The sequence below is a fragment of the Gemmobacter caeni genome (assembly GCF_003054195.1).
Classification (GTDB): Bacteria; Pseudomonadota; Alphaproteobacteria; order Rhodobacterales; family Rhodobacteraceae; genus Gemmobacter; species Gemmobacter caeni.
Window position 1 is genome coordinate 55,839 of record NZ_QBKP01000017.1, and the last position, 48,470, is coordinate 104,308.

Consider the following 48,470-nt stretch of genomic DNA (forward strand, 5'->3'; position numbering starts at 1 on the left):
CGATGATGCAGCCATGCAGCATCGCCTTGTGCCCAATCGTGCAGTTGGCGCCGATGACCAACGGATAGCCCATATCGGTATGCAGCACGCAGTTTTCCTGCACATTAGACCCGGCACCGACGCGGATTTCCTCGTTGTCGCCGCGCATGGTCACGCCGAACCAGACCGAGGCGCGCGCTTCCAGCACCACCTTGCCGATCAGATTGGCATCCGGCGCCACCCAGGCATCCGGGGCGATCTGCGGCGCCACACCGTCAAGCTCATAGATCATCGCGCGTCAAACTCCCTGTTCAGGCCGCGCACAAACTCCGACAGGCCGGGCTGACGGTCGCGGCGCATGCGTTCGGCCCTGAGGATCGTCACCAGCTCCTCGAAGGCCCGGTCGATGTCATGGTTGACGATGACGTAATCATATTCCGCCCAATGGCTGATCTCGTCACGGCTTTTCGCCATGCGGCCCGCGATCACCTCGTCGCTGTCCTGCGCGCGGCCGCGCAGGCGGCGGTCAAGTTCGGCAATCGAGGGCGGCAGCACGAAGATCGACACCACATCACGGCCAAGGCTGGAGTTGCGGATCTGCTGCCCGCCCTGCCAGTCGATGTCAAAGAGCGTATCGCGCCCCTCAGCCATCGCGGTTTCCACCGGCCCCTTGGGCGAACCGTAGAAATTGCCGAACACCTCGGCATGTTCGAGCATTTCGCCCGCCGCCGCCATCGCCTCGAATTCAGCGCGCGATTTGAAGTAATATTCGCGCCCGTCCACCTCGCCCGGACGCGGCGCGCGGGTGGTGGCGGAAACCGAAAACCGCAGCGTTGGATCCCAGTCCATCAGCCGCCGCGCCAGCGTCGATTTGCCCGCCCCCGAGGGCGACGAGAGGATAAGCAGCAAACCCTTGCGCGTCATGGTCATTCCACGTTCTGAACCTGTTCCCGCATCTGGTCGATCACCGTCTTGAGGTCAAGCCCGATGCGGGTCAGCCCGATATCCTGCGCCTTGGAACACAGCGTATTGGCCTCGCGCATGAATTCCTGCATCAGGAAATCGAACTTGCGCCCGACGCTGCCGGGTTCCGCCAGCAGCTTGCGCGCGGCCTCCACATGGGCGGCAAGGCGGTCCAGTTCCTCGGTCACATCGGTTTTCACAACGATCAGCGCCAGTTCCTGCGCGAGTCGCGTCTCATCCGCCGCCTCGGCGGCCTCCAGCAGGCGCCCGACCTGCGCGCGCAGCGCCTCGGCCTGACGGGTGCCGCGCAGGCCCGCCTGGGCTGCGGCCTCGGCGCGCAATTCCGCGATGCGGTCGATCTGGCCCGCGATCACCGTATGCAGCGCAGCCCCTTCCGCCGCACGCGAAGCGGCGAAATCGGCCAGAAGCGGCGGCAGATCGGCCAGGATCGCGGCGCGCAGCGGTGCGGTATCTTCCTCTGCCCCGCCGCTTTCCACCACGCCGCGCCAGGTCAGCACATCGGCGGGTGACGGTTGCGTCAGCGTCACGCCGGTTTCCATCGCCGCTGCCTCCACCGTCGCCAGCGCGCCCAGCACCGCGCGCAGCGTCGCCTGATTGAGCCGCAGCGCCTCGGCCTCCGGCGCATCACGGGTGACGCGCAGGCTGAGGCTCACGTTGCCGCGCCCCAGTGCCCGGCCCAGTTCGGCGCGCAGCGCCTGTTCCAGACCGTCGATCCAGTCCGGCACGCGCAGCCGCAGGTCCAGCCCCTTCCCGTTGACCGAGCGCAGATCCCAGATCCAGCCCGCCCCCGCGCCCTGCCCTCTGCGGGTGGCAAAGCCCGTCATGGAATGCGTCATCATCTTTCTCCGATCGGCCCTTCGCGGGCGGTGCATTTAACCATTTGTATAGATTCCCGCTCCGAAGGCCACAAATCCCTGTATGTTAATTCCCGGGTAAGCAATTTGGCCCGCAGCACGCACTGGCGGAGGAAAGGCGATGGCATTGCGGTTTTTCGGGAATGGTCCGGGCGGATCGGGCGAGGACAGCCAGCCCCCCGGCGCCGGTTGCGCCGCGATGATTGCCGAAGTCCGGGGCTACTGGCAGGCTTTGCGCCGCGACGGGGCGCTGCCGCTCCGCGCCGAGATCGACCCGCGCGGCATTGCCGGGGCGCTGAGCGGCGCCTTTCTGGTGGAACGCATCGCACCCGGCGTCGGGCGTCTGCGCATCGCGGGCAGCAGCTTCACCGAGCTTCTGGGCATGGATGCGCGTGGGATGCCTCTGTCGGCGGTGTTCGATCCGGTGGCCCGCAACCGGCTGGCGGTGGCGCTGGATCAGTGCTTTCTGCGCCCCGCTATCCTTGACGCGCCACTGGCTGCGGAAACAGGGCTGGGCCGCCCTGCCCTGACCGGAAGGATGATCCTGCTGCCGCTGGCCAGCGATGGCACCCGCGCCGAAACGGCCCTGGGATGCCTTGCGCTGTCGGGCACGGTGGGGCGGCAGCCGCGCCGCCTGATCACCGGTGCCCTGTCCCCCGAGTCGGTGGACCCCGGCGCCCCCGACCTGCGCGCGCCCGCACTGCGGATGCTGGAGGCCGCCGGGCCGCAATTCGCGGTCAGGCCCACGCGCAGCGGCACCTCCTATCTGCAACTGGTCGATCTGGACGAGACCTCAGCGCCGCACCGGGTTTGACCAGGCCCGCCGCCCGGCCGCATCAATCACCGTGACGCGCAGCCAGGGCGAGGCGCCCAGCCGCTCAAGCGGCACTTCGGCGCGGGTCATCGACTGGCCATGTACCGCCTTCGCCCCCGTTCCCGCGCCCTGCACGATGACCGAGACAACGGCAGAGCTTTCCACGATCACCCGGTTGCCTTCGACCACCACATCACGCAGTTCCGGGCCTTGTGAACTGTAGAACTGTCCCGACTTCAGCGCCGCCAGCAGCGCCTCGGGCGTGTTCTCGGTGGCCTTCACCATGACCCAGCCGCCAAAGTGATCGGGTTCGGAAAAATGCGCATCATCGGTTGCTATCAGGCTGAGGTCACGCCCCTCGGTCAGCAACAGATCGGCGATGGCAAAGCCGTCCGGCCGGTCGCAGCCCATGGCGCAACCGTGGTTGTAGACCTCGACCGCATGGGCCGCCGTCAGGCTGCGCGCATCCGCCAGCGTCAGGCCCGACCATTGCGGATGAGCGATGGCGACGAAGGCCCCCGCCGCCACGGCGCGGGCGGCAATTTCCGGCCCCGTCTCCATCCCCGGCTGCACACGGAAGTCCGGCGCATTGCCCGGCGCGAAATCCGGCGGCAGGCCAACGGCGAGGATATGCCACAGCTCGCCGTTGGACATCGGGCCGGAATGCAGTTCCGCCCCGATCAGCGTGGTGAAGCCCTCGGCCCGGAACGGCACAGTGTCAGCAACGGGATAGCCGAAGCAGCCGACGAAGTGATCGGTCAACGCCATGAAATCATACCCTTCCGCCCGATAGCGGCGGCAAACTTCCTCTGGTGGCAGAGCCCCGTCCGACAGGTTGGAATGGGTGTGCAGATTGCCGCGCCAGAAACGGCCGGGGGTGGAAAAGGCGGAAAGACGCATCGAAACCTCCATGTTGCCGCCGATCCTGCCACCGTTTCATGGCAGGCGCATGACCGGGGGCGACATCGGCTCAGGCCACACGCTGCCCCGCGACCCAGGTGCCGCGCAGCAACACCGTGGCGCCATGGCGGCGGAAGCGGACCAGATCGGCCCGCAACCCCGGCACCAGCCGCCCGCGATCCGTCAGGCCCACCGCCGCTGCCGGCGCCGCCGTCACCGTGGCAACCCCGCGTGGCAGATCAGACCACAGATCCCCCAGCCGCAGCGCCGCCAGCAGCAGGGCCGCAGGAACATAATCAGACGACAGAATGTCCAGACAGCCCGCAACCGCCAGCGTTTCGGCGGCCACATTGCCCGAATGCGACCCGCCCCGGATCACGTTCGGCGCCCCCATCATCACCGCGATTCCCGCCGCCTGACAGGCCCGTGCGGCCTCTGGCGTGGTCGGAAATTCGGCAAAGCGCGCACCATGTGCGGCGGACTGCGCAACATCCGTGCCGGCGGTATCATCATGGCTCGCGAGATGCGCGCCCAGCCGCCGCGCCGCCGCAACCGCCGCAGCCTCATGCGCCGCGCCCACCTCGGCCGAAAGCGCCAGACGGTCGGCGACATGTGCGTCAAACTCGGCCTCGGTGAAGCCATGCTTGCCCATCAGGTAATGCCGCAGTTGCGTCAGGTCGCGGAACTGCCGCTGGCCGGGCGTATGATCCATCAGGCTGACAATGCCCACACCATCGGCCGCGCCGAACTTGGCCAGTTCCTCCGGCAGGGTTTCCGAACAGATCTCGGCCCGCAGATGCAGCAGGTGGTCGATCTTCAGCACCCCCGCCATGCGCAGGCCCAGAATGTCATCGGCCAGCGCGCGGGCATATTCGCCATACCGCCCCTTCTTGCGCGAGGGCAAGGACCCCACCCGCAAGGCATCGAAAACCGTGGTGATCCCGCAGCCCGCAAGCTCGGCATCATGGGCCAGAATCGCCGCCTCATGCGGCCACGGCACTTTGGGGCGCGGCTCGGTGTGGCGTTCCAGATTGTCGGTATGCAGTTCAATCAGACCCGGTGCCAGAAAATCGCCGCCGCAATCCAGCGCACCGGGCGGCAGATCGGCGCCTTCGCGGATTTCGGCGATGCGCCCTTCCGCAACCACCAGTGCGCCGCGCACCAGCCGGTCGGGCAGAACCAGAACCGCATTGCCCAGAATGAAATCACCCATCGTTGCCCTCGTCCGCCGCCTGTGCCCCTGCCTACCCTGCCGCGCCCGGCAGGAAAAGACCGCCGCCCGGCCTTGCTCTGCCCGCTGCAATGCCGCAAAACGGGACCATCATGTCCGAGGCAGGAAACCGCAGCATGACGGCAGAGCTTACCGACCCGGTGCTGGTTCCCGGCCCCGAAACCGCGCGCAGTTTCCGCGATGCGCTGGGACGCTTCGCCACCGGGGTGACACTCGTCACCACCGAAGGGCCGAACGGGCCGCTGGGCTTTACCGCCAACAGCTTTGCCTCTGTCTCGCTCGACCCGGCGCTGGTGCTGTGGTCGCCCGCCCGCAGCGCGAGCCGCTTTCCCGCTTTCGCCGCCGCCCGCCACTATGCCATCCATATCCTCGGGGTGGATCAGTTCGACCGGATCGCCGCGTTCGGGCGCGGTGGTCCCGGCTTCGCCGACACCCTGCCCGACCGCAATCCCGAGGGTGTGCCGCTGATCCCCGGCGCGCTGGCGCGGTTCGACTGTGAACAGCACGCTACCCATGACGGGGGGGATCACCTGATCATCGTCGGGCGCGTACTGCGCTTCAGCCTGCGCGACGGCGCGCCGCTGGTGTTCAGCCAGGGTGCCTGGGGCGGTTTCGCCCATGGTGGCTGAGTGCCGCATTTGCAAAATGGACCACATCTGCATATCTTGATGCGAGCGACTGGTCCGAGGTGAACATGAACGCATCCGCACTGACCCCTGTGGAACCCGAAGGCGGGATGGAGCCGCTTGAAGGCTGCGGCGGGCTTTCGGCCGAAGAGATGATGGTGCAGGCCACGGCAGCAGCCGGGTTCCTGAAGGCGCTGGCACATGAGGGCCGGCTGATGATCCTGTGCCACCTGCAAGCGGGCGAGAAATCGGTGACCGAGCTGGAGCACCTTCTGTCCTCGCGGCAGGCCGCCGTCAGCCAGCAGCTTGCCCGGCTGCGGCTGGAGGGGCTGGTCAGTTGCCGGCGCGAGGGGAAGGTCATGTACTACTCGATCCAGGACCCCAAGGTCGCCACTGCCATCGGCATGGTCTATGAGCTGTTCTGCCAGCCGCCGGTCGTCCCGGCAGGCTGATCCCCGCACAGACGGCGTTTGACTTTTCGCTGGCCGCACCCGACAAGGTGTTAGCGCCAACGGGGAGGGAAGCGCCATGTTCCAGCGATTTGTCGCCATGATGATGCTGTGTGCGGGGCTGCTGTTGCCCGCAACAGCCCGCGCCGAGCAGCCATCTGCCGCCGAGGTGATGACAGGCTGGTATCGTCTGGTTCTGGAGCTTGTCCGCCACACCCCGACCTATTCCCCCCCTGTCGCCGCCCGCGCCTTCGGCTATCTGGGTGTCACGACCTGGGAAGTGCAGGTCGCCACCGCTGACAGCGGAGCCAGCCTTGCGGGGCAGCTGAACGGGCTGTCACCGCTGCCTGATCTGCCCGCAGGACTGGACCCGGCCATCACCATGCAGGGTGCCCTTGCCCGCGCCGTGCCCTATTTCTTTGGCAATACCGGCCCGACCGGGCAACGCGCCATGGCAGCGATGGAAAAGCGGCTGACTGACCGGCTGGGCGCGGACCGCGATGCCGCGCTTGTGGCCGAAAGCCTGGCCGCCGGGCAGCGCATAGCCGATCACATCATCGCCTGGTCCGAAGGCGACGGCGGCGCCAGGGTCGAGAACATGGGGTTCCCCGAAACCTATACGCTGACCCCCGGTCCCGCGCATTGGGTGCCGACTTCGGCCATTGTGCAGCAACAGAAACCGCTGCTGCCCGACTGGGGCCGCAACCGGCCCTTTGCCATGCCGGAAGGCAATGCCTGCCCGCTGCCCGCGCCGCCCGCCTATAGCGAGGCGCCGGGGTCTGCTTTCCACGCCGAGGCGCAGGAGGTCTATGACACCTCGCGCAGCCTGACGCCCGAACAGCTTGCCATCGCGCGCTTCTGGTCGGACGATCCGATGCTGTCGCCTACCCCGCCCGGCCACTGGCTGACCATCCTGCTGGATCAGGCGGAGGCTGCCAATCTGTCCGATGACCGGCTGGCTGAAGGCTTGGCACGGCTGGGCATCGGCATGGCCGATGCATTCATCGGCTGCTGGCACAGCAAGTTCGAATTCGATCTGGTGCGCCCCATGACCTATATCCGCCGCGTGATCGACCCGGCATGGGAGCCGCAGCTGATCACCCCGCCTTTCCCCGAATACCCGTCAGGCCACAGCACCCTGTCCGGCGCGGCGGCGGAGGTGATGACGGCAATCTTCGGGGAGGATCACGCCTTCGACGATGGCACGCATGAGGATGATGGCCTGCCCGCCCGCCATTTCGCCGATTTCCGCGCGGCAGCGCAGGAGGCGGCGATCTCGCGCCTGTATGGCGGCATTCACTTCCGCGCTGCCATCGAACGCGGTCTGGCACAGGGCGCCTGCATCGCAACCCATGCCAACGCGCTGAGGATGCGGCAATGACCGCCCGCGCCCTGCTGGTGCTGGCTCTGGGTACCCTGCCCGCACAGGCCGAAACCCCGGCGGTGCCCCGGTTCGAAGCCTACACCGGCGGCCCGGAACACAGCTTCACCGGCGAATGGCAATATATGGTCGGCGGCGGCGTCGCGGCTTTTGACTGTTCAGGCGACGGGCGGCCCGAGTTGTTCATGGCAGGCGGCACCGCCCCCGCGAGCCTCTGGCGCAATGACAGCACGCCCGGCAAGCTGGCCTTCACCCCGCTCGATAGCCTCGAAACCGCGCTGGAAGGTGTGACAGGCGCATGGCCCGTCGACATCGACAGCGACGGCATCACCGACCTGGCGGTGCTGCGCGTTGGCGAAAATCGCCTGTTGCGGGGCTTGGGCGGCTGCCGGTTTGAACCGGCCAGCGCGCTATGGGGCTTCGACGGGGGCGACGCCTGGTCCACCGCCTTCGCCGCCACATGGGAGACAGGCAGCGCCTTCCCCACACTCGCCATCGGCAATTACATTGACCGTGCGGAAGAGGCTTTCCCCTGGGGAAGCTGCACCGACAACTGGCTGCACCGTGGCACCGCCACCGGCTTTGCCCCGCCGCTGGCGCTGACGCCATCCTATTGCAGCCTGTCCATGCTGTTCACCGACTGGAACCGCAGCGGACGACCCAGCCTGCGGGTGTCGAATGACCGTGAATATTACAAGGGCGGGCAGGAACAGCTCTGGCATCTCGACCCCGGCGCGGCGCCCCGGCTTTACACGCCGGACGAGGGCTGGCAGCGGCTGCGGATCTGGGGCATGGGCATCGCTGGCGCCGATCTGGATGGCGACGGCTATCCGGAGTTTTACCTCACCTCGATGGCTGACAACAAGTTGCAGGTGCTGGTGCAGCCCGGACCGGACGCCCCGCCGCGCTACCGTGACGATGCCTTCCCGCGCGGTGCCCATGCCCAGCGGCCCTATACGGGCGGGGATGTGCGGCCCTCGACAGCCTGGCACCCCGAGTTTGCCGATGTGAACAACGATTGCCTTGCCGATCTGTTCGTGGCCAAGGGCAATGTCTCGGCCATGCCGGATTTTGCGGCGGACGACCCGAACAACCTGCTGCTGCAACGCGCCGACGGCACGTTTTACGAGGCCGGGGCTGCGGCGGGTGTGGCGTCGATGAAGGTGGCGCGTGGCGGCGCCGTTACAGATCTGGATGGCGACGGCTGGCTGGATCTGGTGGTGGTAAACCGCAATGCCCCGGCAGAGATCTGGCGTAACACCGGCACCGGGGCGCCCGGCACCTGGATCGCGCTGCGCCCGGAACAGCCCGCACCGAACCGCGACGCCGTAAATGGCTGGGTGGAAGTGCGGAGCGGAGGCAAAACCCAAAGGCAGGAAATCACCGTGGGCGGCGGCCATGGCAGCGGGCAACTTGGCCCGCGCCATTTCGGCCTTGGCACCGCATCAGAGGCCGAAGTGCGGGTGATCTGGCCTGATGGCACGGCGGGCGACTGGACGACACTGGCCGCCGGTCAGGTCTGGCACCTGCCGCGCGGCGGCAGCCCCGCCCCGGCGCCGTAAGACTGCCCCGCCGGACAGGCGGGGCCGGTCATCACTGCATGCCCAGAGCCTGCTTGTAGATTTCCAGCACCGCTTCTTCCTCGGCCAGCTGGTCCTTGTCTTTCTTACGCATGGAAATGATCGACCGCAGCGCCTTGGTGTCATAGCCCCGGCCCTTGGCCTCGGCATAGACTTCCTTGATCTGCTCGGCGATGTCCTTCTTTTCCTGCTCCAGATGCTCGATCCGTTCGACGAACTGGCGCAGTTCGTCGGCGGTCACCTCATACGAGTCTTGTTGGCTCATCTTGCTCTTCCTCTTGCGCGGGATCGCGACCCCGCCCTCCCTAGCGCCCGTGCGGGGGCGGATCAAGCGCAGCGTCAGACGATCTCGGCCATGCGGGCAAAAGGCAGCCGTGGCGCGCGCGGGTTCACCTTTTCCGGCAGGCCATAGCCAAGGTTCATCAGGAAATTCACCTCCCACGGCCGCCCTTGCAGGAAGGCATCGGCCACCTTCGCCTTATCGAAACCCGACATCGGCCCGCAATCCAGCCCCAAAGCCCGCGCCGCCATCAGGAAATAGCCCGCCTGCAATGTGCCGTTGCGCTGCGCACTTTCCCGCGCCGCATCAAGGGACTTGTTGTAGTACCCCTGCACATCGGCCTGCGGCCAAAGCTCGGGCAGGTTGCGCCAGAACTCCAGATCGTAGCAAAGGATCGCCGTCGCGGGCGCTGCCATGGTCTTGTCATGGTTGCCCCGGCTCATTGCCGGGGACAACCGGGCCTTGCCCTCGGCTGTAGTGACGAAGATCACCCGCAGCGGTTGCTGGTTGAAGGCGGTCGGCCCCATCTTCGCCAGATCAAGCACCTGTTCCAGCAACTGCGCCGGAACGGGGCGGTCCTGCCAGCCGTGATGGGTCTGCGCTGCGCGGAACAGCAGGTCCAGCCCCGCTTCCGGCAGGTCGGACATGGCCGCCCGCGCCGCCTCGATCCGCTTGACCGTCGACATTTCCGTCATTCCCGCATCTCCCGTAATGCCATTGCAGACTTGCCAGCGCCCTGCCGCTTCGGTTAGGCCGGAACTCGGCCTGCGGCCAGCCTGCACAGATTCCCGCCCCCGGCAAGGGAGCGCAAGGGAACAGCGGGCGCGACAGACGAAGGGGACATCCACGATGCAACTGCTGATCCTGCTGGGAGCCGCCGTATCGCTTGCCGGAATCGGAGGGCTGATCTGGTGCATCCTGCTGGCCGTGAAGGCGCGCAGCACCTCTGCCAATGACGATGAACTGCGGGTCCGGCTTCAGCGCGTGGTTGTGCTGAACATGGGCGCGCTTGGTGTGTCGGCCATCGGGCTGATGATGGTGGTCAGCGGCATCCTGCTAACCTGAGCCTCAGCGGTTGCGGTCAGAGAAGTGACCGCCCCGCGCCCCCAGCTCCGCGATCAGCGGCGCGGGTGACCACAGGTCGGGTCGCTCCTCGGCCCAGCGTTCAAGGTCATGGCGCAGCAGAATCGGCCCGCGCCGGTCAGCCCAGAACATCGGCCCGCCCTGCCAGCGCGCAAATCCGCTGCCCGCCAGCAGAGCGAAATCCACATCCGACGGCCGCGCAACCAGCCCCTCGCCCAGAAGGCGGGCGCCCTCGTTCGCCATGGCGCCCAGTACGCGCCCGGCAAGGCGTGCGGCCGCCGGAGTCGGCGGGGCATTTTCCGGCGCCTCGGGCACAAGTGATTGCAGCCCGTAATCGGCAAGGGCACCGGCCAGCGCCGCCGGTGTTTCGCCCTGCGCCAGCATATAGGCCACCGCCGCGCGCCCTCTGGCCATGACGCGGGCACCAATCCCGCCCGGAGCGGCGCAGCGCAGCGCCTCCATCCCCAGCCCGCGCGCCAGGGCAATGGCCCGTGCCTGCGCCATGCCCGAGGTCTGCGGCCCGGCCACCACCTCGATCAGGCGCCGCCCCGCCGGGCGGAAACCCAGAACATCGGCCAGCCGCGCCCCGCTTTCCGCCACCTCGGCCCGGACGATCAGCGCAAGGGTCGTGCCGGGGGCGGTCGCCTCCATCGCCTCGGCCAGAAACCCCGCCTCGCCCAGCAAAACAAGCTCGCATTCCGCCAGTGCCGCCGCGCCCAGCGCCGGGCTCAGCCGCGCCCATTGCGCATCGCGCACCGCAGGCTGGATCTGCCCTTCCGTCACCTGCCGCTCCTGCGCCGTGGCGATCCGCTCCAGCGCCTCGACCAGAAGCGGGCGATTGGGGTCGACCAGCACGACATCCAGCCCCGCCATCAGGGCCGGCAATGCCAGATCCGCCGTCCGCGCACCGAAAATGCCGATGCGCTGCGGCATCCGGGCCAGTGGTGTGCCCGGCGGCGGCCGTTGCGCCCCACGTTCAGCAAAGAAGGCATGGCGCAGCGCGGCGGATTCGGGGGTCGAGACCAGATCGTCAAAGGCGGCACGTTCGAATGCCTGCCCCATGTCAAAAGGCAAAAGCTGCGCCGCTTCAACACAATCCACGATCCGGGCCGGGGCGGGCAGGCGCCCCCCCTCGACCTGCGTGCGTGCCTGCGCGACCGCCCGGTGATAGGCGATGCCGTCCCGGACGCCCTCGGTCCGGTCCTGGCTGCGCAGCGGCGGCTGCCCGGCCAGCGCCTGCGCCCGCCGCAGGGCCGCAGCTTCCAGACCGTCTTCCACCACCTCGTCCAGAATGCCGAGGGCCAGCGCCTCTGCCGCAGAAACCGGTTTGCCGTCGAGCATCATCCGCAGCGCGTGTTCCGCGCCGATCAGACGCGGCAGCCGTTGCGTGCCCCCGGCCCCCGGCAGAATGCCCAGCGTCACCTCGGGGAAGCCGACCCGCGCCGAGGCCAGCGCCACCCTTGAATGCGCAGCCAGCGCGAGTTCCAGCCCCCCCCCGAGCGCCGTGCCATGGATGGCGGCAATCACCGGCTTGGGACAGGCTTCGATCCGGTCACAAAGGTCCGGCAAGGCAGGCTCTGCCGGTGGCAGGCCAAATTCCGTGATATCGGCCCCGACCGGAAAACTGCGCCCCTCGGCCCGCAGGACCAGGGCACTGACATCGGGATTGGCCTCTGCATCATGCAGCGCCGCAAGGATCGCGCGGCGCAGGCCTGCACCCAGCGCATTGACCGGGGCAGCATCCAGCACCAGAACCGCCACCGAACCCTCAAGCTCCAGCCGCACCGGATGTCCGCTGTCCGTCATACCTGCCCCCTTGCGATTAGGGGCAGTAAGCCCCCAAACGGGGCGTTTGACAATCCCGCCAGCCGCGTTTTGCTGTCAAACCAAGCTGTTGGCCCTGCTTTCGGCATCAGACCGCCCGCGCGGCGGCGGCGCGGCGCGTCAAACCGGCATATTGTCGAAACCGGCCTCTATCTCTTCCTGCTCGGCCGCGCGCTCGGCTGCGGTTTTCGGTGTGATCGGCGCCAGTGGCATCATAGCCGTGGGCAAGACCCCGATCAGCGCCTGCATTTCGGCGAAAAGCCCCATCAGCCCCTGTTCACGGGCGGCCTGTTGCTGCTTGTCAGTCATTGCTTCCTCCCTCGGGTCACACCGCGCAAGCGCGGCAGAAAGGCGTGAAGGGCACCACATCCAGCCGCTCCTGCCCGATCTCGGCGCCGCATTTCACGCAATATCCATATTCACCGGCCTCAATGCGGTGCAGCGCGGCCTCGATCATCCGCATTTCCTGCTGACCGGACAGACCGATGCCCTCCAGCACCTCATCCCCTTCCCGCTCGGTCGCCATTTCCTCCCAGTCGCGGGCATCATGGCTGTCGAGTTCAGTTTCGATCGCGGCAAGCCGCGCCTGCAATTGTGCCAGCCGACGTTCAAGCTGGGTCTTCCGGGTGGTGACAGGGATCATGGCAAGGCCTCCTCTTCGCGTAAGGGCAGTTTATGCTGCCAGCGCCCGCGCACCTTGATGCAAGTCAACAGAAATCACATTCAAATCTTGCAATGTATCAGTGCTGCATTATATCCTCCGTACAGACGCAGGAGACAGGCAGATGACCACACCGATGCAGCCGAAGGTGCATGCCTTCTTCGATGAGGCAACCAATACGATCACCTATGTCGTGCAGGAACCCGAGGGGCGGGCCTGTGCCGTGATCGACAGCGTTCTGGACTTCGACTATCCCTCCGGCCGGACCGATACCCGATCGGCGGATGCGGTGATCGCCTTCATCCGGGAACAAGGCCTTGATCTGAAGTGGGTTCTGGAAACCCATGTCCATGCCGACCACCTGTCGGCCGCGCCCTATATCCAGGAAGCTCTGGGCGGCCAGATCGGTATTGGCGACCGTATCACCGTGGTGCAGGAGACCTTTGGCAAGATCTTCAACGAAGGCACGCGCTTCCAGCGTGACGGGTCGCAGTTCGACCGGCTGTTCGTCGAGGGCGATACCTTCATGATCGGCCAGCTGCGCGGCGAAGTGCTGCATACCCCTGGCCATACGCCTGCCTGTCTGACCTATGTGATCGGCGACACGGCGTTCGTCGGCGACACGCTGTTCATGCCCGATTTCGGCACGGCGCGCTGCGATTTTCCCGGCGGATCAGCCGAAACGATGTACGATTCGGTGCAGAAGATTCTGAGCCTGCCGGATGCGACCCGCATCTTCGTCGGGCATGATTACAAGGCCCCCGGACGCGACGTCTATGCCTGGGAAAGCACGGTCGGTGCGCAAAAGGCCCTGAACATCCATGTCGGCGCCGGGAAAAGCCGCGAAGATTTCGTGCGAATGCGCACGACGCGCGATGCGACGCTGGCGATGCCGCGGCTGATCATCCCCTCGCTTCAGGTCAATATGCGGGCGGGCCAGATGCCGGAACCGGAAGACAACGGCGTCAGCTATCTGAAAGTGCCGGTCAACGGGTTGTAACCGGCCAGACCGCCAACTGATCGTTGCATGCAGGGAGTTTCGATGATTCCGACGGATTGGATATGGGGCCTGGTCGGCGGCCTTCTGATCGGCGGCGCGGCCGGACTGTATCTGCTGGTGAACGGGCGCATCATGGGGGCGTCGGGCATTCTGGGTGGGCTGGTGGACGGCACCGGCCGCGACAGTATGGTCGAACGGCTGGCCTTCCTGTTCGGCGTGCTGGCCGTGCCGCCGCTGCTGGTGCCACTGTATCGGAGCGTGGACACCCATATTACCAGCAATCCGCTGGTCATCGTTGCGGCGGGCCTTCTGGTCGGCATCGGTACCCGGCTGGCGAATGGCTGCACCTCCGGGCACGGGGTCTGCGGCATCTCGCGTCTGGCGCCGCGCGGGCTGGCAGCGACAGCTTTCTACCTGCTGGGCGGGGCTGTCACCGTCTATCTTTTCCGGCATATTCTGGGGGTGATCTGAATGGCGCGCATTCCCGCGATGCCCGAACCGCGCGAGGTGGTGGCCTTTCTGGCGGGCGGGCTGTTCGGCTCGGGCCTGCTGGTTTCGGGCATGATCGACACGACCAAGGTGCAGGGCTGGCTGGATTTCTTCGGGGACTGGGATCCGACGCTGGCCTTCGTCCTGGGCGGGGCGGCGCTGCCGATGTTCTTCGTCTGGCGCATCGCAGAACGACGGGGCGTCTCGGTCTTCGGCGATCTGATTCCGGCACGCACACCGCCCCGGCTGGACGGGCCACTGATCTGGGGCTCGCTGCTGTTCGGGGCGGGCTGGGGTCTGGCGGGCCTTTGCCCCGGCCCGGCACTGGCCTCTTTTGCCCTCGGCGGCTGGGGCGGAGCACTCTTCTTTCTGGCGATGGTCTCGGGTATGGTCGTCACGCCTGCCATTCGCGCGTGGCTGTTTCGCCCTGCCGTCACCGACTGAGGACCGACCATGGATATCCGTGCCCTGACCCCGACCTATGCCGTCTCGCCGCAGATCAGCCCCGGCGACCTGCCTGCGATCAAGGCGGCGGGCTATGTGACCGTGGTCGACAACCGCCCCGATGCCGAGATCCCTTCGGACCTGCATACTGACAACATGCGCGCGGCAGCCGAGGCGCTGGGGCTGGAGTTCATCGCAAATCCGGTGATCGGCGGCGCGATCACCGAAGAGAACATTTCGGCCCAGCGTGACGCCATCGATGCGGCCAGGGGCCCGGTCTTTGCCTATTGCGCTTCGGGCAACCGTTCGTCGGTGGTCTGGGCGCTGGCTCATGCCGGGCGTCTGCCCGCAGATGAGCTGATCGGGATTCCCGCACGCTTCGGCTATACGCTGGAATGGCTGCGCCCGACGCTGGAAAACGCCTGAGCCTGCTTTGCCTCGACCGGCGTAAAGACGGTGCAGGTATCGCAGAATCGCAAGAGCCCCGATCAGCATGGCTAGCCTGTCCCGGTCAGGGGCAGGACGGATGCTGCGGATTCCTGAGGGAGTGAGGCGGCAAGCGGTGCGGCTCCGCCTTCGCTGAGCGCAGTCAGGCGCACGGCCCGCATACCCCGGTTCTGCCCCAGACGGCCCTGCCCGGCCACCAGGCCATTACCACCCTCCAGACGAATCTGGTCGATCTGTGCGCCGGGCAGAGGCAAAACCCCGCCGGGCGCAAGGCGCAGCACCTCGTTCAGGGGCAGGGTCACCCGGCAAAGGACAGCCTCAACCACCGCTTCGGCTTCGGCCAGACGGTCCGCCAGCGCCGCGGTGAAACCCGGCCCCTCCATCGGGTCGGGCGCGGGCAGCGGCGTCTTGCGCTGCGGGCGACGGCCATGCCCTTCGGCCGGAAGGGCAAGGATCACCCGCCCCTCGCGCCCGGCGGCAAAACGCAGATCACAGGTCAGCACCTTGAACGGCGCATCCTCCAGCATCAGGGCCAGAGGCCGCGGCTCATCCAGATAGGAGGCGTAGCGAAACCCGTCCGTCCAGACCAGATCCTCTTCCGTCAGCAGCGCCTCTTCCAGCGCGGCCAGCGCGGCATCGACCCAGTCCGCCACCATGGCGGCATCGGTCCGTGTCGGGCGGCGCGGCGCAGCCGACTGGGGCGCGACATGCCCCAGCGTCTGCACCTCGATCAGCGCGGCCAGCAGGCCGGAATCCAGCACCATCACCCCTGTGGCCTCGCGCGGGCCTTCCAGAATCGCGATCAGGGCCAGATCAGGCGGCTGCTCCAGCAGTTCCGCCAGAGAGAACCGATGCGCGGCCAGACCCGACACGGTCAGGTCGCAGCCCAGCCTTTCGCGCGCGGCCCGCGCCAGCGCCAGCGGCAGCGCACGTTCCACACCGCCATCGGGCAGCCGCGCCGCCTGCGCCCCTGCCAGTTTGCGCCTGATGACCCCCTGATCCACGGTTGTTCCCCTTGTCTTCCGCCTCTACCCTCGCAGCAGAGGCTTACCAAAGGGTTACGCCGCCTCGGCCAGTGGCGGTTTTTCCAGGCGCAGCGGCATGGAGACACGGAAGGCCGCCCCGCCCTGCCCCGGCAGATAGGTAATGGTGCCGCCCAGATTGGCCATAACCTCGCGGCAGATCGCAAGGCCAAGCCCAGCGCCGCCGGCGCGGGTCTGATCGGTCAGGCGGGCGAATTTCTCGAAGATCAGCGCCTGCTTGTCTTTCGGGATGCCCGAGCCGTTGTCGATGAAATCCACCAGCACCCGCCCGCCGCGCTGGCGCACCACGATCCGCAGTTCAGGGCGCGTGGCGTCACAGTATTTGCGGCTGTTGGAGATCAGGTTGATGAACACCTGCGCCAGCCGGTCAGGATCCGTGCGCAGGAATATCGCCTCGGCGGGCAGGTCGCGGTGAATGAGAAAGTCACGCTCGGGCCGGGTCTGGGCGGCGGCGCGCAGCGAACGGTCCAGCAGTTCCGACAGGTTGGCCAGCTTCAGGTCAAGCTGCACGGTGCCGTTTTCCAGCACACTCAGATCCAGCAGGTCATCCAGCAACCGGGTCAGGCGGATCGCCTCTTCATGGATGATGCCCGCGTATTTCTCGGGCATGCCCTCGGGCATGCCGCCTTCCATCATGATTTCGGAAAATGCCCGGATCGAGGTCATCGGCGTGCGGAGTTCATGGCTGATCTGACTGAGGAAAGCATCTTTCTGCACGGAAAGCTGGGTCAGCTTCTCGTTCGCCTCGCGCAATTGCCGGGCAGTGCGTTCCAGTTCGGCGCGCTGCGATTCCAGCTGACTGGAATATTCCATGATCTGCGCGGTTTCATCGGCCACCCGCATCAGATCATCCACTGTCACCCGCGCCCGCCCCGCGAGTTCGGAAATCATCGCATGGGCTGCCGCCGCACCGACGGACCCCGCCAGTTGCCGCTCCAGCGCGGCCAGAAAGGCGGGCGAAGGGTCGGGCAGATAACCGGCCTTGCCCTGCGCGCGGGCCTGTTCCTCGAAGAAAGTCAGTGCGGGTTCGTCGCCCAGAATGCGCTGCGCCATGATCAGCAGCGATTCCGGCTCGGCCAGACCATCGCCCCATCCGCGCAGTTCCGCCCGTTCGGTGTCAAAGACATAGACGAAGGCCAGACCCTGCGCCCGCTCGATGGGGGTCGGGAAGCTGAGCAGTGAGCCGATGGTGAAGGCGGCAGTGTTAAAGGACAGGCTCCAGAACAGGGCATGGATCAGTGGGTCCATGCCCTCCACCCCGAACAGCGCGCGGGGGCGCAGCCAGCCGATACCGAACGGACCATTGAGAAACACATCCAGCGGCAGGATGGCGCCGGGGCCGAAGCTGGGCAGGAACAGCGTGTAGGCCCAGACCACGAAGCCGATCAGCAGCCCCGCCGCCGCCCCGATCCGCGTGGCGCCCCGCCAGAAGATGCCGCCCAGCATGGCAGGCAGCATCTGCGCCACGCCAACGAAGGAGATCAGCCCGATGGCGGCCAGGGCAGCAGACCCGCCGGACAGCGCGAAATACAGATAGCCCAGCCCCAGCACAGCCGCGATGGACAGCCGCCGCGACATCAGCACCAGCCGCCGCACATCGCCGGAGACGGATTTCGCAGGCCGCAGCCGCAGCCAGAGCGGCATGACGATATGGTTCGACACCATGGTCGCCAGCGCGATGGAAGCGACGATCACCATGGAGGTGGCCGAGGAAAATCCGCCAAGGAAGGCCAGCATGGCAAGCCCGCCCTGTCCCTGGCTCAGCGGCACGGTCAGCACGAAAAGATCGGGATTCGCCCCCACCGGCAGCAGACCGAGGCCCACCACCGCGATCGGCACGACAAACAGGCTCATCGCCAGCAGATACAGCGGGAAGGCCCAGCTTGCGGTGCCAAGGAACCGCTCGTCACTGTTTTCGACCACCAGCACCTGAAACATGCGCGGCAGGGTAATGACGGCGGCGGCCGACAGGAAGGTCAGCCCTGCCCAGCGCGAGGGCACCAGATCCCAGTCGGCAATGGCCGACGCATTGATGCGGGCGGCGATATCCACCGGCCCGTCCGCCACGACCCAGACGACGAAAATGCCCACCGTCACCAGCGCCACCAGCTTCACCACCGCCTCGACCGCGATGGCGGCCACGACGCCGGTATGCTGTTCATTGGCATCAAGGTTGCGGGTGCCGAACAGGATGGTGAACAGCGCAAGCCCCCCCGCGACCCACAGCGCTGTGGAATTGGTGTCGGGGATCATCCAGGCATAGGTGCCGGGCTGCGCGAAGACACCGAAGCTGAGCGTCACCGATTGCAGTTGCAGTGCGATATAGGGCGTGGCCGCGACCACGCAGATCATGGTGACGATCACCCCGAGCGCGTTCGACTTGCCATAACGGCTGGAGATCATGTCGGCGATGGAGGTCACGCGCTCGGTCCGGCCGATGCGCACCAGCTTGCGCAGCACCCACCACCAGCCGACGAAGACCAGCGTCGGGCCAAGGTAGATCGTCAGATACTCCAGCCCCGACCGCGCCGCATAGCCGACGGCGCCATAGAAGGTCCAGGCCGTACAGTAGATGCTGAGCGACAGCGTGTAGACCAGCGGAGACCGCAGCCAGCGGGCGCGGCCCCGCTCGGCCCGCCGTTCGGCCAGAAAAGCCACAAGAAACAGGAAGATCACATAGGTGAGGCAGGCCAGGACCAGCAGGTTGAAGGGCATCAGCCGCGCCCCTCGCCGCCTTCGGTGCCCGGCTCTTCCTCCTGCGCGCCAAGGCCGCGCGCCATCAGCGCCGCCACCACGATCAGCCCGAACCAGACGACAAACAGATAGGCGCCGTCCACCGCCGTATCCCGCGCCTCGGTCTCTGCCGGAGCCCAGAGGATCGGCAGCAGGAACAGGAAGGCCCCGGCCACCGGCAGCAGCCGGGCCGCATCGCGCATCCGCCGCAGGCGATAGCTGCGCCGCGCCAGAAAGACCGGGCCGCGCGGTCTCATGCCACGCCCAGCAGGGACCGGGCCGCCGCCACGAATTCGGTATTGGAGAAAGGTTTCGCCATGAACAGGCTGGCCCCCGCGCGCTCGGCCGCCTCGCGGTCGCGGCCCTGCCCCTTGGCGGTCAGCATCATCACCGGCAGTTCCGCCGTTGCCGGATCGGCGCGCAGGGACTGAAGGATTTCCAGCCCTGACCGGCCCGGCAGCATGAGATCGAGGATCACCAGATCCGGTCTGCGGGCGCGCACCTCAGCCTCGGCCACGCCACCGTCTCCCAGGGTCGTTACCTGCCAGCCCTCGCGGTTCAGCAGGAAGCGGATCGCCTCGGCGATATTCGGCTCGTCCTCGATCAGCATGGCGTGATGAGTCACGGCACCTCCCCCGGTCGCGCTGGCGCCTCCCCGCGCCTGCCCCGACTATCGGCGGAAATCCCCGCCGTGTCAAAAGCCGCGACGGGGAAGCGGCTATGACTTTGGCATCGGTCAGCCGCGCAGGCCGGTCACTTCGCTGACGATGGGCGCCTCGCGCCGGGCCGGGCAGCCGGGCTCGGGGCAGATGCGGCAGGTGGCCCCCACCCGGCGCACGGACCCGCCCGCATCGGGCACCGGGCTGAGCAGCATCGCCGCCTGCCGCACCTCGACCCCGCCAAAGCCCTCGGGCCAGCTTGCCTCGCCCCAGGCGCGGGCGGCAAAGCGGGCGCGCCGCCGCCCTGCCATCTCGATCTCGGCGAGCACGGGCATCATGGGGCGGGCCAGCGCCTCGAACAGCGGCCAGAGCGCACAGGCCGCACCAAACCGCGGCGGCACGAATCCCGGTACGGGTTTGCGGAATACCAGCGCCCCCGCCGCATCCGCGATCACCAGCCCGAGGTCCGAACCGGGCCGCAGCGCCAGCCGCCGCATCGCGACCAGGACTCCTACCCCGGTCCGTGTGCCGATCAGCACCGGGTCCGGCCCCCATTCGGCCAGCGCGGCCTCCAGCCGCGGCAGCGGCAGCGCCGCCATATCGGCCCGCATCCGCGCGACCCAGACCGTTGCCAGATCCCGCGCCGCCGCAGAGGCCAGCGCCGACAGATCGACCTCGCCGCCCGGCGCCTCCAGCTCCGGCAGATACCAGCCGCGCGCGGCGAGCCAGTCGTCCAGCTCCTCCTGCGGCGACACCGCGCCCGGCATCTCGGTCCGGTCCGATCCGTCGAGATAGGCCACCAGCGCCTCGGCCCCGGTGGCCAGCCGCTCGCTGTCATGGTGCAGGTTGGCGTGGAACCGCGCGCGCCATTCCGGCTCGATATCCTCGGTTTCGGCAAGGATGGCCGCGGTGGAGCGAACGGAACTGACTGCCGACAGCACCTCGTGCAGCGACAGGCTCAGGTGCGGGTCATGGGCAATCCGGTCGTTCAGCGCCGCCACGGCCTGTTCCAGCTGACCGATACGCCGCTGCAGGCCCCCGGACAGCCGCGCCCAGCCCGGATAGCGCCCGATGAATTCCTCGATCCGCTCCAGCTCGGCGGCGGCCTCCGGCTCGGCGGCGGCGGCGGTGCGCAGCACCTCGGCCAGCGCGCCCTCACTGCCCTGCTCCAGTTCTGCCGACTCGATGCCAAGCACCGTGGCAAGACGCACCAGAACATCACCCGTCACCCGGCGGCGGCCATGTTCGATCAGGTTCAGATAGGCGGCAGAAATCCCGGCGGCCCGCGCCACATCGGCCTGACGCAACCCCAGCGCCAGACGGCGCTCGCGCACACGGCTTCCGGTCAGGGCGCTCAGCGGCATGGGTCACCTCCGCCGACAATTTACACAAATCTGTAAACTTTACAAATACACAGAAATGAAAAAGGCGGAGCCGGTTCGCACCAGCCCCGCCCCTGTCGCAATGTCGCGTGCCGATCAGGCCAGCGCGATATTGGTCGCCGATTCGCGGCCGTCACGGCCTTTTTCGATGTCGAAGGTCACAGCCTGACCGTCATTCAGTTGACGGATGCCTGCGCGCTCCAGCGCCGAGATGTGCACGAACACGTCGCGCGAACCACCCTCGGGGGCGATGAAACCGAAACCTTTGGTGGCGTTGAACCATTTCACGGTGCCGTTGGCCATCGTGATATCTCCTTTTGTTTGCCGCCCGCGGAGTGCGGCGGCCCGGCTCAGTGTCGTCGTCGGATCCACTGAAGCCATAAGGAAACAGAAGGTCGAGAGAAGAAGCTTAGCCGCTTTTGAATACCACTTCGTCGGCTTCCGCACAAGCACCGGCAGCGGTCTCAAAAAAAGCGCGCGGAGATCCGCCCCCGCGCGCCTTCAGATTTATTGCAGGGCCTTGTCGGTGATCTGATGCGTCCAGGCGCCTTCGGGGGCCTTGGTGATCACCGGGTCCGAACCGCCCGACATCAGCGCCTCGACCGTGCGGGTATAATCCGCCTCGTCCAGCGCACCGTTCGAACCGGCGGTGAGCTTCGCCACCTCGCCCATCATGCGCTTCTGGTGGCTTTCGGTCTGGGCTCCGGTTTCGTCATTTTCCAGCACGATCATCGCGGCTTCGTCCGGGTTCGCCTCGGCGTATTTCCAGCCCTTCATCGAGGCGCGGACGAATTTCACCATCTTTTCGTCGAAGGCCGCGTCCTTGAGGTTATCCTCCAGCACATAAAGCCCGTCCTCCAGCGTGGCGACGCCCTCGTCCTCGTATTTGAAGGTCACCAGATCCTCGGGCTTCACGCCCGCGTCGATCACCTGCCAATATTCGTTATAGGTCATGGTCGAGATGCAGGCCGCCTGTTTCTGCAACAGCGGATCGACGTTGAAACCCTGTTTCAGCACGGTGACATCGGTGCCGTCGGTCTTCAGCCCCAGCTTGTTCATCCAGTTGAGGAACGGATATTCGTTGCCCCCGAACCAGACGCCCAGCGTCTTGCCCTTGAAATCGGCCGGGGTCGCCACGCCCGATTCCTTCAGGCAGGTCAGCATCATCCCCGAGGATTTGAACGGCTGCGCGATATTGACCAGCGGCAGCCCCTTCTCCCGCGCGGCCAGGGCTGAAGGCATCCAGTCCACCACCACATCGGCGCCGCCACCCGCGATGACCTGCGTCGGCGCCACATCCGGGCCGCCGGGCAGAATGGTGACGTTCAGCCCTTCCTCGTCGTAGAACCCCTTGTCCTTGGCAACGTAATAGCCCGCGAACTGCGCCTGGGTGACCCATTTCAGTTGCAGCGTCACATCCTCGGCCTGAACCGCGCCCGCCATGAAGGCCAGCGCCGCCGCACTCGTCATCAGATATTTCATAGTCAAACCTCCATGTTGCCGGTTTTCCCGGTTTTTCACTGTCGTCTCTGCGACGGATGCCAGAAGGTCATCCGTTTCTCGATCAGCGCGACCAGCCCGTAGAAGGCCGATCCCGCCAGGGCCGCCACCGCAATTTCGGCCCAGATCATCGGCAGGCCAAGCCGCCCGATCTCTGCCGTGATGCGGAACCCCATGCCGACGATGGGGCTGCCGAAAAATTCGGCAACGATCGCCCCGATCAGCGCAAGGGTGGTGGCAATCTTCAACCCGTTGAACAGGAAGGGCAAGGCGGCAGGCAGGCGCAGCTTCATCAGCGTCTGCCAGTAGCTTGCGCTGTAGGTTGCCATCAGGTCGCGCTGCATCGGCTCGGTCGCTTTAAGCCCCGCCACCATGTTCACCAGCACGGGGAAGAACACCATGACCACCACGACCGCCGCCTTGGAATGCCAGTCAAAGCCGAACCACATGACCATGATCGGCGCGATGCCGACAATTGGAAGGGCGGCCACGAAATTCCCCACCGGCAGCAGCCCGCGTTGCAGGAAGGGCGAGCGGTCAATCAGGATCGCCGTACCGATGGCAGCACCACAGCCCAGCACATAGCCGGTCAGCGCGCCCTTCACGAAGGTCTGCACGAAATCGGCCCAGAGCGTCGGGAGACTGCTGATCAGCTGCGCCCAGATCGCCGAGGGCGCAGGCAGGATCACAGGGTTCACCCCGAACAGATCCACCGTCATTTCCCACAGCACCAGCAGTGTGATGCCAAAGATCAGCGGAACGACCCGCCGCACCCAGGAGCCGCGCCCCTCGGCCAGGCCGGCGTTCAGCGTCCAGGCGCCGAACCAGACCGCCAGCACCAGCCCAAGCCGCCAGTCGGCCACAAACCCCGCCGCCGCGACGGCGGCCATGATTGCCAGCCCCATCATCGCACCAGCCCCATCCGTTGCAGCACGATCCGCTCCGCCAGCCCGATGATCGCCACCAGCGAAGCCGCCAGCAGCGCCGCCGCGAACAGCGCCGCCCAGATCTGCACCGTCTGTCCGTAGTAGGACCCGCTCAGGAGCCGCGAGCCAAGCCCCGCCACCGCCCCGGTCGGCAGTTCGCCGACGATCGTGCCCACCAGCGAGGCCGCCACCCCCACCTTCAGCGAGGCGAACAGATACGGCATCGACGACGGCAGCCGCAGCTTGGCAAAGGTCTGCGCCCCGCTGGCATTATAGGTGCGCAACAGGTCCAGTTGCATCCCGTCGGGGGCGCGCAGCCCCTTCACCATGCCCACCACCACCGGGAAGAACGAAAGATAGGCCGAGATGATGGCCTTCGGCACAATCCCCTGCACCCCCATGCTGTTCAGAACGACAATGATCATGGGCGCAATGGCAAGGATCGGGATGGTCTGGCTGGCAATAGCCCATGGCATGACACTCATGTCCATCGCCCGGTTATAGACGATGCCGACCGCCAGCAGGATGCCCAGACCGGACCCCATCACAAAGCCCAGAAGCGTCGCCGACAGCGTGACCCAGCCGTGATAGACCAGACTGCGTTTCGACGTCACCTTCTGGCCGAAGAACCCGTCATACAGCCCCTTCGCCACCTGATGCGGTGCGGGCAGCACCGGACGCTCCTGATGCAGCGTCTCGGTCACCAGATCGACCAGCATGACCTCACGCCCCTCGCGCGCCGCCTGATCGTAAACCCAGGTCGCATTCATCCAGATCGCCGCCAGATACCACAAGCCGACAATCGCCAGAACAACGGTCAGAACCGGGACGAGATTACGCAACATGCCCGCCCCGCTCATTTTCTGTCGAAAAATATCCTCGGGGGGTGAATTGCGCCGCAGGCGCAAGAGGGGGGCAGACAGCCCCCCTGGCTTTCGCGCCCTCACATCTCATCGCCATGCCCCGCCCTGAGGCCCTCGCGCACACGATGGGCGATCTCGATGAACGCGCGGCTGTCGCGGATGTCCAGCGGTCGCTCCCTCGGCAAGGGGCTTTCGATCACATCGGTAATCCGCCCCGGACGCGGACTCATCACCACGATCTTCGTGGAAAGATAAACCGCCTCGGGGATGGAATGGGTGACGAAACCGATGGTCTTGCCGGTCCGCGCCCAGAGCTTCAGCAATTCCTCGTTCAGCCGGTCGCGGACGATCTCGTCCAGCGCACCGAAGGGTTCGTCCATCAGCAGGATGTCGGCATCGAAAGCCAGCGCGCGCGCAATGCTCGCGCGCTGCTGCATGCCGCCAGAAAGCTGCCAGGGAAACTTGCCACCAAACCCTTCCAGGTCAACCAGTTGCAGCACGTCCTTCACGCGCCGGTTCTGTTCATCCCGCGCAAATCCCATGATCTCCAGCGGCAGGCGGATATTGCCTGCGATGGTGCGCCAGGGGTAAAGCCCCGCTGCCTGAAACACATAGCCATAGGCGCGTTTGCGCCGCGCCTCGTCCGGCGTCATGCCGTTCACCGTCAGGCTGCCGCCGGTGGGATGCTCCAGCGCCGCGATGCAGCGCAGGAAGGTGGTCTTGCCGCAGCCCGAAGGGCCGATGAAGCTGACGAAATCGCCCTTGTCGATGGTCAGGTTGACATCCTTCAAGGCCTGCACCGGCCCGTCGGCGGTCTGGAACACCAGATCCAGCCCCCGCGCCTCGACCACCGGCCCCGCCTTCTCTGCGCTGTCCTTCATCCATCCCCGCATCCGGCCACTCCGTGCCGGTTCATATTCCGTTTACCGATTCCCCGCATGCTCGGACATTCAGGGAGGATACCATGATCACAACGCTCGCCTTCGCACCGACGGAGGAGGATCTGGAGGAGTATTTCTTCGCCCCTCCGGTCCTGACCTTCGCCCCGCCGCCACCGCCGGACCCGGTACCGCCTCAGACCCCCGTCGCAGGCACGCCTGAACGCTGAACCGGCCGCGGCGCGGTCAGCTCTTTCCACGCGCTCAGCGCCCGGTTCACCGCCGGGCGCGGCGCGCGACCGACAAACTGGCCATGGCCCTCCTCGGTCCGCATCTCGCCGTCATGCACCACGACCTTGCCGCGCGACAGGGTGAACCGCGGCAGGCCTTTCACTGCCTGCCCCTCGAACACGTTGTAATCAATGCTCGACTGCTGGCTGCCCGCCGAGATCACCTTTTCCTTCGCCGGGTCCCAGACCACCAAATCGGCATCGGCTCCAACCAGAACCGCCCCCTTCTTCGGGTAAAGGTTCAGGATCTTGGCGATGTTGGTCGAGGTCACCGCAACGAACTCGTTCGGCGTCAGCCGCCCCGTGTTCACCCCATGGGTCCAGAGCATCGGCAGCCGGTCCTCCAGCCCGCCGGTGCCATTGGGGATCTTCGAGAAATCGCCCACCCCGAACCGTTTCTGTTCGGTCGTGAAAGCACAGTGATCTGTCGCCACGCAGGACAGGCTGCCCGCCTGCAACCCGGCCCAGAGGCTCGCCTGATGCGCCTTGTTGCGGAAGGGCGGCGACATGACGCGCCGCGCGGCATGGTCCCAGTCAGGGTTGAAATATTCGCTCTCATCCAGCGTCAGATGCTGGATCAGCGGCTCGCCCCAGACCCGCTTGCCGGCCTGCCGCGCCCGGCGGATCGCCTCATGCGCCTCTTCACAGGAGGTATGGACCACATAAAGCGGCACCCCCGCCATATCGGCGATCATGATGGCGCGGTTCGTGGCCTCACCCTCCACCTGCGGCGGGCGGGAGTAGGCATGCGCCTCGGGGCCGGAATTGCCCTCGGCCAGCAGCTTCGCCGTCAGTTCGGCCACCACATCGCCGTTTTCGGCATGAACCATGGCAAGCCCGCCCAGATCGCCCACCCGGCGGAATGACGCGAACAACTCGTCATCATTCACCATCAGCGCGCCCTTGTAGGCCATGAAATGCTTGAAGGAGGTGATGCCCGCCTTCACGCTGTCCTCCATCCCCTCCCAGACCTTCTCACCCCACCAGGTGATCGCCATGTGATAGGAATAATCGCAATTCGCCCGGCCCGATTTATTGTGCCACATCTGCGCGGCATCCATCAGCCCCTGCCCCTGCCCCGGCAGCACGAAATCCACCACCATCGTGGTGCCGCCCGCCAGCGCCGCGCGCGTGCCGCTTTCGAAATCATCGGCGGAATAGGTGCCCATGAAGGGCATTTCCAGATGGGTATGCGGGTCGATCCCGCCCGGCATGATGTAGCAGCCTGCGGCATCCAGCACCGTGTCGCCCTTCAGCCCGGTACCGATTTCGGTGATCACGCCCCCCTCGATGCGGACATCCGCCTCATAGGCCAGATCCGCCGTGACAACCGTCCCGCCCTTGATCACCGTAGATGCCATGCCGCTCTCTCCCGATCCGCTTTTGCTTCTTGTCCAAATACTCCGGGGGTCCGGGGGCAGCGCCCCCGGCCTTCCCGTCATTCGACGACTTCGGCCACCTGCAACACCGCATGCAGCAGCACATCGGTGCCTGCCGCCGCCCATTCCGGGCTGATTTCCTCGGCCTCGTTATGGCTCAACCCGTCCACACAGGGGCACATGACCATGGTGGTCGGCGCCACGCGGTTGATCCAGCAGGCATCATGTCCGGCGCCGGAAACGATATCCATGTGGCTGTAGCCCAGCTTTTCCGCACTCGCCCGCACGATGCCCACCAGTTCGGGGTCAAAGGTCACCGGGTCGAAATGGCCGACCGGCTCGATGCTGCATCCAAGGCCCAGTTCGGCCGCAACCGCATGCGCCGCGCGCTCCACCTCGGCGCGCATGGCGTCGAGCTTGGCCTGTTCCGGGCTGCGGATGTCCACGGTGAACACCACCTTGCCGGGGATCACGTTGCGCGAATTCGGATGCACGAAAACCTGCCCGACCGCGCCCACGGCATTGGGCTGGTGGCTCATGGCGATCTGATGCACGCGCTCGGTAATCCGCGCCATGCCGAGGCCGGCATTCACCCGCATCGCCATGGGGGTCGAGCCGGTATGCGCATCCTTGCCCGTCAGGGTGATTTCGAGCCACCACAGGCCTTGCCCGTGGGTGACGACGCCGATGCTTTTTCCTTCCGCCTCAAGGATCGGCCCCTGTTCGATATGCAGTTCGAACATCGCCTTCATCTTGCGGGCGCCGACAACCTCGTCCCCGACCCAGCCGATGCGGGCGAGTTCCTCGCCAAAGCGTTTGCCCTCGGGGTCGGTGCGATTATAGGCGTAATCCTGCGTATGGATGCCAGCGAACACGCCAGAGGCCAGCATGGCCGGTGCGAACCGCGCGCCCTCCTCGTTCGTCCAGTTGGTCACGACGATCGGGTGCTTCGTCTTCAGCCCCATGTCATTGATCGTGCGCACCACCTCCAGCGCGCCCAGTACGCCCAGCACACCATCATATCGACCGCCCGTCGGCTGGGTATCCAGATGGCTACCCATATAGACCGGCAGCGCGTCGGGGTCGGTGCCAGGCCGCGTCGCGAACATGTTGCCCATGGTATCGACACCCATGGTCATGCCCGCCGCCTCGCACCAGCGTTTGAACAGGTGGCGGCCCTCGCCATCGGCATCGGTCAGTGTCTGCCGGTTGCAGCCGCCCGCCACGCCGGGGCCGATCAGGGCCATCTCGTTCAGGCTGTCCCACAGCCGCGCCGAATTGATGCGAAGGTTCTCTCCGGGTGCTGGCATCAGCTTGCTCTCCCTGTCTGCCGCCCGTCTGCTGCGGGCTTGCGGCGAATCTCTTCCTGACCGTATGGTCAGATTGCAGGCTATAGAAGCTGACTATCCGGTCAACGAAAATCTCCGTTCCCCGCAAGCCCCCTGCGATCCGAGGCCCGATGAACGAAACGCCCCGCCCGATGCGCCGCAACGAGATCCGCGCGATGAATGAAACGCTCATTCTTCAGGCAGCGGAAAAAGTCTTTGCCGAGGCGGGGTTTGGTGGTGCGACCATGCAGCTGATCGCCGATCTGGCGGGGCTGCCGAAAGCCAATCTGCACTATTATTTCGCAACGAAGGAAGAGCTGTACCGCCGCGTGGTGCAGAATATCTTTGAAATCTGGCTGCATGCCGCCGACAGCATGGATGGCGCCGAAACCCCGGCGGAAGGCATCGGCGCCTATATCGACGCCAAGATGGATATTTCCCGCCGCCACCCGGAAGGCTCGAAAGTCTGGGCATCAGAGGTGATGCATGGCGCGCCGGTGATCCAGGATTATCTGGAAACCACGTTGCGCGACTGGACGGCGGGGCGGGCCGCGCTAATCCAGCGCTGGATCGACGAGGGCAGGATGGCCCCCGTCGATCCGCAGCACCTGCTTTACATGCTCTGGGCCACGACCCAGCACTATGCCGATTTCAGCCACCAGATCGAAACGCTGAACGGCGGCAAACCGCTGTCCGAAACTCAGTGGAATGCCGCCAAGACCAATGTGAAACAGATCATCCTGCGCGGGATCGGGGTGCTGTGAGGCGTCAGATCACCTCGAAATCGGCGGCCCCCAGCGTCTGAACCGAGATCAGCCGCGCAAAGACCACCGCTTCGCCCTCACCGCTGCCGTCCGCATCGTAAAGCAGCCGCCCCGTCGTGGTGTCGAACAGGATACGATCATCGGCATCCCGCGCCACGCCCCCGGCATTCGCGGCGAAAGCCGTGACCGGCAGCGCCCCGTCTGCCGTGGCGACGAGGCCGCCGAAAGCCGATGCCGAAAGCTGGATGCGGTCCTTGCCCCGGCTGAAATCGACAATCAGGTCGGTGCCGCCCAGTTCCGGTGCGAGGTCGAAGACGAAACGATCCTGCCCCGCCCCGCCGCTGAGCGTATCGTTCCCCGCGCCGCCCGCCAGCGTATCCGCGCCGCGCCGGCCTTCCAGCAGGTTGTGGCCCTCGTTCCCGAGCATGCTGTTGGCAAAACGGTTGCCGATCCCGACCACATCGGCGCTGCCTGTCAGTTCCAGGCGCTCCACCCCGCCCCTGGCCTGCGGGCCGGAGAGGCGGAAATCCAGATGCGTCCGCACCGTATCGACCCCGCCGGACAGGCCACCCGCGAATACCCGGTCCCCGGCATCATCGACGACAAAGATGTCATCCCCAGCCCCGCCGAACATCCGGTCCGCCCCGGCGCCACCGTCGATCACATCATCGCCTGTGCCGCCGCGCAGCAGATCGTCGCCCAGACCACCGGAAAGCGTATCGGCCTCGCCAGATCCGATCAGCAGGTCAATGCCCTCCCCCCCGGTCAGACTGCCCGAGGTGGCAAGCCAGCCTGCGGAAAATGCGAAGCGCCAGCCAGAGGCATCAATATTGTCCAGCCCGAACAGCACCGAGAAGCCGGCGATTTCCCCGGCGGCAACCTGAAGCGGCGCCGTGACGAAAATCCACCCGTCATCATCGCCGCCCGCCGAATCGTAAAATTCCAGCCCGCCGATTTCCAGCACCAGAAAACCGCCGTCATACTGGTAGTAGCCGGTTTCCTCGATCAGCCAGCCATCGGTCTGGTAGGTGGCGGAAATCGTGAACACATCGCCTTCAAATGTCGCCGAAACCAGGGGCGACACGTCCCGAATCTCTTGCAGGATACGCATGTCAGAGTCCGATTTTGCACAATGATGAAGCAGAAAGCCCAATCACTGTGCGCCCGGCCCGACAACCTGTCAATCAGCGTGTACGGGTGGCTTGCGGCACAACCTCAGCCTGCCAGAGCGTCCGCCACCAGCCCTTGCAGCAGATCATTCACAGGGGCCATCGTCGGCTCGTCCCGGAGCATGAAGCCGACTGTCACCGCCTCGCCCGGCCGCTGGTAGACGGTGATGGCGTAGGGGCAATACCGGATGTTGGTCGGGTCCGCCTCCATCACCTTGCGCGACACCTCGGCCGAGCAGAACAGGAAGATCTCGGCCCCGTCGAACAGCACAACGTCCGACCCGACATCGGCGCGTGTGCGTTCCAGCATGTCGCCGGTATGGGTGTGGCTGTCGATCACCAGCCCGCGCCCGACAATGGCGCTTTCGACCGCGAAGGTCACATCCTCGAATGCCTCCTCGCTGGTCGCCGTGACAAATTCATCGGCAACCGCAGGGGTCGTGGCGCAGATCAGCGCGGCAACGCTCAGAACGCGGGTCATCAGGGTCATGCGGGGCTCCGTCTGGACAGGGCCAGTCTGCGGCAGACAGCGCCGGGGCGCAAGTCAGGCGTCTTTCAGCTCCACCTCGACGAAGCTCATCGGCGCCGGACCGCCATTGATGACATTGTGTTCGGTTCCCTTCGGACGGGAATAGGCGCTGCCCGAGGGAATGAAGCTTTCGCGCCGCTCGCCATCCGGCAGCTCCAGCACCAGCGCGCAATCGGTCAGCGTGGTGATGACATATTCATGGCCGTGAACATGCCAGCCGGTTTCGGCACCCGGTTCGAAATCATATCGCCAGACCCGAACGCGGTCGTTTTCCATCAGCAGCGTGGCCATGGCCTGAAGCCGCATCGCACCTTCCGTCATCCCGCTTCCCCCAAAAGCAGGGACGCGGGGGGCACCCCCGCGTCCGGGCCGCCTTACGGCAGCGTTTTCAGCACTTCGGCCAGCTTGCCGATCAGTTCGTCGATTTCCGCCTTCGAGATGATCAGCGGCGGCGACATGGCAATGATGTCGCCGGTGGTGCGGATCAGGATGCCCTTTTCATAAGCATTCAGGAAGGCCGTGAAGGCGCGTTTGGTGGGTTCACCCGCCATCGGCTCCAGCTCCACCGCGCCGATCAGGCCCATGTTGCGGATGTCGATGACATGCGGCAGGCCCTTGAGGCTGTGGAGCGCATCCTCCCAGTAGGGAGCAAGGTCGTTCGCGCGTTCGAACAGCCCCTCCTCCTTGTAGGTGTCCAGCGTGGCGATGCCGGCGGCGCTGGCGATCGGGTTGCCGGAATAGGTGTAGCCGTGGAACAGCTCGATCATATGTTCCGGGCCCTGCATGAAGGCATCATGCACCTCGGCCGTGGTCAGCACCGCGCCCATCGGGATCACGCCGTTGGTCAGGCCCTTGGCGGTGGTCATCATGTCGGGCAGCACGTCGAAATGCTGCGCCGCGAAGGCCGATCCAAGCCGCCCGAAGCCGGTGATCACCTCGTCGAAGATCAGCAGGATGCCGTGTTTCTTCGTGATCGCCCGCAGCTTTTCCAGATAGCCCTTCGGCGGCATCAGAACGCCGGTCGAACCCGCCATCGGCTCCACGATCACCGCCGCGATGGTTTCGGCGCCATGCAGCGCAACAATACGTTCCAGATCATCGGCGAGGTTGGCGCCATGCTCCGGCTGGCCACGGGTAAAGGCGTTCTGACCCGGCAGATGGGTATGCGGCAGGTGATCAACACCGCCCAGCAGGGTGCCGAACATCTTGCGGTTGTTGACGATACCGCCGACCGAGATGCCGCCGAAGTTCACGCCATGATAGCCACGCTCGCGCCCGATCAGACGGGTGCGCGCGCCCTCGCCCCGTGCCCGGTGATAGGCAATGGCAATCTTCAGCGCGGTTTCCACCGACTCGGATCCCGAGTTGGTATAGAACACATGCTCGATCCCCTTGGGGGCGATATCGACCAGACGGTTGGCCAGTTCAAAGGCCACCGGATGTCCCATCTGGAAGGCAGGCGCGTAATCCAGCTCGGCCGCCTGCTTCTGGATCGCCTCGGTGATTTTCGGGCGGCAGTGACCGGCGTTGCAGCACCACAGGCCTGCGGTGCCATCCAGCACCTGCCGACCGTCCGAGGTGGTGTAATGCATGTCCTTCGACGCCACGAACATGCGCGGCGTCTTCTTGAACTGCCGGTTCGCCGTGAAGGGCATCCAGAAGGCATTCAGGTCGTTCGGCGTCGGCTTACGGTCAAGCGCCATGATCATCTCCGCATTTATCCGTCACGAGACTTCGCGCGACGGCTTGAGTTTCCTTGACCCCGAGGTCAAAATTCAACGCGACAGCAGCCGGAAGACCGGGCGTGGCTGTCGGCATATTGACGGGTTTGCCACCGCCGCTCAATCGGGTTTGGCCGTTCCCGCGGCACATTTCCGACACTTTGATCAAATGTTTCACCCGGGAGGTCCGATGACCCGTGCCAAGCCGAAGACCCGCATCCAGCAAAAGAACTCCGAGGCCATCCTGAAGGCCGCGCTGGAGGTGTTTTCGCAGGCCGGGTTTCGTGGCGCGACGCTGGACCAGATCGCGGATCGCGCCGGGCTTTCGAAGCCCAACCTGCTGTATTATTTCCCCTCGAAAGAGGCGATTCATGCCGAGCTGATCGCCGGGCTTCTGAAGGTCTGGCTCGATCCGTTGCGGGCGCTGGACGCGGGCGGCGATCCGGTGGCCGAGATTCTGGGCTATGTCCGCCGCAAGCTGGAACTGAGCCGCGATTTCCCCCGCGAAAGCCGGCTGTTCGCCAATGAGGTGCTGCAAGGCGCGCCGCGTATCGACGCGGCGCTTCAGGGCGAGCTGAAACCTCTGGTCGATGACAAGGCGGCGGTAATCGCGGCCTGGGTGGCCGAGGGGCGCCTGGCGCCGGTGGACCCTTACCATCTGATCTTCTCGATCTGGGCCACAACCCAGCATTACGCCGATTTCGACGTGCAGGTCCGCGCCGTGCTGGGCCCCGGCCATGATCCTTTTGCCGAGGCCGGGGCATTTCTGGAGACGCTCTACCGGCGGATGCTGGCAGCCTGACGGATCGTTCAAATGCCACGCATTCGCCCCGCCCCGAGGCGGCGGCTGCGTGGTACGATACGACGGGGGCGTTCTGACCGAAAGGGAAGAGACGATGACATTCGTGTCCACCATTGGCGCGCAGCTTGCGCACGCGCTGCCCCAGCCTGACCCCGGCATAACCTCTGCACGCGGCAGCCAGCCCTCCGAGCCGCCCGCCAGCCTGCGGGTCGCCCCCACGGAACTGGCCACCGCGGTGCAACCCGCCGCCGCCAGCGTGACCGTGGTGCTGCAATGCGCGGGCAGGCCCGACCCTGACACGTTCGACAACGTGCCGCAGCCGGGAGACGAAAGCATTCTGGTCGATGACTGGGAAAGGCCGGGCCCGCCGCAGGATACGGCCGACCCCGAGGCGGGGCCAACCCCGGCTGCCCCGATACCGCCGGAAGATGCGCAGCCTGCCATGATCGCCTGGCAAGACAGTCTGCGCATCCTGCGTGGCGGCTGAGCCGCGATCATTCTGCCGCGCGCACCGAAGGGTTGTTGGGGTGTTGCGTCCAGTTGGCGTAATCCCCCACTGTCGCCCCGGTGCGCGGGTCCACCTGACCTTTCGGCAGTTGCACCATGGTGATGCAATTCTCCACCGGGCAGACATTGACACACAGGTTGCAGGCCACGCATTCCTCGTCCTTCACCGTGAAGGTGCGGTCCGCGCCCATTTCGATGGCCTGATGGCTGGTATCCTCGCAGGCGATATAGCAGCGGCCGCATTTGATGCAGTCGTCCTGGCTGATATGCGCCTTGGTGACATAGTTCAGGTTCAGGAACTGCCAGTCGGTGACATTCGGCACCGCGCGGCCCACCAGCTCCGTCGTATCGGTGAACCCCTTGCGGTCCATGTAATCCGACAGGCCCGAGATCATCTCCTGCACCACCTTGAAGCCATAGGTCATGGCGGCGGTGCAGACCTGCACATTGCCCGCGCCCAGAGCCATGAACTCTGCCGCATCGCGCCAGGTCGTGACGCCACCGATGCCGCTGATGGGGATACCGGCGGTTTCGCGCGAGCGCGCGATTTCCGCCACCATGTTGAGCGCGATGGGCTTCACCGCCGGGCCGCAATAGCCGCCATGGGTGCCCTTGCCGTCAATTGTCGGCTCCGGTGCGAAATCGTCGAGGTCGACCGATGTGATCGAGTTGATGGTGTTGATCAGGCTCACCGCATCCGCCCCGCCGCGCTTCGCCGCCTCGGCCGGTTTGCGGATGTCGGTGATGTTGGGGGTCAGCTTCACGATGCAGGGCATGCGGGAATATTGCTTCACCCAGCGCGTGACCATCTCGATATATTCCGGCACCTGCCCCACGGCGCTGCCCATCCCACGTTCAGCCATGCCATGCGGGCAGCCGAAGTTCAGCTCCACCCCGTCCGCCTCGGTATCCTCGATGCGTTTGAGGATATCCTTCCAGGATTCCTCGTCACAGGGCACCATCAGGCTAATGATCAGGGCGCGGTCGCGCCACTTGCGCTTGACCTCCTTGATCTCTTGCAGATTCACCTCCAGCGGGCGGTCGGTGATCAGCTCGATATTGTTCAGCCCCAGCAGGCGGCGGTCGGCGCCCCAGATCGCGCCATAGCGCGGGCCGTTGACATTGACGACCGGCGGCCCTTCGGAGCCCAGCGTCTTCCAGACCACACCGCCCCAGCCCGCCTCATAGGCGCGTTCGACGTTGACCTTCTTGTCGGTGGGCGGCGCGGAGGCCAGCCAGAACGGGTTCGGGGATTTGATGCCGATGAAATTCGATGCGAGATTGGCCATATGCTTGTCTCCTGATGCGGGCGCTCAGCCCGCCGCCCCCGTCAGTGCGGCATGGATCTCCTCGGCGGCGTCGCGGCCCTCGGCCACGGCGGTGACCGTCAGATCCTCGCCCCCCAGCGCACAGTCGCCTCCACACCAGAGCTTGTCACCGGCGCGTTTCGGCAGCTTGCCCGCCGCCACGGTGAGGCCCTCCGGCACACCCGCAAGGGTCTGGCCGATGGCCTTGAACACCTGATCGGCCTTGAGCGTGAAGCCCTCCCCCAGCAGTTTCAGCCCCTCGGGGCTGTCCTGGGTATAGGCAAACTCCACCGCCTCGGCCCGCGCGCCGCCCGTCACCTTCACCGGCGCGGCACCGTAGATGATGCGGACGCCGGTCTGCGTGGCATGTTCCTGCTCGTAACCCGAAGCGCTCATCTTCTCCTTGCCGCGGCGATAGACGATGGTCACATTCTCGGCGCCCAGCAGCTTCGATTGCACGGCGGCATCCACAGCCGTCATGCCACCGCCGATCACCACCACGTCGCGCCCGACAGCGACGCCGGAACGGTCCGCCGCCTGCCGCAGCCCGGCGATGAAATCGACCGCATTCTCCACCCCCGGCAGATCCTCGCCCGCCGCGCGCAGGGCATTCACCCCCGCAAGCCCGATCCCCAGAAATACCGCGTCATAATCGGCCAGCAGATCGGCCAGCGCGATATCTTTGCCCAGCGTCACCCCGGTTTTCAGGGTGATACCACCGATCTTCAGCAGCCAGTCCACCTCGCGCGCCGCGAAATCATGGGTCGATTTGTAGGTGGCGATGCCATATTCGTTGAGGCCCCCGGCCTTGGGACGGCGTTCAAGCACCGTCACCTCATGGCCCTTCATCGCCAGACGATGCGCGCAGGCCAGACCCGCAGGCCCGGCGCCCACCACGGCCACACGCTTGCCAGTCGCCGCTGCGCGGGTGAAGGGATGCACGCCCCTCGCCATCAGCGTATCGGTCGCAAAGCGCTGCAACCGGCCGATCTCCACCGGCTTGCCCTCGGCCACCTCGCGCACGCAGACCTCTTCGCAGAGCGTCTCGGTCGGACAGACGCGGGCGCACATGCCCCCCATGATGTTCTGACTGAGGATCGTCTTCGCCGCCGCATCCGGCGTGCCGGTGGCGATCTGGCGGATGAACAGCGGAATGTCGATCGAGGTCGGGCACGCCGTCATGCAGGGCGCGTCATGGCAGAAATAGCAGCGGTCGGCGGCCACCTGCGCCTCATGCCGGTCAAGCGGCGGCGTATGGTCGGCGAAATTCGCCTCATAGCTGGCGGCGGGCAGACGCGCGGGCACGATGCCGGGCGTAAGCTGGCTGTTGGACAAGGCGCAAACCTCCCGTTGTTTTATTGATTGACCTCACTCTGCCACAGGCAAAAATTTTATCAATCGGTAAATTTTAGCGCGGCGTCGATTTTTCCCGGCTGCCCGCAAGGCAGGCGCGATCCGGGGGGACTGCGGGGAAAATGGGCGCCAGCTTCCCCTTGCCCCCGCCCGAAGCGACGCCCCCGCCGCCCATGGCGCCTGCCCAGGTTACGCGAAGGCTTTTCACCCCTGCCCGCCTCGCGTATAACCGCGTCAGCCACGGCAGGGCTGCTTGCGCTATCACGCGCCGCTCATCGCCCGCCGACAGAACAAACGAGGATGGCATGAGCAAACATTCCCCCGACGCCGACGTTGCCTTCATCCAGGCCCTGGCAGAGCTTCTGAACAAGAACGAACTGACCGAGCTTTCGGTGAAACGCGAATATGGCGAGGATGACAGCCTTGACGTGCGCGTGGTGAAACAGGCGAATATCGTGACCACCACGGTCGCCGCCGCACCGATGGCCATGGCCGCCCCGGCAGCCGCACCCGCTGCTGCTGCCGCCGCAGCCCCGGCCGCCGCGCCGGAAGATCCAGCCCAGCATCCGGGTGCCGTGACCTCGCCCATGGTCGGCACCGCCTATCTGGCCGCCGAGCCGGGCGCCGCGCCCTTCGTGACAGTGGGCGCCACCGTCACCGAAGGCCAGACCGTGCTCATCATCGAGGCGATGAAAACCATGAACCACATCCCCGCGCCGAAAGCCGGCACGGTGAAGCGCATTCTGGTCGCCGATGGCACTCCCGTCGAATTCGGCGCGCCGCTGATGATCGTCGAGTGAGGTCCGCCCGGTGACCCAGATGTTCGAGAAAATCCTGATCGCCAACCGGGGCGAGATCGCGCTGCGCGTCATCCGCGCCTGCCGCGAAATGGGCATCAAATCGGTCGCGGTGCATTCCACCGCCGATTCCGATGCGATGCACGTCCGCATGGCCGATGAGAGCGTCTGCATCGGCCCGGCGCCCTCGGGGCAGAGCTACCTGAACAAGGCGGCCATCATCTCGGCCTGCGAGATCACCGGCGCGCAGGCGGTGCATCCGGGCTATGGCTTCCTGTCGGAAAACGCGGGTTTCGCGCAGGCGCTGGAAGATCACGGGCTCACCTTCATCGGGCCGACCGCGGATCATATCCGCATCATGGGTGACAAGATCACCGCGAAAGAGACCGCGAAGGCGCTGGGGATTCCGGTGGTTCCGGGCTCTGACGGCGGCGTGCCCGATCTGGAAACCGCGCTGAAAGTGGCCGAAGAGATCGTCTATCCGGTCATCATCAAGGCCACCGCAGGTGGCGGCGGGCGTGGCATGAAGGTCGCCCGCAGCGCCGAGGAGCTGGAGATCGCCTTCCGCACCGCCCGCAGCGAGGCGAAGGCAGCTTTCGGCAATGACGAGGTCTATATCGAGAAATACCTCCAGAAGCCGCGGCATATCGAAATCCAGGTCTTCGGCGACGGCAAGGGCAATGCCGTGCATCTGGGCGAACGCGACTGTTCCCTGCAGCGCCGCCACCAGAAGGTTTTCGAGGAAGCCCCCGGCCCCTGCATCACCCCCAAACTGCGCGCCGAAATCGGCGAGGTTTGCGCTGCCGCCATGCGCAAGCTGAAATACATCGGCGCGGGCACGATCGAATTCCTTTATGAGGACGGCGAGTTCTATTTCATCGAAATGAACACCCGGCTTCAGGTCGAACATCCGGTGACCGAAGGCATCTTCGGCGTGGACCTCGTGCGCGAACAGATCCGCGTTGCAGCGGGTCTGCCGATGTCCTTCACGCAAAGCGATCTGGAGATCAACGGCCACTGCATCGAGGTGCGGATCAACGCCGAACGCCTGCCGAATTTCGCGCCCTGCCCTGGCAAGGTGAAGGTGTTCCACGCACCGGGCGGTCTGGGTGTGCGGATGGATTCGGCGCTGTATGGCGGCTATTCCATTCCGCCCTATTACGACAGCCTGATCGGCAAGCTGATCGTTCACGGCCGCGACCGGCCCGAAGCGCTGGCCCGGCTGAAACGCGCGCTGAGCGAGTTGATCATCGACGGGGTGGAAACCTCGGTCCCGCTGTTCCACATGCTGCTGGCCGAGCCGGACATCCAGAACGGCGAATACAACATTCACTGGCTGGAAAAATGGCTGGCGGAGCAATTCGCCTGAGGCACTGTCGCGGCCGTGTGTTGACGGGGTATCCGGGGGTTTCTCACTCCCGGACCCCTTTGCGATGTTTCTGCCAGGATACAAGCCAGACGCCGGGAGCGGGATCATACGCATGATTACGCCCGAGCTTTTGTTGCGCGCCTATGCGGCCGGGGTGTTTCCGATGGCCGAAAGCGCGGAAAGCGATGCGATCCATTGGGTCGATCCGCGCAGGCGGGGCATCCTGCCGCTGGATGGGTTTCACATCTCGCGCAGTCTGGCAAAGGACATCCGGCGCGGCGGGTTCGAGATCTGCGCCGACCGCGATTTCGCGGGTGTAGTGGCGGGCTGCGCCGACCGGGAAACCACCTGGATCAACGCCGACATCTTCGCGCTGTATCTTGATCTGCACCGCATGGGCCATGCCCACAGCCTTGAGATGTGGGAAGATGGCGCGCTGGTCGGCGGCACCTATGGCGTGGTGCTGGGGGCCGCCTTTTTTGCCGAAAGCATGTTCTCGCGCCGCCGCTCTGCCTCGAAGATCGTGCTGGCGCATCTGGTGACGCGGCTGCGGGACGGCGGCTTCACGTTGTGCGACACCCAGTTCCTGACACCGCATCTGGCAAGCCTTGGCGGCATCGAGATCAGCCGCGCGGAATATCACGCGCGGCTGGCCGAAGCGCTGGAGCGCGAGGGCCGGTTCTAGCCCTCTTGCGGTGCCTCTTGCAACTCGTCGTCGGGCTGATCGTCCGGCGTCGGCTCCGGCCCGAGGTCCAGCGGCTGCTGGCCGGGGATGACGCAGCGCAGCACCCAGACATCATAGCGCGGATGTTCCAGCGCCGACAGCGCCGGGCTGGAGGCCAGCATCCAGCCGGAAAACACAGGCGTCTCGCGCCCCTTTTCCATGATGGTCAGATGGGCATAGGCGTCGGAGGCGGGGTTCGCCGAAGGATAGCGGCATTCATCAAGCTGGATGGTCAGCCGCCCGGAAACCGCGGCCTGCCCCCGGCTGAGTTCAATATCCGCCGTTTCGCCGGTCATCTTGTCGAGCCAGCGCAGAATGCCGCCGGGCGCCGAAGTCACCTCTTCCGCCGCGACGGGCGTCGCCGCCAGTGCGAGGGCAAGAAGCCACTTCATTCGGTCGCCCCGGCATCACCCGACATGGCGTCACTGGCGCTTTTTCCGACGAACTTCATCAGCAGGCCGACTAGACTGACCGAGCCTTGCGTATCCTCGATCTCATCTCCCGCCGCCAGATTGTCGGGCAGGCCACCTGGGCGCAGTTCGATGAAATTACCGCCCAGCAGCCCTTCGGAGGACACCAGCGCCGCGGAATCCGTCGGCAGGTCAACCCCGTTGCGGATGCTGAACACCGCATCGGCATAGAAAGTCTGCGGGTTCAGGTCGAGCTTCGAGACAGTGCCAACCTTCACGCCCGCCAGCCGCACATCGGTGCCGACAGAGATGCCTTCGGCCGACTGGAACGAGGCGCGCAGGTCATAGCTGCCACCCGTGCGGGCAAAGCCCGTGCCCTGCGCGGCATAGATCAGGAACCCGAGAGCGACGGCCAGAACGGCGCCGCCCGCGATGACTTCGGTGGTGCTTTCGGCCATGATATCGCGCCCCTTATTCGGGTTGCCACGCCTCATAATCGCGCCGTTCGACCGGCGCGGCGCGGCGGATGGAACCTGCGGGCGCATAGGCGGCCAGCGTGCCGGTCAGGTTTTCCTGATGCGGCTTTTCCCAGGTCTTGTGGGCCAGCGGCGCCCTGGTCGGCGGCTGATCCCAGGTGAAATGCAGCCAGCCATGCCAGTCGGGCGACACGCGGCTGGCCTCGGCCTCACCGTTGAAGATCACCCAGCGGCGCTTGCCGTCACGGGTTTCGTAATAGATGTTGCCCTGATCGTCCTCGCCCACCTTCACGCCCTTGCGCGCGGTGAAAATCTGAGTGCCGAGCGTCTGGCTGTTCCACCAGGTGACGAGACGCTTGAGGAATTCCATGGGCCGATCTCCGAAGGTGTTTGCCTTCATATGGACCAAGGGCCTTCCGGCGTCCAGTGCCAAGTTCCGCAAAAGAAAAAGGCGGGCGAATGCCCGCCTTTCACAGCCGTTTGCGGGGCGGTCAACCCGCCGCCGCCGGCTCTTTCTTCTTGGCGTCGGTATGGACCAGCAGGGGTTTCGCCCCGGCGTTCACCGCCTCGTCCTTCACCACTACCTCGGAGACATCGCCCATGCCCGGCAGTTCGAACATCGTGTCCAGCAGGATGTCCTCCATGATGGACCGCAGGCCGCGCGCGCCGGTCTTGCGCTTGATCGCGCGCTTGGCGATGGCGGTCAGCGCCTCGTCGGTGAAGGTCAGCTTCACGCCCTCGATGTCAAACAGCCGCTGGTACTGCTTGACCAGCGCGTTCTTCGGCTCGGTCAGGATGGTGACCAGCGCCGCCTCGTCCAGATCGGTCAGCGTGGCGATGACCGGCAGACGGCCGACGAATTCCGGGATCAGACCGAATTTCAGCAGATCCTCGGGCTCCAGCTCCTTGAACAGTTCGCCCACACTGCGTTCATCCGGGCCCTGCACCGCAGCGCCGAAGCCCATGGCCGTGCCTTTGTTGCGCTGCGCGATGATACGTTCCAGCCCGGCGAAAGCACCGCCACAGATGAACAGGATGTTCGTCGTATCCACTTGCAGGAATTCCTGCTGCGGATGCTTGCGCCCGCCCTGCGGCGGCACCGAGGCAACCGTGCCCTCCATGATCTTCAGAAGCGCCTGCTGCACGCCCTCGCCCGACACGTCGCGGGTGATCGAGGGGTTATCGGACTTGCGGGTGATCTTGTCGACCTCGTCGATATAGACGATGCCGCGCTGCGCGCGTTCGACGTTGTATTCCGAAGCCTGAAGCAGCTTGAGGATGATGTTCTCCACATCCTCACCGACGTAGCCCGCCTCAGTGAGCGTGGTCGCATCAGCCATCGTGAAGGGCACATCCAGAATCCGCGCCAGCGTCTGCGCCAGCAGCGTCTTGCCGCAGCCGGTGGGGCCGATCAGCAGGATGTTCGACTTCGCAAGTTCAATATCCTGCTTCGAGGAATGGTTGAGCCGCTTGTAATGGTTGTGCACCGCGACCGAAAGCACGCGCTTGGCATGCTCCTGGCCGATGACATAATCGTCCAGCACCTTGCAGATCTCGCGCGGGGTGGGAACACCGTCGGAGCTTTTCAGCCCCGTGGATTTGGTTTCCTCGCGGATGATATCCATGCACAGCTCGACGCATTCGTCGCAGATGAACACGGTCGGGCCCGCGATCAGCTTGCGCACCTCGTGCTGGCTCTTGCCGCAGAACGAGCAGTAGAGGGTGTTCTTGCTGTCGCTGCCGGAATTCGTCGCCATTGTCGTCCTCTGCCGTGCGCGCCTTGCGGCGCAATCTGGAAAGCTTAGGCCAAGCCTCTCGCCTTCACAATCCGAAAACGCCCCCGACGGTCGAGCCGCCGGGGGCCGCAGATCACTTGTCTTCCGGTTCGGCCTTGCCGCGATTTTCCAGAATCGCGTCGATCAGGCCCCACGCCTTCGCATCCTCGGCGGACATGAAATTGTCGCGCTCCAGCGCGGCTTCGACGGTTTCGTAATCGTTGCCGGTGTGACGGACGTAGATTTCGTTCAGCCGGCGTTTCAGCTTCTCGGTCTCGCGGGCGTGAATCATGATGTCCGTCGCCTGCCCCTGATAGCCGCCCGAGGGCTGGTGCACCATCACGCGGCTGTTGGGCAGCGAGAAACGCATCCCCGGATGACCGGCGGTCAGCAGGAGCGAACCCATCGAGGCCGCCTGGCCGACCACGAGGGTCGAGACCTTGGGCTTGATGTATTGCATGGTGTCGTAGATCGACAGGCCCGAGGTCACGACGCCACCGGGGCTGTTGATATACATGCTGATTTCCTTGGACGGATTTTCCGCCTCAAGGAACAGAAGCTGGGCGCAGATCAGGCTCGACATGCCGTCATGCACCGGGCCGGACAGGAAAATGATGCGCTCTTTCAGCAGGCGCGAATAGATGTCGTAGGCACGTTCGCCCCGGCTGGTCTGTTCGACGACCATGGGGACAAGGGTATTCATGTAGGTGTCGATCGGGTCTCTCATCTTCGCCTGCCTGTTGTCTATGTTCCGAGCAATATCGTCGTCCAGTTACCCGAGTCTTAGTGTCGCGCGCCGGGGGCTGCAAGGGCGCAAGGGTAAACAGGATGTGGTGCGCGGATGGATGGACCGCGCCTTCCCGGCAGGCTAACCAAGGCAGCGAATGCGTTGACGGAGCCGATATGACACAGACCCCTCTCCGCCCCGCCCTGGCCGTGCTGGCCGCTGCCCTGCTCGCGGGCTGCGTGGTGATTCCGGTCCCCGCCTCCCGCGGGAAGACAACTGTCGTGGCAGGCCCTGCCCCGGCCAGCGCCAGTTGTCCCCGACCACAGGGCGCCACTGCCGACGAGGCGCGGATTCTGGCGCAGGTCAATGCCCTGCGCGCGGCGCGTGGTCTGGGCCGTCTGAAGCCTTCCTCCCGGCTGCGGCAGGTCGCGCAGGCCCATGCCTGTGACAATGCCGCGCGTGGAAGCTATTCGCATACCGGATCGGATGGCGCGACGCTTCAGACCCGACTGCACCGCTATGGCTATGCACCGCGGCGCGCATCGGAAAATACCGGCTACGGCTTTGATGAGGCGCCCGACCGGCTGGTGGCCTTCTGGATGAACTCGCCCGGCCATCGCGCCAATCTGCTGGACCCGCGCGTGACCGAGGCCGCTTTGGGGCTGGCGCAGGGCACACGTTCGGCCTGGGTGCTGGAGCTTGCCCTGCCACGCTGAGCCTCAGCGCGCCAGCGCGAGTTCGGCCTTCAGCCCGCCCAGATCCTCGCTTTCTCCCAGACGCAGCGCGCCGCCATGGCTGCGCGCGACATCGGCGGCAATCGACAGGCCAAGACCCACGCCGCCGCCGCGATTGGGGTCGCGCGCGCCGTCCAGCCGGGCGAAGGGCTGCACCGCCTCGTCACGCCGCTCCATCGGAATGCCCGGCCCGTCATCCTCGACCACGATGCGCGCGCTGCGCTCGCCAACAAGCAGGCTCAGCCGCGCACGGGTGCCAAAGCGGGCGGCATTGCTCAACAGGTTCTCGATAGCCCGCGTCACCGCCTGCGGCCGCAGCCGCAGCGTCACCGAGCCGTCGCATCCCCGCAGTTCCACCCGCTGCCCGCCGCGTTCAGCATTGTCCGCGACACGTCGCAACAGGGCCGGCAGGTCAACCGCCTCGGTCTCTTCGGTGGCATCGCCCCGCGCGAAGGCCAGAAACTCATCCACCAGCCGCTGCATCTCGGCCACATCGCCCAGCAGCGCATCGGTCTCGTCATCTTCGGGCAACATCGACAGGCCCAGCTTCAGCCGCGTAAGCGGCGTGCGCAGGTCGTGGCTGACCCCCGACAGCATCCGCGTCCGGCTTTCGATCGAGCGTTCGATCCGCGCCCGCATATCCAGAAACGCCGCCCCCGCCGCCCGCACCTCGGTCGCCCCGCGCGGACGATAGGGGATGTGCTGGCCCTTGCCGAACGCCTCAGCCGCCTGCGCCAGCCGCTTGATCGGTGCGATCTGGTTGCGCAGGAACAGATAGGAAATCAGTGTCATCACAGCCGAGGTGACGATCATCAGCACCAGAAGCTGATGCGGATTGGTGGCCGAGGTGCGGCGCCGGTCGATCACCACTCGCACCGGCCCGTCAGGCGTGGCGAAATCTGCGATCACGCGGCCGCTTTCGCGCGTCAGATCGGCGCCCAGAAACCCCGGCACCTCATCACGCAGGGTTTCGGCCACCACGCGCCCGGAAAGATCCAGCGCATCGTAGCGCAGCCCCTCCAGCGGCGGTGCCGCCGTACCCAGACCAAACCCCAGTTCCGACGCCACCATTTCGGCCCCGGCCCGGTCACCTGCGGCCATCCGGTCCAGCACCAGACGCAGCTCCACGGCGATCCCGCCGGTCATCTGCAAAGTCACCCGTTCGAAATGCCGCTGGATGAAGGCTATGGACACGACAAGCTGGATCGTGACGATGGGCACGATCAGGATCAGCAGCGTGCGGCCGTAAAGGCCACGGGGCAGGATGGATTTCAGGCGAAAGCTCATGCCGCCCAGCCTAGCCGCAGCCCGCGCCCCGCGAAAGAGGAGAGCAACAATGCAGCCATGGACACCCGGCGAGGTAATCCGCCCCGAGGCCGGGGTCAGGATGGTGCTGGCCCCCAACCCCTCGCCCATGACGCATTGGGGAACCAATACCTACATTATCGGTGAGGGCGCGGTGGCGGTGATCGACCCCGGCCCCGCCCTGCCCGAACATCTGACGGCGATTCTGGCCGCCCTCGCCCCCGGCGAGCGGGTCAGCCATATCCTCGTGACCCATCCGCACCTTGACCATTCGCCGCTGGCGCGGCCGCTGGCCGAGGCGACAGGCGCCCCGGTGCTGGGATTCGGCCCGGCTGGCACCGGCCTGTCGCCCCGCATGGCGGGAATCACCGGATTGGGCGGCGGCGAGGGCATCGACACCGGCTTTACCCCCGACGTGCAACTGGCGGATGGTGACTTCATCCCGGGTGGAGACTGGCAGCTGGAGGTTCTGCATACGCCGGGCCATATGGCGGGCCATCTGGCCTTCGCGCTGGACGGGCTTCTGTTCACGGGCGATCACGTCATGGGCTGGGCGCCCTCACTGGTCTCGCCCCCCGAAGGCGATATGACCGATTACATGGCCTCGCTCGACCGTCTGGCCGCGCGGCCCTGGCGGCGGTTTCTGTCGGCGCATGGCCTGCCCGTCGAGACCCCCGCCGCGCGCCTTTCCGAACTGACCACCCATCGCCGCGCCCGCGAAACCGCCATTCTGGAGGCCCTGACCCAGGGTCCCGCGGGTCTCGATGCGCTGACGGCACGGGTCTACAGCGACGTATCCCCCGCCCTCCAGCCCGCAGCCCGCCGCAACCTTCTGGCCCATCTCATTGATCTGTCTAACAGAAAGCAGATCACAGCCGACCGGCCCACGCTGCATTCCGCGACCTTCACCCGCTCCTGACCAGCGCCTGACCCATCCGAGAACGCCACACATCGGCCCTGGAAAACTTTCTGCTCCAACCCCGTCATTTTTCTGCAATACCCCTCTTGCGACCCCCGAAACCCGAAGCTATACACCGCCTCGTGTTCCGGCGTAGCTCAGCGGTAGAGCAGTTGACTGTTAATCAATTGGTCGTAGGTTCGATCCCTACCGCCGGAGCCAGAAATCCTAAAAGATTTCAATGAGTTACAGGGGAAGCGGAAACGCTTCCCCGTATCATTTCAGGCGCTCGCAAACATATGGCAAACATTCTGGAGCGCCCACAGTTGGGAGCGCGACCCGATCAGACACCCCGTAAGACGCTGTTATGTCTGCGAAGAACCTGCACCGCCGGAAAACCCGACCAAAAATTCGCCCCATGTGTAAGTCGAATATCCGGGGAGAACCTGACCCCCACCCCCCACCTACATAGGGGGGTGCCTCGGGTTGCATCGGCCCGGCTCAATCATACACGATCACCGACCAGCTCGCACCACCGAAGGTCGAAACAATCGGATTCGGCACAGCGGACAGTCGAGCAGACAGCCCACGGCCAGAATCAGACATGGGCTGATACCTGGATTGTGGGGCGACTGACGTTCGCATGACGTGCGACATGCGACGCCCAACGACACGCCCGCAAATCCGCATCACAGCGCGACGAAGACACACGACGCGCAGCGCCCGGCCCTCACGCGCGAACGCGCGTCCCTAGCCCCGCATCGAGACGCAGAGCGACAAGCACCCATCACCATGCCGACGACGATCAAGCACAGCCCCGCGCACCGCGTCACGTCCAGCCCCTCAGCATCCCAGTTTCCACAGGTGCGCCGTGCGGTCTGCCGAGAGAATGACGTGAAGCAAAGGCAGGCTTGCCACCGAACCAGTAACCGTTACGATCTGTTATGCAGGTACATTCAAATCGTAACAGCAAACTTCCCTTTAATTTCAACACTTCGTTATGGTTGTTACGATGTTATGAATAATATGAAGTATTCAATAATCAAAAAATAGAAAAGGGATAATATATATTGATGTGCAAAACAGAGGGCGATTTCGTAACACTCCATAACAACAATTGGCATCTCATTGATTTTATTAAATAAAACGTGTTACGATACCGCCTTCAATTCCATAACAAAAACGTAACGGGTTCCGTAACAACGGCACAGATTGGCGGATATTTCAGTGGGTACGCCTGATTATTCGTTATTTTCGTTGCACAGCCTTATTCATTATTCGTTGCGCGACACTGCCCCAATCCTACGCAATCCACCCCATGAACCATTTTCTCGTTAGGCGCGAACATGCGCACGGGATTGCCGATATGCCATGAGAAAAGGGGCCGAAGCCCAATGACGCCGCACCACTGTGGATGCCGAAACGCCCTTATGTCCGAGCATGATCCTTGAGAGCGGCTTGCGACTTCTCGGCCATCACTTCCCATGCCAGAGGGTCAGCCATTGGAACCACCAAAAGCCCAGAGATATTGGTCAATGCCGCCTCCGCCTGCTTGCGGGCTGCATCCCTTGCGGTGATCAGTTTGAAAAGCCGATCAAATGCTTTCGTCGCGTGATCGGATTCAGCATGTGTCACGTTCTCCATGCCCATATAGCTTTCAAACTCGTTCTTGAGTTCATCGAGCGTTTGGCATTCCTGAAACCTGATAGGCCGGACACGCTTGCCCTTCTCGGTGAAAAGCAGCTTGGCGGCGTCAACGTCACCGCCCTTTGCCCGAAGTATCAGGCCAGCCGTAATCCGCTCCTCGTCCTGCTCGTCCATGTCGCCCTCGCAATCGCAATTCGCCCGATTATACGCGAAGTCGACATTGACACAATCTCTCGCAATCTAAATAGCCCGGATTATCCGAAATTACCGTTTGAACGATAGCGGCGGATAAATTAAAATCGTCGCAATAAGGGGTGCGGATATGTCGAGTGGAATTAAAATCGAGGAACATCAGTTTCGGGTTATGCTCGACCACTCCGCTGCGCATTCTCGACTGATGGGCGGTATCCAATGGTATGGCCGATCCATGATTGAAACCATGCCAGATTCAAACCTGCTCGACGGGCGGCTTTGGTACTCGACGGACGAGTTCCACGACGCCTTGGGCAGCATGTGGCGGTACTGCCAAGACAACCGCGAGACGCACGGGCTGGATCATGCCCTGATCTATGTTTTCGACGGTCGGGCCGGGACGATGAAGTTTCATGCCTACCTGTGGAAACCCGATACAGGCGACACCATGCAGCCGCTTGATTACGGTCGGGCAGTCGATCCGCTGGATCGGCACTTCTCCTATCCCGGGTGCATCCTTGACGCCCTGCTTGCGCAGAAGAAGGCCGTCAGAGCGTCCACAGTGGTCAAGCGGGCGCTGTCATTGGCGCGTGATCGGCTGGGAACAGGAACCAGCGACGAGGCGCACAACGTGCAGCTTCACGGTGCGCTCAAGACGATGATGCAGACCGAACCCCTGATCCATCGGAAGGACGACCCCTCCGACTTTTCCCCGACTGGTCGTTTCACGATGGTTGAACACCTCGGCATCTATGACAAGGACGCGACATGGCTCAACAAGTGATCAAACTCGACTTCGCGGCCTATGAGCCGAAACTGACCCCCGAAGCCCAAGCGGCTTTCGACAAGTGGCGGGCGTTCTATGACGATATGGCCTACCACTGCCGTCAGGCGGGATGCTGGACGTGGGCCGGGGAACTGACCTACCGCGTCAACGGCGTGAAACGCATGTGCCGCACGGTCCCGCAGCCCGTCAGCGAGGAACACATGCGGGTGATTCTCAGCAGCGTTGAGCAGTTCTATTCGCTCCCGGTCGCAGGCGAGGACAACCCACGCAACCCTGTGGTCGCCCTTATGGCATAGCGAACGGCAGCCTATCGCAGTCAGGGGCCCGCAGTACCCTTTCTCGCTCTAAGCCGATCAACCAGCCCTTTCAGTTGGTCCCACATTTCCCAAGTAAGGCGCTGATTTCGCTGTCCTGACCATTATATTTCCTATATAAAACATGGTGTTGAAGGCTGCGAGGGGCGCGTTTCA

At 65.1% G+C, this 48,470-nt stretch carries 56 protein-coding genes and 1 tRNA gene (1 of these 57 only partly in view); 22 read left to right on the forward strand and 35 right to left on the reverse strand.

Translation table 11 applies throughout. From position 1 onward, the window contains the following. The 3 genes in view from C8N34_RS20335 to C8N34_RS20345 are tightly spaced (at most 2 nt apart) and all read right to left on the reverse strand, a layout consistent with a single transcriptional unit that may run on beyond the window. On the reverse strand, window positions 1–271 hold the 5' portion of the coding sequence (locus C8N34_RS20335; protein WP_108130288.1) for a gamma carbonic anhydrase family protein. Its footprint begins 254 nt before the window's first position; only the first 271 of its 525 coding nucleotides appear in the window; it begins with the start codon at window positions 269–271; the stop codon falls past the left edge of the window. After that, the gene (gene gmk / locus C8N34_RS20340; protein ID WP_108130321.1) at window positions 268–903 is read right to left on the reverse strand and encodes a guanylate kinase; all 636 of its coding nucleotides are present in this window, start codon (window positions 901–903) and stop codon (window positions 268–270) included. Before gmk ends, C8N34_RS20335 begins: the two co-directional genes overlap by 4 nt. A gap of 2 nt (window positions 904–905) precedes the next feature. Continuing rightward, a complete protein-coding gene (locus tag C8N34_RS20345; RefSeq protein ID WP_108130322.1) occupies window positions 906–1,799 on the reverse strand; it encodes a YicC/YloC family endoribonuclease in 894 nt (297 codons plus the stop codon). 139 nt (window positions 1,800–1,938) lie between these two features. On the opposite strand from C8N34_RS20345, the gene C8N34_RS20350 reads away from it, so the two are divergent. Then, on the forward strand, window positions 1,939–2,631 hold the full coding sequence (locus C8N34_RS20350) for a PAS domain-containing protein (RefSeq protein WP_108130289.1): 693 nt from the start codon (window positions 1,939–1,941) through the stop codon (window positions 2,629–2,631). On the opposite strand, the gene C8N34_RS20355 is transcribed toward C8N34_RS20350, so the two are convergent. Further along, window positions 2,611–3,531, reverse strand: a complete 921-nt coding sequence (locus C8N34_RS20355; RefSeq protein ID WP_108130323.1) for a CehA/McbA family metallohydrolase — start codon at window positions 3,529–3,531, stop codon at window positions 2,611–2,613. The genes C8N34_RS20350 and C8N34_RS20355 overlap by 21 nt on opposite strands. 70 nt (window positions 3,532–3,601) lie before the next feature. Next, window positions 3,602–4,744, reverse strand: a complete 1,143-nt coding sequence (locus C8N34_RS20360) for an alpha-D-ribose 1-methylphosphonate 5-triphosphate diphosphatase (RefSeq protein ID WP_108130290.1) — start codon at window positions 4,742–4,744, stop codon at window positions 3,602–3,604. 134 nt (window positions 4,745–4,878) lie between these two features. Between C8N34_RS20360 and C8N34_RS20365 the strand changes: the two genes are divergently transcribed. The 4 genes from C8N34_RS20365 (at window position 4,879) to C8N34_RS20380 (ending at window position 8,780) form a co-directional block, all read left to right on the forward strand. Then, entirely contained in the window at window positions 4,879–5,391 is a 513-nt protein-coding gene (locus C8N34_RS20365) for a flavin reductase family protein (RefSeq protein ID WP_054303271.1), read from the forward strand. A 107-nt stretch (window positions 5,392–5,498) separates the two neighbouring features. After that, entirely contained in the window at window positions 5,499–5,840 is a 342-nt protein-coding gene (locus C8N34_RS20370) for an ArsR/SmtB family transcription factor (RefSeq protein WP_054303250.1), read from the forward strand. Window positions 5,841–5,916: 76 nt separating this feature from the next. Next, on the forward strand, window positions 5,917–7,218 hold the full coding sequence (locus C8N34_RS20375) for a vanadium-dependent haloperoxidase (RefSeq protein ID WP_199750718.1): 1,302 nt from the start codon (window positions 5,917–5,919) through the stop codon (window positions 7,216–7,218). Continuing rightward, window positions 7,215–8,780 carry a CRTAC1 family protein gene (locus C8N34_RS20380; RefSeq protein ID WP_108130291.1) on the forward strand — a complete coding sequence of 522 codons (1,566 nt, stop codon included), beginning with the start codon at window positions 7,215–7,217 and terminating at the stop codon, window positions 8,778–8,780. The genes C8N34_RS20375 and C8N34_RS20380 overlap by 4 nt, the downstream gene beginning before the upstream one ends. A gap of 31 nt (window positions 8,781–8,811) precedes the next feature. Here C8N34_RS20380 and C8N34_RS20385 read toward each other — a convergent pair whose 3' ends face one another. Then, entirely contained in the window at window positions 8,812–9,063 is a 252-nt protein-coding gene (locus C8N34_RS20385) for a DUF2312 domain-containing protein (protein WP_054303252.1), read from the reverse strand. A gap of 74 nt (window positions 9,064–9,137) precedes the next feature. Then, window positions 9,138–9,773 carry a malonic semialdehyde reductase gene (locus C8N34_RS20390; protein WP_235451286.1) on the reverse strand — a complete coding sequence of 212 codons (636 nt, stop codon included), beginning with the start codon at window positions 9,771–9,773 and terminating at the stop codon, window positions 9,138–9,140. 154 nt (window positions 9,774–9,927) lie between these two features. Between C8N34_RS20390 and C8N34_RS20395 the strand changes: the two genes are divergently transcribed. Then, a complete protein-coding gene (locus C8N34_RS20395) occupies window positions 9,928–10,143 on the forward strand; it encodes a hypothetical protein (RefSeq protein WP_054303253.1) in 216 nt (71 codons plus the stop codon). Between the two features lie 3 nt (window positions 10,144–10,146). On the opposite strand, the gene C8N34_RS20400 is transcribed toward C8N34_RS20395, so the two are convergent. The 3 genes from C8N34_RS20400 to C8N34_RS20410 all read right to left on the reverse strand — a co-directional run bounded on the left by C8N34_RS20400 (window position 10,147) and on the right by C8N34_RS20410 (window position 12,628). Beyond that, the gene (locus C8N34_RS20400) at window positions 10,147–11,967 is read right to left on the reverse strand and encodes an enoyl-CoA hydratase-related protein (RefSeq protein WP_108130292.1); all 1,821 of its coding nucleotides are present in this window, start codon (window positions 11,965–11,967) and stop codon (window positions 10,147–10,149) included. A 138-nt stretch (window positions 11,968–12,105) separates the two neighbouring features. Next, the gene (locus C8N34_RS20405) at window positions 12,106–12,294 is read right to left on the reverse strand and encodes a hypothetical protein (protein WP_108130293.1); all 189 of its coding nucleotides are present in this window, start codon (window positions 12,292–12,294) and stop codon (window positions 12,106–12,108) included. Between the two features lie 16 nt (window positions 12,295–12,310). After that, window positions 12,311–12,628, reverse strand: coding sequence for a TraR/DksA family transcriptional regulator (locus tag C8N34_RS20410; protein ID WP_054303256.1), 318 nt, complete (start codon window positions 12,626–12,628; stop codon window positions 12,311–12,313). A gap of 154 nt (window positions 12,629–12,782) precedes the next feature. Between C8N34_RS20410 and C8N34_RS20415 the strand changes: the two genes are divergently transcribed. The 4 genes from C8N34_RS20415 to C8N34_RS20430 are packed head-to-tail and all read left to right on the forward strand — an operon-like array spanning window position 12,783 to window position 15,005. Further along, window positions 12,783–13,646 (forward strand): MBL fold metallo-hydrolase, encoded by an 864-nt coding sequence (locus C8N34_RS20415; RefSeq protein ID WP_054303274.1) that lies wholly within the window; start codon window positions 12,783–12,785, stop codon window positions 13,644–13,646. 45 nt (window positions 13,647–13,691) lie between these two features. Beyond that, the gene (locus C8N34_RS20420) at window positions 13,692–14,117 is read left to right on the forward strand and encodes a YeeE/YedE family protein (protein ID WP_108130325.1); all 426 of its coding nucleotides are present in this window, start codon (window positions 13,692–13,694) and stop codon (window positions 14,115–14,117) included. Further along, a complete protein-coding gene (locus C8N34_RS20425) occupies window positions 14,118–14,579 on the forward strand; it encodes a DUF6691 family protein (RefSeq protein WP_242013860.1) in 462 nt (153 codons plus the stop codon). It begins immediately after the preceding gene. 9 nt (window positions 14,580–14,588) lie between these two features. Then, a complete protein-coding gene (locus tag C8N34_RS20430; RefSeq protein ID WP_054303258.1) occupies window positions 14,589–15,005 on the forward strand; it encodes a protein tyrosine phosphatase family protein in 417 nt (138 codons plus the stop codon). Between the two features lie 71 nt (window positions 15,006–15,076). On the opposite strand, the gene C8N34_RS20435 is transcribed toward C8N34_RS20430, so the two are convergent. The 10 genes from C8N34_RS20435 to C8N34_RS20480 all read right to left on the reverse strand — a co-directional run bounded on the left by C8N34_RS20435 (window position 15,077) and on the right by C8N34_RS20480 (window position 25,025). After that, window positions 15,077–16,030, reverse strand: coding sequence for a FliM/FliN family flagellar motor C-terminal domain-containing protein (locus C8N34_RS20435; protein WP_108130294.1), 954 nt, complete (start codon window positions 16,028–16,030; stop codon window positions 15,077–15,079). A 54-nt stretch (window positions 16,031–16,084) separates the two neighbouring features. Beyond that, on the reverse strand, window positions 16,085–18,784 hold the full coding sequence (locus C8N34_RS20440) for an ATP-binding protein (RefSeq protein WP_108130295.1): 2,700 nt from the start codon (window positions 18,782–18,784) through the stop codon (window positions 16,085–16,087). Further along, window positions 18,784–19,059, reverse strand: coding sequence for a hypothetical protein (locus C8N34_RS20445; protein ID WP_054303261.1), 276 nt, complete (start codon window positions 19,057–19,059; stop codon window positions 18,784–18,786). Before C8N34_RS20445 ends, C8N34_RS20440 begins: the two co-directional genes overlap by 1 nt. Next, a complete protein-coding gene (locus C8N34_RS20450; RefSeq protein WP_108130296.1) occupies window positions 19,056–19,427 on the reverse strand; it encodes a response regulator transcription factor in 372 nt (123 codons plus the stop codon). Before C8N34_RS20450 ends, C8N34_RS20445 begins: the two co-directional genes overlap by 4 nt. Before the next feature lie 111 nt (window positions 19,428–19,538). Then, window positions 19,539–20,825 (reverse strand): XRE family transcriptional regulator, encoded by a 1,287-nt coding sequence (locus tag C8N34_RS20455; protein ID WP_108130297.1) that lies wholly within the window; start codon window positions 20,823–20,825, stop codon window positions 19,539–19,541. A gap of 114 nt (window positions 20,826–20,939) precedes the next feature. Continuing rightward, entirely contained in the window at window positions 20,940–21,146 is a 207-nt protein-coding gene (locus tag C8N34_RS20460) for a cold-shock protein (RefSeq protein ID WP_054301079.1), read from the reverse strand. A 204-nt stretch (window positions 21,147–21,350) separates the two neighbouring features. Further along, window positions 21,351–22,325: an ABC transporter substrate-binding protein gene (locus C8N34_RS20465; RefSeq protein WP_054301080.1), complete on the reverse strand. Its 975-nt coding sequence runs from the start codon at window positions 22,323–22,325 to the stop codon at window positions 21,351–21,353. Between the two features lie 35 nt (window positions 22,326–22,360). Beyond that, the gene (locus tag C8N34_RS20470; protein WP_082400658.1) at window positions 22,361–23,233 is read right to left on the reverse strand and encodes an ABC transporter permease; all 873 of its coding nucleotides are present in this window, start codon (window positions 23,231–23,233) and stop codon (window positions 22,361–22,363) included. A 14-nt stretch (window positions 23,234–23,247) separates the two neighbouring features. Then, window positions 23,248–24,111: an ABC transporter permease gene (locus C8N34_RS20475; RefSeq protein ID WP_108130327.1), complete on the reverse strand. Its 864-nt coding sequence runs from the start codon at window positions 24,109–24,111 to the stop codon at window positions 23,248–23,250. Between the two features lie 101 nt (window positions 24,112–24,212). After that, complete coding sequence (locus C8N34_RS20480; RefSeq protein ID WP_242013861.1) at window positions 24,213–25,025, reverse strand: ABC transporter ATP-binding protein; 813 nt, start codon at window positions 25,023–25,025, stop codon at window positions 24,213–24,215. 71 nt (window positions 25,026–25,096) lie between these two features. Here C8N34_RS20480 and C8N34_RS26465 point away from each other — a divergent pair, with 71 nt between their 5' ends. After that, window positions 25,097–25,240 (forward strand): hypothetical protein, encoded by a 144-nt coding sequence (locus C8N34_RS26465; protein WP_158640750.1) that lies wholly within the window; start codon window positions 25,097–25,099, stop codon window positions 25,238–25,240. Here C8N34_RS26465 and hydA read toward each other — a convergent pair. Continuing rightward, window positions 25,207–26,661 carry a dihydropyrimidinase gene (gene hydA / locus C8N34_RS20485; RefSeq protein ID WP_108130299.1) on the reverse strand — a complete coding sequence of 485 codons (1,455 nt, stop codon included), beginning with the start codon at window positions 26,659–26,661 and terminating at the stop codon, window positions 25,207–25,209. The genes C8N34_RS26465 and hydA overlap by 34 nt on opposite strands. Window positions 26,662–26,738: 77 nt before the next feature. Further along, entirely contained in the window at window positions 26,739–27,989 is a 1,251-nt protein-coding gene (locus C8N34_RS20490; protein WP_108130300.1) for a Zn-dependent hydrolase, read from the reverse strand. 149 nt (window positions 27,990–28,138) lie between these two features. On the opposite strand from C8N34_RS20490, the gene C8N34_RS20495 reads away from it, so the two are divergent. Then, window positions 28,139–28,771, forward strand: coding sequence for a TetR/AcrR family transcriptional regulator (locus tag C8N34_RS20495; protein WP_054301063.1), 633 nt, complete (start codon window positions 28,139–28,141; stop codon window positions 28,769–28,771). Window positions 28,772–28,775: 4 nt separating this feature from the next. Here the strand turns inward: C8N34_RS20495 and C8N34_RS20500 are convergent, their stop codons facing one another. The 4 genes from C8N34_RS20500 to aptA form a co-directional block, all read right to left on the reverse strand. After that, the gene (locus tag C8N34_RS20500; RefSeq protein WP_108130301.1) at window positions 28,776–29,882 is read right to left on the reverse strand and encodes a M10 family metallopeptidase C-terminal domain-containing protein; all 1,107 of its coding nucleotides are present in this window, start codon (window positions 29,880–29,882) and stop codon (window positions 28,776–28,778) included. A gap of 104 nt (window positions 29,883–29,986) precedes the next feature. Then, window positions 29,987–30,430, reverse strand: coding sequence for a DUF302 domain-containing protein (locus C8N34_RS20505; RefSeq protein WP_108130302.1), 444 nt, complete (start codon window positions 30,428–30,430; stop codon window positions 29,987–29,989). A 54-nt stretch (window positions 30,431–30,484) separates the two neighbouring features. After that, window positions 30,485–30,790, reverse strand: coding sequence for a cupin domain-containing protein (locus C8N34_RS20510; protein WP_054301061.1), 306 nt, complete (start codon window positions 30,788–30,790; stop codon window positions 30,485–30,487). 53 nt (window positions 30,791–30,843) lie between these two features. Next, on the reverse strand, window positions 30,844–32,172 hold the full coding sequence (aptA, locus tag C8N34_RS20515) for an omega-aminotransferase AptA (protein WP_054301076.1): 1,329 nt from the start codon (window positions 32,170–32,172) through the stop codon (window positions 30,844–30,846). A 208-nt stretch (window positions 32,173–32,380) separates the two neighbouring features. On the opposite strand from aptA, the gene C8N34_RS20520 reads away from it, so the two are divergent. Continuing rightward, entirely contained in the window at window positions 32,381–32,992 is a 612-nt protein-coding gene (locus C8N34_RS20520) for a TetR family transcriptional regulator C-terminal domain-containing protein (protein ID WP_108130304.1), read from the forward strand. A gap of 94 nt (window positions 32,993–33,086) precedes the next feature. Beyond that, the gene (locus C8N34_RS20525; protein WP_108130305.1) at window positions 33,087–33,479 is read left to right on the forward strand and encodes a hypothetical protein; all 393 of its coding nucleotides are present in this window, start codon (window positions 33,087–33,089) and stop codon (window positions 33,477–33,479) included. Window positions 33,480–33,486: 7 nt separating this feature from the next. Here C8N34_RS20525 and preA read toward each other — a convergent pair whose 3' ends face one another. Both preA and C8N34_RS20535 read right to left on the reverse strand, forming a co-directional pair. Next, window positions 33,487–34,788 (reverse strand): NAD-dependent dihydropyrimidine dehydrogenase subunit PreA, encoded by a 1,302-nt coding sequence (preA, locus tag C8N34_RS20530; protein ID WP_054301058.1) that lies wholly within the window; start codon window positions 34,786–34,788, stop codon window positions 33,487–33,489. A gap of 24 nt (window positions 34,789–34,812) precedes the next feature. After that, window positions 34,813–36,141, reverse strand: a complete 1,329-nt coding sequence (locus C8N34_RS20535) for an NAD(P)-dependent oxidoreductase (RefSeq protein WP_108130306.1) — start codon at window positions 36,139–36,141, stop codon at window positions 34,813–34,815. A 323-nt stretch (window positions 36,142–36,464) separates the two neighbouring features. On the opposite strand from C8N34_RS20535, the gene accB reads away from it, so the two are divergent. The 3 genes from accB to aat all read left to right on the forward strand — a co-directional run bounded on the left by accB (window position 36,465) and on the right by aat (window position 39,010). Then, window positions 36,465–36,959, forward strand: coding sequence for an acetyl-CoA carboxylase biotin carboxyl carrier protein (gene accB / locus C8N34_RS20540; protein ID WP_108130307.1), 495 nt, complete (start codon window positions 36,465–36,467; stop codon window positions 36,957–36,959). 19 nt (window positions 36,960–36,978) lie between these two features. Next, window positions 36,979–38,325, forward strand: a complete 1,347-nt coding sequence (gene accC, locus C8N34_RS20545; RefSeq protein ID WP_108130308.1) for an acetyl-CoA carboxylase biotin carboxylase subunit — start codon at window positions 36,979–36,981, stop codon at window positions 38,323–38,325. A 112-nt stretch (window positions 38,326–38,437) separates the two neighbouring features. Next, window positions 38,438–39,010 (forward strand): leucyl/phenylalanyl-tRNA--protein transferase, encoded by a 573-nt coding sequence (gene aat / locus C8N34_RS20550; RefSeq protein WP_108130309.1) that lies wholly within the window; start codon window positions 38,438–38,440, stop codon window positions 39,008–39,010. Here aat and C8N34_RS20555 read toward each other — a convergent pair. From C8N34_RS20555 to C8N34_RS20575, 5 genes are all read right to left on the reverse strand, one after another. Beyond that, window positions 39,007–39,441, reverse strand: coding sequence for a DUF2155 domain-containing protein (locus C8N34_RS20555; protein ID WP_082400649.1), 435 nt, complete (start codon window positions 39,439–39,441; stop codon window positions 39,007–39,009). The genes aat and C8N34_RS20555 overlap by 4 nt on opposite strands. Beyond that, on the reverse strand, window positions 39,438–39,917 hold the full coding sequence (gene mlaD / locus C8N34_RS20560; RefSeq protein WP_108130310.1) for an outer membrane lipid asymmetry maintenance protein MlaD: 480 nt from the start codon (window positions 39,915–39,917) through the stop codon (window positions 39,438–39,440). The genes C8N34_RS20555 and mlaD overlap by 4 nt, the downstream gene beginning before the upstream one ends. 13 nt (window positions 39,918–39,930) lie before the next feature. Beyond that, complete coding sequence (locus C8N34_RS20565; protein WP_108130328.1) at window positions 39,931–40,305, reverse strand: NADH:ubiquinone oxidoreductase subunit NDUFA12; 375 nt, start codon at window positions 40,303–40,305, stop codon at window positions 39,931–39,933. Between the two features lie 121 nt (window positions 40,306–40,426). Beyond that, window positions 40,427–41,692 carry an ATP-dependent Clp protease ATP-binding subunit ClpX gene (clpX, locus tag C8N34_RS20570; RefSeq protein WP_108130311.1) on the reverse strand — a complete coding sequence of 422 codons (1,266 nt, stop codon included), beginning with the start codon at window positions 41,690–41,692 and terminating at the stop codon, window positions 40,427–40,429. Between the two features lie 112 nt (window positions 41,693–41,804). After that, the gene (locus C8N34_RS20575; protein WP_054301051.1) at window positions 41,805–42,437 is read right to left on the reverse strand and encodes an ATP-dependent Clp protease proteolytic subunit; all 633 of its coding nucleotides are present in this window, start codon (window positions 42,435–42,437) and stop codon (window positions 41,805–41,807) included. A gap of 176 nt (window positions 42,438–42,613) precedes the next feature. Between C8N34_RS20575 and C8N34_RS20580 the strand changes: the two genes are divergently transcribed. Further along, window positions 42,614–43,153 (forward strand): CAP domain-containing protein, encoded by a 540-nt coding sequence (locus C8N34_RS20580; protein WP_054301050.1) that lies wholly within the window; start codon window positions 42,614–42,616, stop codon window positions 43,151–43,153. A gap of 3 nt (window positions 43,154–43,156) precedes the next feature. On the opposite strand, the gene C8N34_RS20585 is transcribed toward C8N34_RS20580, so the two are convergent. After that, the gene (locus tag C8N34_RS20585; protein ID WP_108130313.1) at window positions 43,157–44,458 is read right to left on the reverse strand and encodes an ATP-binding protein; all 1,302 of its coding nucleotides are present in this window, start codon (window positions 44,456–44,458) and stop codon (window positions 43,157–43,159) included. A gap of 49 nt (window positions 44,459–44,507) precedes the next feature. On the opposite strand from C8N34_RS20585, the gene C8N34_RS20590 reads away from it, so the two are divergent. Next, window positions 44,508–45,395: an MBL fold metallo-hydrolase gene (locus C8N34_RS20590; protein WP_108130314.1), complete on the forward strand. Its 888-nt coding sequence runs from the start codon at window positions 44,508–44,510 to the stop codon at window positions 45,393–45,395. Between the two features lie 126 nt (window positions 45,396–45,521). Further along, window positions 45,522–45,596 (forward strand) — tRNA-Asn (locus C8N34_RS20595). A 1,206-nt stretch (window positions 45,597–46,802) separates the two neighbouring features. Here the strand turns inward: C8N34_RS20595 and C8N34_RS20600 are convergent. Continuing rightward, window positions 46,803–47,195, reverse strand: coding sequence for a hypothetical protein (locus C8N34_RS20600; RefSeq protein ID WP_108130315.1), 393 nt, complete (start codon window positions 47,193–47,195; stop codon window positions 46,803–46,805). Between the two features lie 148 nt (window positions 47,196–47,343). Here C8N34_RS20600 and C8N34_RS20605 point away from each other — a divergent pair, with 148 nt between their 5' ends. Further along, window positions 47,344–47,997, forward strand: a complete 654-nt coding sequence (locus C8N34_RS20605; protein WP_108130316.1) for a hypothetical protein — start codon at window positions 47,344–47,346, stop codon at window positions 47,995–47,997. Then, entirely contained in the window at window positions 47,982–48,296 is a 315-nt protein-coding gene (locus C8N34_RS20610; RefSeq protein WP_108130317.1) for a hypothetical protein, read from the forward strand. Before C8N34_RS20605 ends, C8N34_RS20610 begins: the two co-directional genes overlap by 16 nt. Window positions 48,297–48,470 lie beyond the last annotated feature (174 nt).

What these genes read in the sequence shown, in the direction of transcription:
- gmk (WP_108130321.1), bottom strand. Translation starts at nt 903, where the DNA reads ATGACGCGCAAGGGTTTGCTGCTTATCCTCTCGTCGCCCTCGGGGGCG.
- C8N34_RS20345 (WP_108130322.1), bottom strand. Translation starts at nt 1,799, where the DNA reads ATGACGCATTCCATGACGGGCTTTGCCACCCGCAGAGGGCAGGGCGCG.
- C8N34_RS20350 (WP_108130289.1), top strand. Translation starts at nt 1,939, where the DNA reads ATGGCATTGCGGTTTTTCGGGAATGGTCCGGGCGGATCGGGCGAGGAC.
- C8N34_RS20355 (WP_108130323.1), bottom strand. Translation starts at nt 3,531, where the DNA reads ATGCGTCTTTCCGCCTTTTCCACCCCCGGCCGTTTCTGGCGCGGCAAT.
- C8N34_RS20360 (WP_108130290.1), bottom strand. Translation starts at nt 4,744, where the DNA reads ATGGGTGATTTCATTCTGGGCAATGCGGTTCTGGTTCTGCCCGACCGG.
- C8N34_RS20365 (WP_054303271.1), top strand. Translation starts at nt 4,879, where the DNA reads ATGACGGCAGAGCTTACCGACCCGGTGCTGGTTCCCGGCCCCGAAACC.
- C8N34_RS20370 (WP_054303250.1), top strand. Translation starts at nt 5,499, where the DNA reads ATGGAGCCGCTTGAAGGCTGCGGCGGGCTTTCGGCCGAAGAGATGATG.
- C8N34_RS20375 (WP_199750718.1), top strand. Translation starts at nt 5,917, where the DNA reads ATGTTCCAGCGATTTGTCGCCATGATGATGCTGTGTGCGGGGCTGCTG.
- C8N34_RS20380 (WP_108130291.1), top strand. Translation starts at nt 7,215, where the DNA reads ATGACCGCCCGCGCCCTGCTGGTGCTGGCTCTGGGTACCCTGCCCGCA.
- C8N34_RS20385 (WP_054303252.1), bottom strand. Translation starts at nt 9,063, where the DNA reads ATGAGCCAACAAGACTCGTATGAGGTGACCGCCGACGAACTGCGCCAG.
- C8N34_RS20390 (WP_235451286.1), bottom strand. Translation starts at nt 9,773, where the DNA reads ATGACGGAAATGTCGACGGTCAAGCGGATCGAGGCGGCGCGGGCGGCC.
- C8N34_RS20395 (WP_054303253.1), top strand. Translation starts at nt 9,928, where the DNA reads ATGCAACTGCTGATCCTGCTGGGAGCCGCCGTATCGCTTGCCGGAATC.
- C8N34_RS20400 (WP_108130292.1), bottom strand. Translation starts at nt 11,967, where the DNA reads ATGACGGACAGCGGACATCCGGTGCGGCTGGAGCTTGAGGGTTCGGTG.
- C8N34_RS20405 (WP_108130293.1), bottom strand. Translation starts at nt 12,294, where the DNA reads ATGACTGACAAGCAGCAACAGGCCGCCCGTGAACAGGGGCTGATGGGG.
- C8N34_RS20410 (WP_054303256.1), bottom strand. Translation starts at nt 12,628, where the DNA reads ATGATCCCTGTCACCACCCGGAAGACCCAGCTTGAACGTCGGCTGGCA.
- C8N34_RS20415 (WP_054303274.1), top strand. Translation starts at nt 12,783, where the DNA reads ATGCAGCCGAAGGTGCATGCCTTCTTCGATGAGGCAACCAATACGATC.
- C8N34_RS20425 (WP_242013860.1), top strand. Translation starts at nt 14,118, where the DNA reads ATGGCGCGCATTCCCGCGATGCCCGAACCGCGCGAGGTGGTGGCCTTT.
- C8N34_RS20430 (WP_054303258.1), top strand. Translation starts at nt 14,589, where the DNA reads ATGGATATCCGTGCCCTGACCCCGACCTATGCCGTCTCGCCGCAGATC.
- C8N34_RS20440 (WP_108130295.1), bottom strand. Translation starts at nt 18,784, where the DNA reads ATGCCCTTCAACCTGCTGGTCCTGGCCTGCCTCACCTATGTGATCTTC.
- C8N34_RS20445 (WP_054303261.1), bottom strand. Translation starts at nt 19,059, where the DNA reads ATGAGACCGCGCGGCCCGGTCTTTCTGGCGCGGCGCAGCTATCGCCTG.
- C8N34_RS20455 (WP_108130297.1), bottom strand. Translation starts at nt 20,825, where the DNA reads ATGCCGCTGAGCGCCCTGACCGGAAGCCGTGTGCGCGAGCGCCGTCTG.
- C8N34_RS20460 (WP_054301079.1), bottom strand. Translation starts at nt 21,146, where the DNA reads ATGGCCAACGGCACCGTGAAATGGTTCAACGCCACCAAAGGTTTCGGT.
- C8N34_RS20465 (WP_054301080.1), bottom strand. Translation starts at nt 22,325, where the DNA reads ATGAAATATCTGATGACGAGTGCGGCGGCGCTGGCCTTCATGGCGGGC.
- C8N34_RS20470 (WP_082400658.1), bottom strand. Translation starts at nt 23,233, where the DNA reads ATGGCCGCCGTCGCGGCGGCGGGGTTTGTGGCCGACTGGCGGCTTGGG.
- C8N34_RS20480 (WP_242013861.1), bottom strand. Translation starts at nt 25,025, where the DNA reads ATGCGGGGATGGATGAAGGACAGCGCAGAGAAGGCGGGGCCGGTGGTC.
- C8N34_RS26465 (WP_158640750.1), top strand. Translation starts at nt 25,097, where the DNA reads ATGATCACAACGCTCGCCTTCGCACCGACGGAGGAGGATCTGGAGGAG.
- hydA (WP_108130299.1), bottom strand. Translation starts at nt 26,661, where the DNA reads ATGGCATCTACGGTGATCAAGGGCGGGACGGTTGTCACGGCGGATCTG.
- C8N34_RS20490 (WP_108130300.1), bottom strand. Translation starts at nt 27,989, where the DNA reads ATGCCAGCACCCGGAGAGAACCTTCGCATCAATTCGGCGCGGCTGTGG.
- C8N34_RS20495 (WP_054301063.1), top strand. Translation starts at nt 28,139, where the DNA reads ATGAACGAAACGCCCCGCCCGATGCGCCGCAACGAGATCCGCGCGATG.
- C8N34_RS20500 (WP_108130301.1), bottom strand. Translation starts at nt 29,882, where the DNA reads ATGCGTATCCTGCAAGAGATTCGGGACGTGTCGCCCCTGGTTTCGGCG.
- C8N34_RS20505 (WP_108130302.1), bottom strand. Translation starts at nt 30,430, where the DNA reads ATGACCCTGATGACCCGCGTTCTGAGCGTTGCCGCGCTGATCTGCGCC.
- C8N34_RS20510 (WP_054301061.1), bottom strand. Translation starts at nt 30,790, where the DNA reads ATGACGGAAGGTGCGATGCGGCTTCAGGCCATGGCCACGCTGCTGATG.
- aptA (WP_054301076.1), bottom strand. Translation starts at nt 32,172, where the DNA reads ATGGCGCTTGACCGTAAGCCGACGCCGAACGACCTGAATGCCTTCTGG.
- C8N34_RS20520 (WP_108130304.1), top strand. Translation starts at nt 32,381, where the DNA reads ATGACCCGTGCCAAGCCGAAGACCCGCATCCAGCAAAAGAACTCCGAG.
- C8N34_RS20525 (WP_108130305.1), top strand. Translation starts at nt 33,087, where the DNA reads ATGACATTCGTGTCCACCATTGGCGCGCAGCTTGCGCACGCGCTGCCC.
- preA (WP_054301058.1), bottom strand. Translation starts at nt 34,788, where the DNA reads ATGGCCAATCTCGCATCGAATTTCATCGGCATCAAATCCCCGAACCCG.
- accB (WP_108130307.1), top strand. Translation starts at nt 36,465, where the DNA reads ATGAGCAAACATTCCCCCGACGCCGACGTTGCCTTCATCCAGGCCCTG.
- accC (WP_108130308.1), top strand. Translation starts at nt 36,979, where the DNA reads ATGTTCGAGAAAATCCTGATCGCCAACCGGGGCGAGATCGCGCTGCGC.
- aat (WP_108130309.1), top strand. Translation starts at nt 38,438, where the DNA reads ATGATTACGCCCGAGCTTTTGTTGCGCGCCTATGCGGCCGGGGTGTTT.
- C8N34_RS20555 (WP_082400649.1), bottom strand. Translation starts at nt 39,441, where the DNA reads ATGAAGTGGCTTCTTGCCCTCGCACTGGCGGCGACGCCCGTCGCGGCG.
- mlaD (WP_108130310.1), bottom strand. Translation starts at nt 39,917, where the DNA reads ATGGCCGAAAGCACCACCGAAGTCATCGCGGGCGGCGCCGTTCTGGCC.
- C8N34_RS20565 (WP_108130328.1), bottom strand. Translation starts at nt 40,305, where the DNA reads ATGGAATTCCTCAAGCGTCTCGTCACCTGGTGGAACAGCCAGACGCTC.
- clpX (WP_108130311.1), bottom strand. Translation starts at nt 41,692, where the DNA reads ATGGCGACGAATTCCGGCAGCGACAGCAAGAACACCCTCTACTGCTCG.
- C8N34_RS20575 (WP_054301051.1), bottom strand. Translation starts at nt 42,437, where the DNA reads ATGAGAGACCCGATCGACACCTACATGAATACCCTTGTCCCCATGGTC.
- C8N34_RS20580 (WP_054301050.1), top strand. Translation starts at nt 42,614, where the DNA reads ATGACACAGACCCCTCTCCGCCCCGCCCTGGCCGTGCTGGCCGCTGCC.
- C8N34_RS20585 (WP_108130313.1), bottom strand. Translation starts at nt 44,458, where the DNA reads ATGAGCTTTCGCCTGAAATCCATCCTGCCCCGTGGCCTTTACGGCCGC.
- C8N34_RS20590 (WP_108130314.1), top strand. Translation starts at nt 44,508, where the DNA reads ATGCAGCCATGGACACCCGGCGAGGTAATCCGCCCCGAGGCCGGGGTC.
- C8N34_RS20600 (WP_108130315.1), bottom strand. Translation starts at nt 47,195, where the DNA reads ATGGACGAGCAGGACGAGGAGCGGATTACGGCTGGCCTGATACTTCGG.
- C8N34_RS20605 (WP_108130316.1), top strand. Translation starts at nt 47,344, where the DNA reads ATGTCGAGTGGAATTAAAATCGAGGAACATCAGTTTCGGGTTATGCTC.
- C8N34_RS20610 (WP_108130317.1), top strand. Translation starts at nt 47,982, where the DNA reads ATGGCTCAACAAGTGATCAAACTCGACTTCGCGGCCTATGAGCCGAAA.